The 55,564-nt window shown below is 71.0% G+C and carries 54 protein-coding genes and 1 tRNA gene (2 of these 55 only partly in view); 17 read left to right on the forward strand and 38 right to left on the reverse strand.

What is annotated here, in order from left to right; genetic code table 11:
- On the reverse strand, positions 1 to 1,738 hold the 5' portion of the coding sequence (gene polA, locus AB0C33_RS30130; RefSeq protein WP_358293823.1) for a DNA polymerase I. The gene continues 953 nt to the left of window position 1, outside the view; only the first 1,738 of its 2,691 coding nucleotides appear in the window; the start codon lies at positions 1,736 to 1,738; its stop codon lies beyond the left edge, outside the window.
- Between the two features lie 80 nt (positions 1,739 to 1,818).
- Here polA and AB0C33_RS30135 point away from each other — a divergent pair, with 80 nt between their 5' ends.
- The 6 genes from AB0C33_RS30135 to AB0C33_RS30160 all read left to right on the forward strand — a co-directional run bounded on the left by AB0C33_RS30135 (position 1,819) and on the right by AB0C33_RS30160 (position 7,095).
- Positions 1,819 to 2,220, forward strand: coding sequence for a hotdog fold thioesterase (locus tag AB0C33_RS30135; protein WP_352328462.1), 402 nt, complete (start codon positions 1,819 to 1,821; stop codon positions 2,218 to 2,220).
- Between the two features lie 519 nt (positions 2,221 to 2,739).
- Positions 2,740 to 3,897, forward strand: a complete 1,158-nt coding sequence (locus AB0C33_RS30140) for a branched-chain amino acid ABC transporter permease (RefSeq protein ID WP_358293825.1) — start codon at positions 2,740 to 2,742, stop codon at positions 3,895 to 3,897.
- 16 nt (positions 3,898 to 3,913) lie between these two features.
- Positions 3,914 to 4,912 (forward strand): branched-chain amino acid ABC transporter permease, encoded by a 999-nt coding sequence (locus AB0C33_RS30145; RefSeq protein WP_352358296.1) that lies wholly within the window; start codon positions 3,914 to 3,916, stop codon positions 4,910 to 4,912.
- Positions 4,902 to 5,840 (forward strand): ABC transporter ATP-binding protein, encoded by a 939-nt coding sequence (locus AB0C33_RS30150; RefSeq protein ID WP_358293827.1) that lies wholly within the window; start codon positions 4,902 to 4,904, stop codon positions 5,838 to 5,840. The genes AB0C33_RS30145 and AB0C33_RS30150 overlap by 11 nt, the downstream gene beginning before the upstream one ends.
- A complete protein-coding gene (locus AB0C33_RS30155; protein WP_358293829.1) occupies positions 5,837 to 6,634 on the forward strand; it encodes an ABC transporter ATP-binding protein in 798 nt (265 codons plus the stop codon). Before AB0C33_RS30150 ends, AB0C33_RS30155 begins: the two co-directional genes overlap by 4 nt.
- A 59-nt stretch (positions 6,635 to 6,693) precedes the next feature.
- A complete protein-coding gene (locus AB0C33_RS30160) occupies positions 6,694 to 7,095 on the forward strand; it encodes a hypothetical protein (protein WP_352358300.1) in 402 nt (133 codons plus the stop codon).
- Positions 7,096 to 7,151: 56 nt separating this feature from the next.
- On the opposite strand, the gene AB0C33_RS30165 is transcribed toward AB0C33_RS30160, so the two are convergent.
- Positions 7,152 to 8,447, reverse strand: a complete 1,296-nt coding sequence (locus tag AB0C33_RS30165; protein WP_358293831.1) for an ABC transporter substrate-binding protein — start codon at positions 8,445 to 8,447, stop codon at positions 7,152 to 7,154.
- 370 nt (positions 8,448 to 8,817) lie between these two features.
- Between AB0C33_RS30165 and AB0C33_RS30170 the strand changes: the two genes are divergently transcribed.
- The gene (locus AB0C33_RS30170) at positions 8,818 to 9,486 is read left to right on the forward strand and encodes a hypothetical protein (RefSeq protein ID WP_358293833.1); all 669 of its coding nucleotides are present in this window, start codon (positions 8,818 to 8,820) and stop codon (positions 9,484 to 9,486) included.
- A 3-nt stretch (positions 9,487 to 9,489) separates the two neighbouring features.
- Here the strand turns inward: AB0C33_RS30170 and AB0C33_RS30175 are convergent, their stop codons facing one another.
- From AB0C33_RS30175 to AB0C33_RS30185, 3 genes are all read right to left on the reverse strand, one after another.
- Positions 9,490 to 10,797: an ABC transporter substrate-binding protein gene (locus tag AB0C33_RS30175; RefSeq protein ID WP_358293835.1), complete on the reverse strand. Its 1,308-nt coding sequence runs from the start codon at positions 10,795 to 10,797 to the stop codon at positions 9,490 to 9,492.
- 254 nt (positions 10,798 to 11,051) lie between these two features.
- Positions 11,052 to 12,344, reverse strand: coding sequence for an ABC transporter substrate-binding protein (locus AB0C33_RS30180; protein ID WP_358293837.1), 1,293 nt, complete (start codon positions 12,342 to 12,344; stop codon positions 11,052 to 11,054).
- A gap of 151 nt (positions 12,345 to 12,495) precedes the next feature.
- Entirely contained in the window at positions 12,496 to 13,080 is a 585-nt protein-coding gene (locus AB0C33_RS30185) for a response regulator (protein ID WP_352327599.1), read from the reverse strand.
- 88 nt (positions 13,081 to 13,168) lie between these two features.
- Between AB0C33_RS30185 and AB0C33_RS30190 the strand changes: the two genes are divergently transcribed.
- A tRNA-Leu gene (locus tag AB0C33_RS30190) sits at positions 13,169 to 13,241 on the forward strand.
- A gap of 98 nt (positions 13,242 to 13,339) precedes the next feature.
- On the opposite strand, the gene AB0C33_RS30195 is transcribed toward AB0C33_RS30190, so the two are convergent.
- The gene (locus AB0C33_RS30195; RefSeq protein WP_358293838.1) at positions 13,340 to 13,933 is read right to left on the reverse strand and encodes a TIGR03086 family metal-binding protein; all 594 of its coding nucleotides are present in this window, start codon (positions 13,931 to 13,933) and stop codon (positions 13,340 to 13,342) included.
- 222 nt (positions 13,934 to 14,155) lie between these two features.
- Here AB0C33_RS30195 and AB0C33_RS30200 point away from each other — a divergent pair, with 222 nt between their 5' ends.
- Both AB0C33_RS30200 and dapD read left to right on the forward strand, forming a co-directional pair.
- Positions 14,156 to 14,578 (forward strand): pyridoxamine 5'-phosphate oxidase family protein, encoded by a 423-nt coding sequence (locus AB0C33_RS30200; protein WP_358293840.1) that lies wholly within the window; start codon positions 14,156 to 14,158, stop codon positions 14,576 to 14,578.
- Between the two features lie 24 nt (positions 14,579 to 14,602).
- Positions 14,603 to 15,565, forward strand: a complete 963-nt coding sequence (dapD, locus tag AB0C33_RS30205) for a 2,3,4,5-tetrahydropyridine-2,6-dicarboxylate N-succinyltransferase (protein ID WP_358293842.1) — start codon at positions 14,603 to 14,605, stop codon at positions 15,563 to 15,565.
- A 103-nt stretch (positions 15,566 to 15,668) separates the two neighbouring features.
- Here the strand turns inward: dapD and pyk are convergent, their stop codons facing one another.
- The 7 genes from pyk to gltB form a co-directional block, all read right to left on the reverse strand.
- Positions 15,669 to 17,099, reverse strand: a complete 1,431-nt coding sequence (gene pyk / locus AB0C33_RS30210; protein ID WP_352327603.1) for a pyruvate kinase — start codon at positions 17,097 to 17,099, stop codon at positions 15,669 to 15,671.
- Between the two features lie 35 nt (positions 17,100 to 17,134).
- A complete protein-coding gene (locus tag AB0C33_RS30215) occupies positions 17,135 to 17,485 on the reverse strand; it encodes a DUF2784 domain-containing protein (protein WP_358293844.1) in 351 nt (116 codons plus the stop codon).
- Entirely contained in the window at positions 17,482 to 19,188 is a 1,707-nt protein-coding gene (locus AB0C33_RS30220; protein WP_358293846.1) for a S8 family serine peptidase, read from the reverse strand. The genes AB0C33_RS30215 and AB0C33_RS30220 overlap by 4 nt, the downstream gene beginning before the upstream one ends.
- A 141-nt stretch (positions 19,189 to 19,329) precedes the next feature.
- Complete coding sequence (locus AB0C33_RS30225; RefSeq protein WP_358293848.1) at positions 19,330 to 20,775, reverse strand: MDR family MFS transporter; 1,446 nt, start codon at positions 20,773 to 20,775, stop codon at positions 19,330 to 19,332.
- 91 nt (positions 20,776 to 20,866) lie between these two features.
- Positions 20,867 to 21,448 carry a helix-turn-helix domain-containing protein gene (locus AB0C33_RS30230; RefSeq protein ID WP_358293850.1) on the reverse strand — a complete coding sequence of 194 codons (582 nt, stop codon included), beginning with the start codon at positions 21,446 to 21,448 and terminating at the stop codon, positions 20,867 to 20,869.
- 102 nt (positions 21,449 to 21,550) lie between these two features.
- The gene (locus AB0C33_RS30235) at positions 21,551 to 23,029 is read right to left on the reverse strand and encodes a glutamate synthase subunit beta (RefSeq protein WP_358293852.1); all 1,479 of its coding nucleotides are present in this window, start codon (positions 23,027 to 23,029) and stop codon (positions 21,551 to 21,553) included.
- A 13-nt stretch (positions 23,030 to 23,042) separates the two neighbouring features.
- On the reverse strand, positions 23,043 to 27,548 hold the full coding sequence (gene gltB / locus AB0C33_RS30240) for a glutamate synthase large subunit (RefSeq protein WP_358293853.1): 4,506 nt from the start codon (positions 27,546 to 27,548) through the stop codon (positions 23,043 to 23,045).
- A 314-nt stretch (positions 27,549 to 27,862) separates the two neighbouring features.
- Between gltB and AB0C33_RS30245 the strand changes: the two genes are divergently transcribed.
- Positions 27,863 to 29,404, forward strand: coding sequence for a bis-aminopropyl spermidine synthase family protein (locus tag AB0C33_RS30245; RefSeq protein ID WP_358293855.1), 1,542 nt, complete (start codon positions 27,863 to 27,865; stop codon positions 29,402 to 29,404).
- Positions 29,405 to 29,549: 145 nt separating this feature from the next.
- Here AB0C33_RS30245 and AB0C33_RS30250 read toward each other — a convergent pair whose 3' ends face one another.
- From AB0C33_RS30250 to AB0C33_RS30280, 7 genes are all read right to left on the reverse strand, one after another.
- Positions 29,550 to 30,140, reverse strand: coding sequence for a hypothetical protein (locus AB0C33_RS30250; protein WP_358293856.1), 591 nt, complete (start codon positions 30,138 to 30,140; stop codon positions 29,550 to 29,552).
- A 106-nt stretch (positions 30,141 to 30,246) separates the two neighbouring features.
- Complete coding sequence (locus tag AB0C33_RS30255) at positions 30,247 to 31,254, reverse strand: hypothetical protein (RefSeq protein ID WP_358293858.1); 1,008 nt, start codon at positions 31,252 to 31,254, stop codon at positions 30,247 to 30,249.
- A gap of 1,043 nt (positions 31,255 to 32,297) precedes the next feature.
- Complete coding sequence (locus AB0C33_RS30260; protein ID WP_358293860.1) at positions 32,298 to 33,002, reverse strand: VIT1/CCC1 transporter family protein; 705 nt, start codon at positions 33,000 to 33,002, stop codon at positions 32,298 to 32,300.
- Positions 32,999 to 34,003, reverse strand: a complete 1,005-nt coding sequence (lgt, locus tag AB0C33_RS30265; RefSeq protein ID WP_358293861.1) for a prolipoprotein diacylglyceryl transferase — start codon at positions 34,001 to 34,003, stop codon at positions 32,999 to 33,001. Before lgt ends, AB0C33_RS30260 begins: the two co-directional genes overlap by 4 nt.
- A 27-nt stretch (positions 34,004 to 34,030) precedes the next feature.
- Entirely contained in the window at positions 34,031 to 34,795 is a 765-nt protein-coding gene (locus AB0C33_RS30270; RefSeq protein WP_358293863.1) for a thioredoxin domain-containing protein, read from the reverse strand.
- On the reverse strand, positions 34,767 to 35,276 hold the full coding sequence (locus AB0C33_RS30275; RefSeq protein ID WP_358293865.1) for a MauE/DoxX family redox-associated membrane protein: 510 nt from the start codon (positions 35,274 to 35,276) through the stop codon (positions 34,767 to 34,769). The genes AB0C33_RS30270 and AB0C33_RS30275 overlap by 29 nt, the downstream gene beginning before the upstream one ends.
- Before the next feature lie 144 nt (positions 35,277 to 35,420).
- Positions 35,421 to 36,260, reverse strand: coding sequence for a helix-turn-helix transcriptional regulator (locus tag AB0C33_RS30280; RefSeq protein ID WP_358293867.1), 840 nt, complete (start codon positions 36,258 to 36,260; stop codon positions 35,421 to 35,423).
- Between the two features lie 106 nt (positions 36,261 to 36,366).
- On the opposite strand from AB0C33_RS30280, the gene AB0C33_RS30285 reads away from it, so the two are divergent.
- The gene (locus AB0C33_RS30285; protein ID WP_358293868.1) at positions 36,367 to 38,094 is read left to right on the forward strand and encodes a beta-galactosidase family protein; all 1,728 of its coding nucleotides are present in this window, start codon (positions 36,367 to 36,369) and stop codon (positions 38,092 to 38,094) included.
- An 83-nt stretch (positions 38,095 to 38,177) separates the two neighbouring features.
- Here the strand turns inward: AB0C33_RS30285 and trpA are convergent, their stop codons facing one another.
- The 9 genes from trpA to AB0C33_RS30330 form a co-directional block, all read right to left on the reverse strand.
- The gene (trpA, locus tag AB0C33_RS30290) at positions 38,178 to 38,972 is read right to left on the reverse strand and encodes a tryptophan synthase subunit alpha (RefSeq protein WP_358293870.1); all 795 of its coding nucleotides are present in this window, start codon (positions 38,970 to 38,972) and stop codon (positions 38,178 to 38,180) included.
- An 85-nt stretch (positions 38,973 to 39,057) separates the two neighbouring features.
- Positions 39,058 to 40,263, reverse strand: a complete 1,206-nt coding sequence (gene trpB, locus AB0C33_RS30295) for a tryptophan synthase subunit beta (RefSeq protein WP_358294292.1) — start codon at positions 40,261 to 40,263, stop codon at positions 39,058 to 39,060.
- Positions 40,264 to 40,301: 38 nt separating this feature from the next.
- Complete coding sequence (gene trpC, locus AB0C33_RS30300) at positions 40,302 to 41,141, reverse strand: indole-3-glycerol phosphate synthase TrpC (RefSeq protein WP_125630391.1); 840 nt, start codon at positions 41,139 to 41,141, stop codon at positions 40,302 to 40,304.
- Positions 41,142 to 41,260: 119 nt separating this feature from the next.
- Positions 41,261 to 41,692 (reverse strand): DUF2752 domain-containing protein, encoded by a 432-nt coding sequence (locus AB0C33_RS30305; protein WP_358293872.1) that lies wholly within the window; start codon positions 41,690 to 41,692, stop codon positions 41,261 to 41,263.
- A gap of 20 nt (positions 41,693 to 41,712) precedes the next feature.
- Entirely contained in the window at positions 41,713 to 42,285 is a 573-nt protein-coding gene (locus AB0C33_RS30310; RefSeq protein ID WP_357968152.1) for a CD225/dispanin family protein, read from the reverse strand.
- Positions 42,286 to 42,429: 144 nt separating this feature from the next.
- On the reverse strand, positions 42,430 to 43,146 hold the full coding sequence (locus tag AB0C33_RS30315; RefSeq protein ID WP_358293874.1) for a DUF4190 domain-containing protein: 717 nt from the start codon (positions 43,144 to 43,146) through the stop codon (positions 42,430 to 42,432).
- A gap of 107 nt (positions 43,147 to 43,253) precedes the next feature.
- Positions 43,254 to 43,904: a TIGR02234 family membrane protein gene (locus AB0C33_RS30320; protein WP_358293875.1), complete on the reverse strand. Its 651-nt coding sequence runs from the start codon at positions 43,902 to 43,904 to the stop codon at positions 43,254 to 43,256.
- An 11-nt stretch (positions 43,905 to 43,915) separates the two neighbouring features.
- Entirely contained in the window at positions 43,916 to 44,251 is a 336-nt protein-coding gene (hisI, locus tag AB0C33_RS30325) for a phosphoribosyl-AMP cyclohydrolase (protein WP_358293877.1), read from the reverse strand.
- An 8-nt stretch (positions 44,252 to 44,259) separates the two neighbouring features.
- On the reverse strand, positions 44,260 to 44,643 hold the full coding sequence (locus AB0C33_RS30330) for an STAS domain-containing protein (protein WP_352358357.1): 384 nt from the start codon (positions 44,641 to 44,643) through the stop codon (positions 44,260 to 44,262).
- Between the two features lie 133 nt (positions 44,644 to 44,776).
- Here AB0C33_RS30330 and AB0C33_RS30335 point away from each other — a divergent pair, with 133 nt between their 5' ends.
- Both AB0C33_RS30335 and AB0C33_RS30340 read left to right on the forward strand, forming a co-directional pair.
- On the forward strand, positions 44,777 to 45,613 hold the full coding sequence (locus tag AB0C33_RS30335) for an MEDS domain-containing protein (RefSeq protein ID WP_358293879.1): 837 nt from the start codon (positions 44,777 to 44,779) through the stop codon (positions 45,611 to 45,613).
- The gene (locus tag AB0C33_RS30340; RefSeq protein WP_352358361.1) at positions 45,606 to 45,995 is read left to right on the forward strand and encodes an ATP-binding protein; all 390 of its coding nucleotides are present in this window, start codon (positions 45,606 to 45,608) and stop codon (positions 45,993 to 45,995) included. Before AB0C33_RS30335 ends, AB0C33_RS30340 begins: the two co-directional genes overlap by 8 nt.
- Positions 45,996 to 46,005: 10 nt before the next feature.
- Here the strand turns inward: AB0C33_RS30340 and AB0C33_RS30345 are convergent, their stop codons facing one another.
- Positions 46,006 to 47,784, reverse strand: a complete 1,779-nt coding sequence (locus AB0C33_RS30345) for an ABC transporter ATP-binding protein (RefSeq protein ID WP_358293881.1) — start codon at positions 47,782 to 47,784, stop codon at positions 46,006 to 46,008.
- The gene (locus AB0C33_RS30350) at positions 47,781 to 49,583 is read right to left on the reverse strand and encodes an ABC transporter ATP-binding protein (RefSeq protein ID WP_358294294.1); all 1,803 of its coding nucleotides are present in this window, start codon (positions 49,581 to 49,583) and stop codon (positions 47,781 to 47,783) included. The genes AB0C33_RS30345 and AB0C33_RS30350 overlap by 4 nt, the downstream gene beginning before the upstream one ends.
- 117 nt (positions 49,584 to 49,700) lie before the next feature.
- Between AB0C33_RS30350 and AB0C33_RS30355 the strand changes: the two genes are divergently transcribed.
- From AB0C33_RS30355 to AB0C33_RS30365, 3 genes are all read left to right on the forward strand, one after another.
- Positions 49,701 to 50,354, forward strand: a complete 654-nt coding sequence (locus AB0C33_RS30355) for a TIGR03085 family metal-binding protein (protein ID WP_358293883.1) — start codon at positions 49,701 to 49,703, stop codon at positions 50,352 to 50,354.
- Between the two features lie 163 nt (positions 50,355 to 50,517).
- Complete coding sequence (locus AB0C33_RS30360) at positions 50,518 to 50,679, forward strand: hypothetical protein (RefSeq protein ID WP_185844438.1); 162 nt, start codon at positions 50,518 to 50,520, stop codon at positions 50,677 to 50,679.
- Between the two features lie 62 nt (positions 50,680 to 50,741).
- Positions 50,742 to 52,103 (forward strand): glutamine synthetase family protein, encoded by a 1,362-nt coding sequence (locus tag AB0C33_RS30365; RefSeq protein ID WP_358293885.1) that lies wholly within the window; start codon positions 50,742 to 50,744, stop codon positions 52,101 to 52,103.
- Positions 52,104 to 52,211: 108 nt separating this feature from the next.
- On the opposite strand, the gene hisF is transcribed toward AB0C33_RS30365, so the two are convergent.
- The 7 genes in view from hisF to hisB are tightly spaced (at most 32 nt apart) and all read right to left on the reverse strand, a layout consistent with a single transcriptional unit that may run on beyond the window.
- Positions 52,212 to 52,973 carry an imidazole glycerol phosphate synthase subunit HisF gene (gene hisF / locus AB0C33_RS30370; protein ID WP_352358369.1) on the reverse strand — a complete coding sequence of 254 codons (762 nt, stop codon included), beginning with the start codon at positions 52,971 to 52,973 and terminating at the stop codon, positions 52,212 to 52,214.
- Entirely contained in the window at positions 52,970 to 53,359 is a 390-nt protein-coding gene (locus tag AB0C33_RS30375) for a Rid family hydrolase (RefSeq protein WP_352326354.1), read from the reverse strand. Before AB0C33_RS30375 ends, hisF begins: the two co-directional genes overlap by 4 nt.
- 32 nt (positions 53,360 to 53,391) lie before the next feature.
- Positions 53,392 to 54,114 (reverse strand): bifunctional 1-(5-phosphoribosyl)-5-((5-phosphoribosylamino)methylideneamino)imidazole-4-carboxamide isomerase/phosphoribosylanthranilate isomerase PriA, encoded by a 723-nt coding sequence (priA, locus tag AB0C33_RS30380; protein WP_352326353.1) that lies wholly within the window; start codon positions 54,112 to 54,114, stop codon positions 53,392 to 53,394.
- Positions 54,115 to 54,444: a hypothetical protein gene (locus tag AB0C33_RS30385; protein WP_358293888.1), complete on the reverse strand. Its 330-nt coding sequence runs from the start codon at positions 54,442 to 54,444 to the stop codon at positions 54,115 to 54,117.
- Positions 54,441 to 55,076: an imidazole glycerol phosphate synthase subunit HisH gene (hisH, locus tag AB0C33_RS30390; RefSeq protein ID WP_358293890.1), complete on the reverse strand. Its 636-nt coding sequence runs from the start codon at positions 55,074 to 55,076 to the stop codon at positions 54,441 to 54,443. The genes AB0C33_RS30385 and hisH overlap by 4 nt, the downstream gene beginning before the upstream one ends.
- Complete coding sequence (locus AB0C33_RS30395; RefSeq protein WP_358293892.1) at positions 55,073 to 55,228, reverse strand: hypothetical protein; 156 nt, start codon at positions 55,226 to 55,228, stop codon at positions 55,073 to 55,075. Before AB0C33_RS30395 ends, hisH begins: the two co-directional genes overlap by 4 nt.
- On the reverse strand, positions 55,225 to 55,564 hold the 3' portion of the coding sequence (gene hisB, locus AB0C33_RS30400; RefSeq protein ID WP_352326348.1) for an imidazoleglycerol-phosphate dehydratase HisB. The gene runs 254 nt beyond the window's last position; only the last 340 of its 594 coding nucleotides appear in the window; its start codon lies beyond the right edge, outside the window; it ends in the stop codon at positions 55,225 to 55,227. The genes AB0C33_RS30395 and hisB overlap by 4 nt, the downstream gene beginning before the upstream one ends.

The raw sequence follows: 55,564 nt of genomic DNA on the forward strand, positions 1-55,564 counted from the left end.
GCTGGTCGGCGTCGGTGCTGTAGCCGGTCTTGATCTTCTTGGTCTTCGGCAGGTTGAGCCGGGTGAACAGGATCTCCTGGAGCTGCTTGGGCGAGCCCAGGTTGAACTGCTCGCCGACGGAGCGGTGGGCCTCCTCCACGGCGTGCTTGACCGCGGCGCCGAACTCGGCCTCCAGGCCCGCGAAGTACTGGCTGTCGACGGCGATGCCGGCCCGCTCCATCTCGGCCAGCACCGACAGCAGCGGCAGCTCGACGTCGGCCAGGAGCTGGGTGCCGCCGCGGCCGGCCAGGAAGCCCTCAAGGGAGTCGGCCAGCTCGCGCACGGCGTGGGCGCGCAGCGCGAGGTCTTTGGCCGGCGCGTCCTCGTCGTCGCCGAACAGGGCGGCCTGGCCGCCGGACTCCTCCTCGGCCCGCAGGTCGCGGTGGAGGTAGCGCCTGGCCAGGTCCTCCAGCGCGAACGTGCGCTGGCCCGGCATGGCGAGGTAGGCGGCCAGCGCGGTGTCGCAGCTCAGGCCGCGCAGCTCCATGCCCTGGGCCCACAGGGCCAGGATCGGCCCCTTGGCGTCGTGGACGGCCTTGGGCCTGCTGGCGTCGCCCAGCCAGGCCCGCAGCGCCGCCTCGTCGGCCTCGGTGAGCTTGACGGGGTCGATGTGGGCGGCGGTGCCGTCGGGCGAGGCGACGGCGATGCCGTCGATGCGGCCCGAGCCGCTGCCGTAGGAGCCCTTGAAGGCCAGCCCGGCGCGGCCCTGCGGGAGCGCCGCCAGCCAGCCGGCCACCCGGTCGGGGCCCAGGATGACGGTCTCGACCTCGAAGCCCTGCTCGGGCTCCGCCTCGCCGGTGCCGAGCACCTTGAAGACGCGCTCGCGCAGCTCGCCGCGGATCTGCAGGGTGTCGAACAGCTTGTTGATCTCCTCGCGCTCCCACGCGCCCTGGGTGAGGTCGCCGAGCTCGACGTCGAGCGGCACGTCGCGCAGCAGCTCGGTCAGGCGGCGGTTCATCAGCACCTGGGCGACGTGCTCGCGCAGCTTGTCGCCGACCTTGCCCTTGACCTCGTCGACGCGGTCGACCAGCGCGGTGAGGGAGCCGAACTCGCGCACCCACTTGGCCGCGGTCTTCTCGCCGACGCTGGGGATGGACAGCAGGTTGTCGCTGGGGTCGCCGCGCAGGGCGGCGAAGTCGGGGTACTGGGCCGGGGTCAGGCCGTACTTCTCCTCGACCGCCTCGGGGGTGAACCGGGTCATGTCGCTGATGCCGCGGCGCGTCATCAGCACGGTGACGTGCTCGTCGACGAGCTGCAGGGCGTCGCGGTCGCCGGTGACGATCAGGACGTTCATCCCGTCGCCGGCCGCGCGGGTGGCCAGGGTGGCGATGAGGTCGTCGGCCTCGAAGCCCGCCTTGGACAGATGCGGGATGCGCAGCGTGTCGAGCAGCTCGTAGATGAGCTGCATCTGGCCGCGGAAGTCTTCGGGCGTCTCGCTCCGGTTGGCCTTGTAGTCGGAGTACTCCTCGTGGCGGAACGTCGGCTCCGACCGGTCGAAGGCCACCGCCACGTGGGTCGGCTGCTCGTCGCGCAGGATGTTCGTCAGCATCGAGGTGAACCCGTAGACCGCCTCGGTGTGCTGACCGTCGGTGGTCATGAGGTTGGCGTCTTTGAGCGCGTAGAAGGCGCGGTAGGCCAGGGAATGCCCGTCAAGCAGCAACAGGCACGGGCGGCTGGGGGTCACTTCACTCTTCGGCACGTACGCAGCCTAGTCTGCGTCAACGACAGAAAACCCGAGCTCGGAAGAGTGGAGACATCCCCTTGACGCAGACCGATCCGCTGGACTTCTCCGCGTACGGCGCGGTGCACGAGGGCACGCTGGCCCACCGCATGGGCATCGAGTTCGTCGAGGCCGGGCCCGAGCGCGTCGTCGGCAGGATGCCGGTCGAGGGCAACACCCAGCCCTACGGCCTGCTGCACGGCGGCGCGTCGGCGGTGCTGGCCGAGACGCTGGGCTCGGTGGCCGCGGCGATCCACGCCGGCCCCGGCCGCATCGCCGTCGGCATCGAGATCAACGCCACCCACCACCGCTCGGCGACCTCCGGATACGTGACCGGGGTCGCGACGCGGTTGCACGGCGGACGCACTTTGGCGACGTACGACATCGAGATCACCGATGAGGAGGGACGGCGGGTGTGCACCTCCAGACTGACGTGCATGCTGCGCGACCAGCGCCCCTGACGTCACTTTGACCGAACCTTTGCGCAGCGGCCCCATCGATCGCTACGGTTGTCCGAACAGAGCCCGCGGGGAGGCCCGGTAGATAACGTGTGCGGCCGGGGAAGCCCTACATGGCCCCAAAGGCCGCTCCGCGGGCTCGTCCACGTTTTCTCCCCATCGTTACCGTTTCGTTTTCGGCGTGGGCCAGGCGTCTTCCCTCATTTAGCCCCTGACCTGCCGCGTTGTTTGCTCACATGTGTGGCACACGCATGTCACTAATTGGTGACGAACCATACTGAAACGGGCGTCTGCGGAATAAGCTCCCGCCATTGCATCCCAGTTGTGCCTGCGATGCGCGCGTGTCGAGATGGAGGGGTACAACCCCGCCTTGACCTATTTGAGGGAGCACCATTGCGCAGAGCCGTGATCGCGTTCACGGCCTTCCTGGGTGGACTCATCTTCCTGCTGGCCAGTCCCGCGCAGGCGGGGCCGGCCGGATGCCAGGGTTTGAAGGGGACGCTCAAACTCCAAGGCCAGCCAGTGAACGGCGTCAAAATCGCCGTGACCACCGAGGGCGGACAACCCGTCAAGGAGGTCACAACCAACGCACAGGGCACGTGGGAAGTTCCAACCGACAAGGGCAAGTTCAAGGTCACCCTTGACCCGAACTCCCTGCCGAAGAACGCCGAGGTGCGCGGCGGCAGCAACGTGCGCACGCCGACCGTCTTCGAGGGCAACTGCTCGACCGTGCTGTTCGCGTTGCAGGCCAAGGGTGTCGCCGGGCAGCCTCAGGGAGACGAGAGCGGGGAGAGCAGCGTCTGGGACACCGCGGCGCAGCTCGCCTTCGAGGGGCTCAACCTCGGGCTGATCATCGCCCTGGCCGCGCTCGGCCTGTCGCTGATCTACGGCACGACCGGCCTGACCAACTTCGCCCACGGCGAGCTGGTCACGCTCGGCGCGGTGCTGGCCTACATGTTCAACGTGGGCTTCGGCCTCCATCTCATACCCGCCGCGGTGCTCGCCGTGGCGCTGGGCGGCGCGTTCGGCTACGCCCAGGACCGGCTCTTCTGGGGCCAGCTGCGCAGGCGCGGCACCGGCATCGTCGCCATGATGATCGTCTCCATCGGCGTCGCGCTGGTCATGCGCTACGTCATGCTGATCTTCTTCGGCGGCCAGAACGAGGCCTACGCCCAGTACACCGCCCAGCCGGGCGTCCAGTTCGGGCCGATCTCGGCGGCGCCCAAGAACTTCGTGGCGATGGGCATCGAGCTGGCCGTGCTGCTCCTGGTCGGCTTCGCGCTGCTGCGCACCCGTACCGGCAAGGCGGCCAGGGCCGTGTCGGACAACCCCGCGCTCGCGGCCTCGTCCGGCATCAACGTCGACCGGGTCATCCGGATCATCTGGACCCTGGGCGGCGCCATCGCGGCGCTGGCCGGCATCATGCTCGGGCTCTCCCAGAACCTGAAGTACACGATGGGCCAGGACATCCTGCTGCTCATCTTCGCCGGCGTCACGCTCGGCGGGCTCGGCACCGCCTTCGGCGCGCTGGTCGGCTCGCTGGTGGTCGGCCTGTTCATCCAGGTCTCCACCCTGTGGGTGCCGCCGGAGCTCAAGAGCGTCGGCGCGCTGGTCGTGCTCATCATCGTGCTCCTCGTCCGGCCCCAGGGCATCCTGGGCCGCCGCGAGCGAATCGGCTGATCGGGGGAGGATCAGAATGGACTGGATCACGATCATCAGCACGACGCTGAAGTCCGCGGTCGGCGTCGAGACCGTGCTGTACGCGCTCGCCGCGATCGGCATCAACATCCAATTCGGCTACACGGGCCTGCTCAACTTCGGCCAGGCGGCGTTCATGGGCGTGGCGGGCTACGGCCTGGCCGTCACCGTCACCGTCATGGGCCTGCCGTTCTGGGTCGGCATCATCGTCGGCCTGCTCGCCGCGGTGCTCCTGGCGATCCTGCTCGGCATCCCGACCCTCCAGCTGCGCGCCGACTACCTGGCCATCGTGACCATCGCGGCGGCCGAGATCGTCCGGCTGGTGTTCCGCTCGGTGGCCTTCAAGAGCGTCTTCGGCGGCTCGGACGGCCAGCGCGGCTTCTCCGACGGCTTCTACGCGCTCAACCCCTACCCCGAGGGCCAGTACGGCTTCAACCTCGGCTCCGTCCCGCTGTTCTTCAACCACCGGGTGCTGTGGGTGCTGACCGTCGGCTGGGTGCTCATCGCCCTGTGCTGCGGGCTGGTCTACCTGCTGATGAAGAGCCCCTGGGGCCGCGTGCTCAAGGCCATCCGCGAGGACGAGGACGCCGTGCGCAGCCTCGGCAAGAACGTCTTCTCCTACAAGATGCAGTCGCTCATCCTGGGCGGCGTCGTGGGCTGCCTGGGCGGCTTCATCTACGGCCTGGCCTACGCCTCCGTCCAGCCCGACATCTTCGGCACCGAGACGACGTTCTACGCGTACACGATGGTCATCCTGGGCGGCGCCGCCCGCGTGCTCGGCCCCGTCGTGGGCGCGTCGATCTTCTGGGTGCTGCTCGTCCTGATCTACGGCGTGCTGTCCGAGGCCGTCGGCGCCGGGATCATCACCTTCATGGACACGAACCAGGTGGGCGCCGTCCGCTGGATCCTGGTCGGCCTGGGTCTCGTCCTGTTGCTCATCTTCCGGCCACAGGGCATCTTCGGCGACAAGAGGGAGATAGCAATCAATGCACGCTGAAACCACGGCCACCGAGCGCAAGGCCGCGGCGCTGGCCGCCTTCAAGGACCTGGCCCGCGACCCGGGCGTGCCGAAGCCGGACCCGATCCTCACCGTCGACAACGTCGTGCGCCGCTTCGGCGGCCTGACCGCGGTCGAGGTCGCCCACGTCGAGATCCAGCGGGGTTCCATCACCGCGCTGATCGGCCCCAACGGCGCCGGCAAGACGACCTTCTTCAACCAGCTCACCGGCTTCGACACCGCCGACTCCGGCTCGTGGACGTTCAACGGGCGCAGCATGAGCGGGGTGCCGGCCCACAAGGTCGCCCGCGCCGGCATGGTGCGCACCTTCCAGCTCACCAAGGCGCTGTCCCGCCTGACCGTCATGGAGAACATGCGTCTGGGCGCCCAGCGCCAGAAGGGCGAGACGTTCTGGCGGGCGCTCATCCCGTCGATGTGGCGCGGCCAGGAGGACGAGATCACCGTCCGCGCCGAGGAGCTCCTCGAACGCTTCAAGCTGGGCGCCAAGCGGGACGACTTCGCCGGCTCGTTGTCCGGCGGCCAGCGCAAGCTGCTGGAGATGGCCCGCGCCCTCATGGTCCAGCCGGAGCTGGTCATGCTGGACGAGCCCATGGCGGGCGTGAACCCGGCCCTGACCCAGTCGCTGCTCGGCCACGTCAAGGACCTGCGCGAGCAGGGCATGACGGTGCTGTTCGTCGAGCACGACATGGACATGGTCCGCGACATCAGCGACTGGGTGATCGTCATGGCGCAGGGCGCCGTGATCGCCGAGGGCCCGCCCGACACGATCATGTCGGACGAGCGCGTGATCGACGCCTACCTCGGCGCCCACCACGACGCCCCGCTCTCGGACACCGAGCTGGAGTCGCAGCTCCACGAGGCCGAGGCGGCCCTGGAGGCCGAGATCGAAGAGGAGACGCAGAAGTGAGCGACGCCCCCGAGGCCGCCCCCGAGTCGCAGGCGGCCGTCACCGACCGCGCCGCGCACCTGGAAGGCGCCGAAGACGCCGTGCTGCGGTGCGACGAGCTGATCGCCGGTTACCTGCCGGGCGTCAACATCCTCAACGGCTCCGACCTCTACGTCAAAGAGGGCGAGCTGATCGGCATCATCGGCCCCAACGGCGCCGGCAAGTCGACGCTGCTGAAGGCCATGTTCGGGCTGGTCAACATCCGCAGCGGCACGGTGCTGCTCAAGGGTGAGAACATCACGAACATGAAGGCGCACTCGCTGGTCTCCCGCGGCGTCGGCTACGTGCCGCAGACCAACAACGTCTTCCCCAGCCTCACCATCGAGGAGAACCTGGAGATGGGCGCCTTCCAGGTGCCCGGCAAGTTCAAGGAGCGCTTCGAGTTCGTCGCCGAGCTCTTCCCGGCGCTCAAGGAGCGCCGCAAGCAGCGCGCGGGCTCCCTGTCCGGCGGTGAGCGGCAGATGGTGGCCATGGCCAGGGCGCTCATGACCGAGCCGTCGGTGCTGCTGCTGGACGAGCCGTCGGCGGGCCTGTCGCCCAAGCTCCAGGACCTGGTCTTCATCCAGGCCCAGCAGATCAACAAGGCGGGCGTGACGGTGATCATGGTGGAGCAGAACGCCCGCCGCTGCCTGCAGATCTGCCACCGCGGCTACGTGCTCGACCAGGGCCGCAACGCCTACACCGGCACCGGCAGGCAGCTCGCCAACGACCCCAAGGTCATCGAGCTGTACCTGGGCACGCTGGCGAAGGCGTAACCGGATCGAACGGAGAAGGGGCTCCCCCGGGGCCCCTTCTCCGTTTTTTAATGAACGCTGTGAAACGAATGCTGACAGTGGCGCTCGTCCTGCCCGTCCTGCTCGTCGGCTGCCAGGAGGACGCCTCCTCGGCGCAGCGGTACAGCACCGGCGGCGACCCGACCGACAGCCCGTGCGCGCGCGTGGTCTCGGCCATCGGCTACGCCGACCTGATGCTGAGGCCGAAGGGCCAGGAGGAGCAGCAGTACTTCGAGGACGCCGTCATCGGCCGGCTGGCCGAGTTGCGCGGCATCACGCTCCAGTTCGGCGACCGGCTGCCGGCCTCGCTGCACGCCGCCGTCCAGAGCGTCGAGACGGCCACCGCGGGCCTGTCCAGGAACGACGTGCCGCACGCGCGGCAGGTCGCGCTGCTGCGGCAGTACCGGGCCGCCGCCGAGCAGATCGTGGCCGGCTGCGCATGACGGAAGGGCCCGGTCCGCGCGGACCGGGCCCTTCTCGGGGCGCTGCGGGAGGCTGATCAGCCGGCGATGTTGCCGGTGCGGTACTCCAGCGCCTTGGTGGCGTACTTGTTGTCCTTGCCGTACTGGTAGATGCCGATGGTGGCCACGGCGGGGTCACCGGCGTCGTTGAACTCGACCGGGCCGCTCACGCCGTCGTAGTCGATGTCCTTGCCGGCCTTGAGCAGGTCGATGCAGCTCTTGAAGTCCTTGCACTTCTCGCCGCCCTTGCTGACCTCGGCCAGCTTGGCGGCGATGTCGGTGCCCGCGTCGCTCTTGGCGGCCTCGGCGGCCAGGGCGAGCAGGTTCATCGCGTCGTAGGACTCGGGGGCGTAGCTGTAGTCCTCCAGCTTGGGGTTGATGCCGAGGAGCTTCTTCTGGAACTCCTCCGGAGCGGCCGCGCCCGGGATGGTGCCCTTGACGCCCTCAAGCGTGCCCTTGGGCATCTTGACGTAGTTGGTGTTGGAGGTGTTGCCGTCGACCATGTACCACTTGTGCTTGTCGGCCGGCAGGCCCTGCTTGACCAGCTCCTGGATGACCTTGGCGGTCTCCTCGAACCCGATCAGGACGATGCCCTTGGGGTTCTTGGCCTTGATCTTCGCCACGTCGGCGGAGAAGTCGGCGGCCTTGGGGTCGTAGTCGACCCGCTCGACGACCTCGCCACCGCCGTCGGTGACCGTCTTCTGCACCTGGTCGGCCAGGCCGGTGCCGTAGGAGTCCTGCATCGCCAGGATGCCGACGGTGTCGTTGCCGTCGGACACCACCAGGTCGCCGAGCACACGGCCCTGCAGCTTGTCGGGCGGCGAGGTGCGGAAGTACAGGCCCTTGTCCTCGATCGTGGTGAACTTGTCGGAGGTGTTGGCGGGCGAGAAGTGGATGACGCCCGCGCCCGTGATCTTGTCGATCACCGACTCCGACACCGAGGAGGACGCCGCGCCGATGATGGCGTCGGCCTTCTGGGCCAGCAGCTTGTCCACCGACTGCGAGGCGATGTTCGTGGTGGTGTCGCCCGAGTCGGTGTCGTACTTGGTGACGGGCTTGCCCAGCACGCCCCCGGCCTCGTTGATCTCCTTGATGGCCAGGTCGACGCCGGCGAACTCGGGCGGGCCGAGGAAGGCGAGCGAACCGGTCTGGGGCAGCAGCGTACCGATCGTGAGGGTGCCGTCGCCCTTCGCCGCGGGAGCCGACGAGGATGGCGCGGCCGGCTGCGAGGACTGCGTGGCGGTGTTGCTGCCGCCACCGCCGCAGGCCGTCAGGGCCAAGCTGGTGGCGGCCGCGACGGCCAGCGCCCGTCCCACGGGAGCAATGCGGATCATGAAGTGTCTCCTTCATTTCCAGGCCGGGATCGTCAGCACCGCCGAGCGCTCCCGATCGAATGACGGAAACGTACAAAATCGCCGTGTACTCGAACCAGATGGCGGGGTGAACTGTCGGCACTTGGATGCGGAGTCGTAATCAGTCCTCAACTTACGGACCTGCGCTAGCAGGCTTAATGTGCGACGGGTGAAGCGTTTTACGCCTGTCCTAGTCACGGCGGTCCTTCTTGCCGGGTGCGCCTCGTCGCCGCCGCCCCCGCCGCCTTCCTCGGATCCTCCCGCCGGCGTATCGGTCACGCTGGAGCAATGGCGTTCCGACGAGCCCGTGCACGCGCTGGAGGTGGCGGTCCGTAATACCAGCGGCATACCCGTGTATTTCGCCGACGTCCAGCTCGTGACGCCGTCGTTCAAAACACTGCCGCCGGAAAAGACGGACGCCACGATCAAGCGGACCGAGCGCACCGACCTGCGCATCACCTACGGCGCGGCCAACTGCCTGCCCGCGGGCCTGCCCCAGCTCCAGCCCGCCACCGTGGTGGCCAACATCCGCGCCGGCGCCGAGCAGCCGCGCCGGGTGGTCTTCAAGGTGCCGCACCCCAGCCCGCTGCTGACCCGCCTGCTTCGGGACGAATGCTCGGAATTCCTCATCAAGGAGGCCGCCGGCATCGAGTTCGGGCCCGACTGGAAGCAGGTGGGCAAGGAGATGCGGGGCAAGCTGGTGGTCACCCGGCGCGGCGCCGGCAAGGTGACGTTGACCGAGCTCGACGGCACCACGCACTACATCATCACGCCGGACGCCGGCGGCCGGCCCGTGGCCGTGCTGGAGGCCGGGCAGCAGCGGACGGAGGTGCCGGTGACGCTCACCCCCGGCCGCTGCGACCCGCACGCCTTCGCCGAGGCCAAGAAGGCGTTCCTGTTCCCGGTGCGGGCCACCGTGGACGGCGGCCCCGAGCGGGTGGTGATCGTGGTGCCGCCCAAGCCGCTGCAGGACCGGTTGATCCAGTACTCGTTGCGCGTGTGCGGCCTGGGCGGCGGGTGAGGGTCAGCCCTCGATGTTGCCCGTGCGGTACTCCAGGGCCTTGGGCGCGTACTTGTTGTCGTCGCCGTACTGGTAGACGCCGATCGTGGCCACGGCGGGGTCACCGGCGTCGTTGAACTCGATCGGGCCGCTGATGCCGTCGTAGTCGATGTCCTTGCCGGCCTTCAGCAGGTCGGCGCACTCCTTGAAGGTCTTGCACTTCTCGCCGCCCTTGCTGACCTCGGGCAGCTTGGCGGCGATGGACTTGCCGCTGTCGTCCTTGGCGGCCTCGGCCGCCAGGGCGATGAGGATCGCGGCGTCGTAGGACTCGGCGGCGTAGGTGTAGTCCTCGAGCTTGGGGTCGATCTCCAGGAGCTTCTTGCGGAAGTCCTCCGGAGCTTCGGCGCCGGGGATCGTGCCCTTGACGCCCTTGAGCGTGCCCTTGGGCATCTTGAGGTAGTTGGTGTTCGACATGTTGCCGTCCACCATGTACCACTTGACCTTGTCGACCGTCAGGCCCTGCTTGACCAGCTCCTGGATGACCTTGGCGCCCTCCTCGAAGCCGATCAGCACGATCGCCTTCGGGTTCTTGGCCTTGATCTTGGCGACGTCCGCGGAGAACTCGGCCGCCTTGGGGTCGTAGTCCACGCGCTCCACGACGCTGGCGCCGGCCGCCTCGGCGGTCTTGGTCACCTGGTCGGCCAGGCCGGAGCCGTAGGAGTCCTGCATGGCCAGGATGCCGATGGTGTCGTTGCCGTCCGCGGCGATCAGGTCGCCGAGCACGCGGCCCTGCAGCTTGTCCGGGGGCGCGGTACGGAAGTACAGGCCCTGGTCACTGATGGTGGTGAACTTGTCAGAGGTGTTGGCGGGCGAGAACTGCACCACGCCGGCACCGGTGACCTTGTCGATGATCGACTCCGACACCGACGAGGAGGCGGCGCCGATGATGGCGTCGGCCTTCTGCGCGATCAGCTTGTCCGCCGACTGCGAGGCCACGTTCGTGGTGGTGTCACCCGAGTCCGTGTGGATCTTGGTGACCGGCTTGCCGAGCACGCCGCCCGCGTCGTTGATCTCCTTGACGGCCTGGTCGACGCCGGCGAACTCGGGCGGGCCGAGGAACGCCAGCGAGCCGGTCTGGGGCAGCACGGTGCCGATCGTGAGCGTGCCGTCGCCCTTGGCCGCCTCCGTCTGGGTGGCCGGGGCCGACGAGGACGGCGCCGCGGACGTGGTCTGCTGCGCGGCCGTGTCGCCACCGCCGCCACAGGCCGTCAGGGCCAGGCTCGCCGCTGCCGCGACGGCCAGGAAGCGCCCTGCTGGAGCAATGCGGATCATAAAAGAGACTCCCCTTATTCCCAGCGGGGGAACGATCTCCCTCGCTGCGTTTTCCGAGCTCAGCATGCCTCTTTGGCGGGGAGATGTGGGGATTTCGGGTACTTTTATGCTAATTTGTAATGTCGCAATCACCCTCTGTAATTGCATGTTTCATCAGCGTTACGGCCATGACTCCATATGAACCACCCCAGCCCGAAATTTCGGGACTGGGGTGGTTGTATGGCGGCCTGTCCGGCTTGGGGTGCCGCCAGCGCCTAGCCGGCGATGTTGCCCTTGCGATATTCGAGCGCCTTGGCCGCGTCGTACTTGTTGTCCTTGTCGTACTGGTAGACGCCGATCGTCGCGACCGACGGGTCACCGGCGTCGTTGAAGTCCACCGGGCCGCTCACGCCGTCGTAGTCGATGTCCTTGCCCGCCTTGAGCAGGTCGGCGCACGACTTGAAGTCCTGGCACTTCTCGCCGCCCTTGCTGACCTCGATCAGCTTGGGGGCCAGCGCGGTGCCCGAGTCGTCCTTGGCCGCCTCGGCCGCCAGCGCGATCAGGGTCGTCGCGTCGTACGACTCCGCCGCGTAGGTGTAGTTCGTCAGCTTCGGGTTCACCGTCAGCAGCCGCTTCTGGAACGCCTCCGGGGCCGCGGCGCCCGGGATCGTGCCCTTCACGCCCTTCAGCGTGCCCTTGGGCATCTTGAGGTAGTTGGAGTTCGACATGTTGCCGTCCACCATGTACCACTTGACCTTGTCGGCCGTCAGGCCCTGCTTGACCAGCTCCTGCACGACCTTCGCCGTCTCCTCGAAGCCGATCAGCACGATCGCCTTCGGGTTCTTGGCCTTGACCTTGGCCACGTCCGCGGAGAACTCGGCCGCCTTGGGGTCGTAGTCGACCCGCTCGACCACGCTCGCGCCGGCCTCCTCGGCCGTCTTGGTCACCTGGTCGGCCAGGCCGGAGCCGTAGGAGTCCTGCATCGCCAGGACGGCGACCGTGTCGTTGCCGTCGGCGGCCACCAGGTCGCCCAGCACGCGGCCCTGCAGCTTGTCCGGCGGCGCCGTGCGGAAGTACAGGCCCTGGTCGTTGATCGTGGTGAACTTGTCGGAGGTGTTGGCCGGCGAGAACTGCACCACGCCCGCCCGCGTGATCTTGTCCACGATCGACTCCGACACCGACGAGGACGCCGCGCCGATGATCGCGTCGGCCTTCTGGCCGAGCAGTTTGTCCACCGACTGCGAGGCGATGTTGGTCGTGGTGTCGCCCGAGTCGGTGTCGATCTTCGCCACCGGCTTGCCGAGCACTCCCCCGGCGTCGTTGATCTCCTTGAGCGCCAGGTCGACCCCGGCGAACTCGGGTGGTCCCAGATACGCGAGATTGCCCGTCTGGGGCAGCACGGTGCCGATCGTCAGCGTGCCGTCCCCCTTGACCGCGGCGGCCGAGGAGGGTTTCACGGACGCGGCGCCGGTGGCGCCCGTCCCGGCGGTCGTGCCGCCGGTCGAACACGCCGCCAGTGCCAGGCTCGCCGCTGTGGCGACGGCCAGGGCGCGGGAAATGCGGATCATCGAAAGCGTCTCCGTTCGAGATGAGCGGACCTTCCGTCCGCCCATCAGCATGCGCCGGGACGCCTGCGCAGAAAGAAGCCGAAGCCGGTTGGATGCCCAGTCGTGACCGGGCCACAACCCGCGGGGCTAAATCACCTGATATAGGCGCTTTTCATGCCCGCTCGGCCGCGTCGTCTATAACGATCTGAGCAACCTCCCGCATGCTCAGCCGCCGGTCCATCGACGCCTTCTGGATCCACCGGAACGCCTGCGGCTCGGTCCAGCCGTGCTGGGCCATCAACTGGCCCTTGGCCCGCTCGACCAGCTTGCGGGTCTCCAGCCGCTCGGAAAGGCTGGACACCTCCGCGCTGAGCGCCACCATCTCCTCGTGCCTGCTGACCGCCATCTCGATCGCCGGCACCAGATCGGCCTTGGTGAACGGCTTGACCAGGTAGGCCATCGCCCCCGCGTCGCGGGCCCGCTCCACCAGGTCACGCTGGGAGAAGGCGGTGAGGATGAGGCACGGCGCGATCCGGTCGGCCACGATGCGCTCGGCCGCCGAGATGCCGTCGAGCACGGGCATCTTCACGTCGAGGATGACGAGGTCGGGCCGCAGGTCGGCGGCGAGCTGGATCGCCTGCTCCCCGTCACCGGCCTCGCCCACGACGACGTAACCGTCCTCCTGGAGCATCTCCTTGAGGTCGAGGCGGATCAGGGCCTCGTCTTCCGCGATCACTACTCGCCGCTGCGTACTCACGAGCAGAAGAGTACAGACGTCCGGTAGATTAGATCCACGCCGGTGCGGCCTCGGGCATTACGCTGCGAGATCACAAACCGGACGAGTCGCCCCGGTAGACCAACGGCAGAGTCGATGGCCTCAAAATCCATACAGTGTGGGTTCGAATCCCACCCGGGGCACCGGCCTGACCGCCCGGCTCCCTCATAGGCCGGGCGGTTTTTCGTTCTCCATCCGCTGACTGCCGGATCGACGGGCAGGCCCGAAACTGTTGACCGGGTCACGGCGTCCAGGAGGGCGAGCGGCCGAGGAGGGCGACCACGCGGTCGAGGCCCGTGGCGGCGCCGCCGGGCTCGACGCCGGGCAGGAACGCCTTCCCCGAACCGCGCGACTCCGGCGTGTCGGGCACCTGCGCGGCCAGCGGGAGAGCGGCCGCGGCGAGGTCGTCGTCGATGCCGGGCGGCACGCCGAGCGCACTGGCGAAGTCCCAGGCGTGCACGACGCAGTCGATGAAGTGGAAGCCGATCGCCATGGCCGCCGGGAACGGGCCGCCGTCGCGGATCTCGGGCAGGAAGAAGGCCCGGTCGAGCACGCCGTCCGCGGCGAAGGCGGCGACGACGGCCTGCGCGGAGGCGGCGTACTCGGCCACGTGGTCCTCGCCCGGGGGGCGCGGCTGCCAGCTCGCCAGGTCCGACCGCGCGCCCAAGGCCGCCAGGGCGAAGCCGTGGTTCTGCACGATCTGGTGTGCCAGCAGGTCGCGGACGGCCCATCCGGCGCAGGGCGTCGGCCGGTCGAGGTCGGCGGGCTTGATCGTGTTCACCAGCTCGACGGTGGCCCGCACCGACCGCCGGTTGAGCTCGATGATGTCTGCCAAGGCGATGTCCCGTCATCGTCGAAGAACCCACCCAGCCCGGCCCGCAGGCCCGCGGGTGGCCAACCTGTCGATGATGGCGGCACCCGCGGCGGCGGTGCGAGTGGTTTTCACCGGTGAAGGCGCCGGCGTGATCAAGGAGGCGGAGCGCGGGATTTCGCGGGCGGTTCGCCGGGAACAGTCCTCTGTGACGAGTTGCGACGGACGAGACGGGGGTGGCGGGGGATGCCGTTGAGCGTGACCGAGCGGGAGACGTTCCTGGCCGAGCCGCACATCGCGAGCCTTGCGGTGGAGACGGGCGCGGGGCGGTCGCCACTGGCCGTGCCCGTCTGGTACGACTACAGCCCCGGCGGCGAGATCAGGTTCCTGACCGACAGCGAGTCGCGCAAGGCGCGGCTGGTGGCGAAGGCGGGCCGGTTCACGATGCTGGTCCAGCGGGTCAGCCCGACCTACCGGTACGTGTCGGTCGAGGGCCCGGTGGTGCGCTCCGACCCCACGACGATCGAGGAGCTGACCCGCATCGCCGCCCGCTACCTGCCGCAGGAGGCGGTGACGGGGTACGTGCACGGCTCGGACCTGCACGTCCTGGTGACGTTCCGGATGCGGCCCGAGCGGTGGCTGTCGGCGGACCTGGGCTCCTTGGGCTGAGCGGGCGCCCGGTATTTTTGGCTCGTGACTGCAATCGATCCCACCTCGACCGGCGCGTTCGGCGTCGGCCTCGCCACCATCGCCGACGACGGCACCGTTCTCGACACCTGGTTCCCGGCTCCCGAGCTGGGCGAGCCGCCCGCGACGGGCACCGAGCGGATCTCCGCCGAGGAGGCCGGCGAGCTGGCCGCGCTGACCGGCCGCGACGCGGCGCGGGGCGTCGAGGTGGTGGCGGTGCGCACGGGCGTCGCCAAGCTCTCCGAGCCGCCGGTCGACGCGCACGACGTCTACCTGCGCCTCCACCTGCTCTCCCACCGGCTGGTCCGGCCGCACGGCGTGAACCTGGACGGCCAGTTCGGCCTGCTGGCCAACGTGGTGTGGACCAACTTCGGGCCGTGCCCGGTGCCCGGCTTCGAGCGCACCCGGCTGCGCCTGCGGGCCAAGGGCGTGGTGACGGTGTACGGGGTGGACAAGTTCCCGCGGATGGTCGACTACGTGCTGCCGGAGGGCGTGCGGATCGCCGACGCAGACCGGGTGCGGCTGGGCGCCCACCTGGCGTCGGGCACGGTCGTCATGCACGAGGGCTTCGTGAACTTCAACGCCGGCACGGTGGGCACCTCGATGGTCGAGGGGCGCATCTCGGCGGGCGTGGTGGTCGGCGACGGCTCCGACGTCGGCGGCGGCGCCTCGATCATGGGGACGCTGTCGGGCGGCGGCAAGCAGGTCATCTCGATCGGCGAGCGCTGCCTGCTGGGCGCCAACGCGGGCATCGGCATCTCGCTGGGCGACGACTGCGTGGTGGAGGCGGGCCTCTACGTGACCGCGGGCACGCGGGTGACGCTGCCCGACGGCACGGTGGTCAAGGCGGCGGAGCTGTCGGGCTCCAACGGGATCCTGCTGCGCCGCAACTCGCAGTCGGGCGCGGTGGAGGCCCTGCCCCGCACGGGTTCGGGCATCACCCTGAACGCCGCCCTGCACGCCCACTGACCGTCAGGGCCCTCTCCGCCGGCCGTTGCCACGGAGGGGGCCCCACAGGACGTCCCGGCGCAGGCTCACCCGTCCGGGCGAGCCTGCGCGGAGCGTGGGCGGGTCAGTTCGCGTGGGAGACCGCGGAGCCGATGGTGTGCACCCGCAGCGCGTTGGTGCTGCCCGGCGTGCCGGGAGGCGAGCCGGCCACGATGACCACCTTGTCGCCCTTCTCCAGCCGCCCGAGCGACAGCAGCGACGCCTCCACCTGCCGCACCATGTCGTCGGTGTGGTGCACGAACGGCACGTGGAACGTCTCCACGCCCCACGTCAGCGACAGCTGCCCGCGCACGTGCGGGGCCGAGGTGAAGGCCAGCAGCGGGATCGGCGAGCGGTAGCGGGCCAGGCGGCGGGCGGTCTCGCCGGACATGGTGAACGCGATCAGGGCCTTGGCGCCGACGATCGCGCCGACCTCGGCCGCGGCCCTGGCGATGGCCCCGCCGGTGGTCTCCGGCAGGCGCTCCAGGCTGTGGGTGGCGTGCAGGGACGACTTCTCGGCGGCACAGGCGATGCGGTCCATCGTCGCGACCGACTCGATCGGGTAGCTGCCGACCGACGTCTCGCCCGACAGCATGACGGCGTCGGCGCCGTCCATGACGGCGTAGGCGACATCGCTGGCCTCGGCGCGGGTGGGGCGCGGGGCGCTCATCATGGAGTCGAGCATCTGCGTGGCGACGATGACCGGGCGGGCCTTCTCGCGGCACAGCCCGATGATGCGCCGCTGCACGATCGGCACCTGCTCCAGCGGCAGCTCCACGCCGAGGTCGCCGCGGGCGACCATGATGCCGTCGAAGGCCTCGACGATCTCCGGCAGGCGGTCGACGGCCTGCGGCTTCTCGATCTTGGCGAGCAGCGGCAGGCGGACGGCCTCCTGCTCCATGATGTTGCGCACGACGTCGGCGTCGGAGGGACGGCGGACGAAGGACAGCGCGATCATGTCGAAGCCGGTGCGCAGCGCCCAGCGCAGGTCGGCCTCGTCCTTGTCGGTGAGCGCGGGCGCGCTGACGTTGACGCCCGGCAGGTTGAGGCCCTTGTTGTTGGAGATCATGCCGCCGATGACGACGCGGGTGATGACGCGGTCGCCGTCGACGCGGGTGGCCTCCAGGACCAGGCGGCCGTCGTCGACCAGGATCTTGTCACCGGGACGCACGTCGCCGGGCAGGCCCTTGTAGGTGGTCGAGACCTGCTCGCGGTCTCCGGGCACGTCCTCGGTGGTGATGGTGAAGACGTCGCCGAAGCCGAGGCGCACCGGCCCTTCCTCGAAGGTGCCGACGCGGATCTTGGGGCCCTGCAGGTCGGCGAGCACGCCTACGCCGCGGCCGAGGTCGGCCGCCACCTCCCGGACCCGGTCGTAGACCTCTCTGTGCATGTCATGGTTGCCATGGCTGAGGTTGAACCGTGCCACGTCCATGCCCGCGGAGATCAGCTCGTGGAGGCGTTCTTTGGACGAAGTGGCTGGGCCTAGGGTGCAGACGATTTTCGCGCGACGAGTCACGAGTCCTACCTTAATTGGTACAGACCACTTGGCAGTCACTGACGACGGAGAACGTACCCGGCGTAGGAGAACAACACGAGAACGGCGAGTCCGAGCCGTACCAAGTTCGCGTACTGTTCAGGGTAGACGACACCTTCGAGGTAATGGTCGACGAAGCCGCTCGGCGGCAGGCCCGGCAGCCCTCCCCTGCGCCGCGCCCAGTCCTCGGCGACGGTCAGCGGGCAGTCCACGTGAGTGACGAGAGTCACCACGGCCCAGCCGACGGCCGCGAGGTGAAGGTAGATCGTCCGCCTCCACCGCCAGGCCAGGAACCCGCCCACGGCCACGTAGGCGAGGAAGGCGAAGTGCGTCACCATCACCGCGTCCGCGAGCAGGCGGTACATCATGGCTCTATGGTGGCCGCCTTCCAAGCGTTCACCACGCCGTGCCCGTAGAAGCCGTTCTTGGCCTGGTCGCCCTCGCACTGGTGGGTCTCGTTCTCGCCGTACACCTTGTAGACGTAGGCGCGCGGGGTCGGGCAGGCCACGGGCGTCGCGGTCCGGTAGAGCAGGTCCTCGACGGTGGCGGGGTCCATGGACAGGCCGCCGGGGCCGGGCTTGCCGAACCGGCTGATCAGGATGGCCGCGACGCCGGTGGCGTGCGGGGCGGCCATGGAGGTGCCGTCGAGGTACTGGTAGTAGGAGCAGGCGCCCTTGTGGCAGTCGCGCACGACGTCGGCGCCCTTGGGCTTGCCGGAGGCGTCGATCCGGCCGCCGGCCTTGAGCACGTGCTCGGGGGCGGCGGCCAGGATCGACCGGCTGGCCTGCGCGCCCTTGCCGTCCAGCGCGTCGCCGCCGGGGGCGGCCAGGTCGGTCTGCTCCAGGCCGTAGTCGCTGTAGACGGCCTTGCGTCCGGACGGCCCGACGGCGGAGATCGAGATCACGCCCTTGGACTCGGCCGGCACGTTGACGCACGAGTTGTCTATCTTGCGGGTCTTCTCGTCGCCGCGCGGGTAGCCGGGGCTCTGCTTGTCGGCCGTGGGGTGCCCGAGGTCGGTGGAGCCGTTGCCGAGGGCCGAGACGAGCGTGACGCCCCTGCCGCGGGCGTAGTCGAGGGCGCGCTGCATGCCGACGACGACGGCCCGCTGTTCGAGCTGCTCCTTCTTGGTGTCGGCCGGGTTGGCGGCGCAGTTGAACAGCCAGGGGTCGACGTAGTAGCTCATGTTGACGACGTCCACGCCGATGTCGGCGGCGTAGGTGAGGGCGTCGAGGCTGGGCTTGAGGAAGAAGAAGCCGGAGTCCTGGCCGGCCCTGATGCTGACGATCCGCACGTCCGGGGCGACGCCGGCGATGCCGATGCCGTTGACCGGGGAGGCGATGGTGCTGGCGACGTGGGTGCCGTGGCCGTCGTCGTCCTCGTCCACGGGGTCCTTGCAGGAGGGGACCTCGCAGGGGCCGTCCAGGGTCTCGCCGCGCTCGTCCTTGGGCTTGTCGGTGACGAAGTTGCGGCTCAGCTCGCGGTCGAAGTTGGGCGCGATGTCGGGGTGCTTGCCGTCGACGCCGGTGTCGATGACGCCGACCAGCACCTTCTTGTCGCCGGGGGCCTTGGCGTTGGCCCGGTCGGCGCCGATCATCTTCATGTCCCACTGGAGGTGGGCCAGGGGCTCCTGGGCCAGGCCCTTCCCGGCCATGGATCCGGCGTCGGGGAAGCCCCTGCCCGCGGGGCGGGCGGCGCGGGAGGAGGTGGAGCCGATCACGCGGCGGTCGGGCGAGACGCCCACGACGGCCGGATCGGCGCCGACGCTCTCGGCGAAACCGTCGCCGCCGCCCTGGGTGAGCACGTAGCCGAGCTTGCCGTCCTCCTCGACGACCGTGCCGCCGGCGCGCTTGACGGCCGCCAGGGCCTGGCCCTGCTTGCCGTCGGCGTAGAAGACCAGGTTCTGGTTCTGGCCGGTGCGGGGCGTCGCGCCGGACTGCGTGGGCTGCGCGGAGCTGGTGGGGCCGTCCTGCGCGGGCTCCTCGGGGGTGGCCCGGTCGCCCGCGGCGGCCGAGCACGCGGTCAGCGCGGCGGCGACGGCCAGCGCCGTCAGGCCAGAGGCGACTCGCCGCATTGCTCCCCCATCCACCGACTGTCGCAGAATCTGCATCTTCCCGACACTCAACGGCTGATGCAACTTAGGTGTGAAATTTCGGCAGATGGGGGATGACGCGGGCTCTGGGGTGGTTTCGTGTGGAGCCCGCGTCCTACGGGGTCAGGCGTCGCGGTGCAGGCGCACGTTCGGCAGGCAGGCCAGCAGCACGACGCCGACCAGCATGACCGGCGTGACCCACGCGAAGACCCCGGTGACCGCGTCGGCGAACGCCGGCCGTACGGACTCGGGCACCGCACCCGCGACCCCCGAAGCCAGGGCCGCCTGCCCCAGCCTGCCGCTGAAGACGCCCCCGAGCACGGCCACCCCCACGGCGCCGCCCACGTTCCTGGCGAAGGACACCACCGACGTGGCCGCGCCCCGGTCGGCGGCGGGCGCGCTGACCTGGACGGCCAGCATCAGGTTCTGCAGCACCATGCCCAGCCCCACCCCGAACAGCACCATGTACAGCCCGGACGTGACCGCCCCGGTCCCCAGCCCCATGGTCGAGAACAGGAACGCGGCCACCGTCGCCAGCGCCGCCCCGGTCACCACGACCCACTTGTACGTCCCCAGCCGGGTCACCAGCCGCCCCGCGACGGCCGAGGCGGCGATCATGCCCGCCATCAGGGGAAGCAGCAGCAGCCCCGAGTTCGACGCGCTGGCCCCGGCGGCCAGTTGCAGATAGAGCGGCAGGAAGGTGGCCGCCCCCACCATCCCGGTGGCCATCAGCACGATGGTCGCCGTGGCGATCGTGAGCGTGCGGTCGCGGAACAGCCCGAGCGGCAGCACCGGCTCCTTCGCCCGCCGCTCCACCAGCACGAACAGCCCCGCCAGCACGACCGCCCCCACGCCCAGCCCGACGACGACCGGCGAGGTCCACGCGTACGTCGTCCCGCCCCACGAGGCGAACAGCGTCAGGCAGGTCAGCACCCCGGAGATCAGCGCGGCCCCCGGCCAGTCGATCCGGTGCGGCGAGGTGCGCCGCGGCAGCCGGAGCACGGCGAACGCGACCGCCAGCGCGACCGCCCCGAGCGGCAGGTTGATGTAGAAGATCCAGCGCCAGGAGACGTGCTCGGTGAGGTAGCCGCCGATGACCGGCCCGAGGACGGCGGCCACGCCGATCACCGCCCCGAACAGCCCCTGGAACTTGGCGCGCTCGCGCGGGGTGGCGATGTCGGCCGAGATCGCCAGGGTCAGCACCATCAGGCCGCCGGCGCCGATGCCCTGGAAGGCGCGGAAGGCGATGAGCTGGGCCATCGTCTGGGCGAGCCCGCACAGGGCCGAGCCGGCGAGGAACAGGGCGATGGCCGACAGGTACAGGCGGCGGCGGCCGTACATGTCGCTGAGCTTGCCGTAGAGGGGCGCGACGATGCCGGAGGTCAGGGAGAAGGCCGTGACCAGCCACGACACGTTCTCCAGGCCGTTCAGCTCGCCCACGATGGTGGGGGTGGCCGTGGCCACCACCGTCTGGTCGACGGCGGCCAGGAACAGGCACAGCAGGAGCGAGCCCATGCTGAACAGGAGGCCGCGCCGCGGTGCGGCCTCCTGGGCGATTGTCGATACCATTCAGTTGTACTCCTTGCTTCTTTCGCGAGGGCAGGAGGAATCCGCGGCGGTCGGGGGTGCCACCCCGATCGCCGCTTTCTTTCCGGAGGTGTCAGAGTCCGCGTTCGAGCAGCGCGAACGCCTCGTCGAGCAGTTCTTCGACCGGCTCGTCCGTGGCCGCCGACTCCTGGATGGCCGAGATCATCGCGCCGAACGTCGTGATGAGCAGCATCCGGGCGTGGATGCCGCCGGTCACTCCGGGCCTGGCCCGCACGGCGCCGAGGACCGTCTCCATGATCTGGGTCTGGTCGGCTGCGCGCGCCCTGGCGGCCAGTTCGGGGTAACGGTTGTTGAGCTCCATGAACGGCTGCATGGTGTCCCAGACCGGGCGCACGCGTACGGCGAGCTCCCGGGCCACCGCCTTGAGCGACAGGAAGGCGGGCTCGTCGGCCGGCCGGTCGGCGAGCAGGGCGACGATGTCGTCCGGCCGCCAGATCGGCTCCATGACGAGCGCCTCCTCCTTGGAGGCGAAGTAGTTGAAGAACGTGCGGGGCGAGATGTCGGCCGCCGCGCTGACAGCCTCGACGGTCACGGCGTCGAGGCCCTCGTCGAGCGCCAGCCGCACCGCGGCCAGCCGGATGGCCTGCCGCTTCTCGGCCCTGCGGCGCTCACGGCGCTGTTCCGGACTCTCCATGCGTTGCACTCTACGCAGAATTTGCACATCCTGCAAGTCTTGCAGAGTGTGCAAATGACGAAGGCCCCCGGAGCCGTCCGGCTCCGGGGCCCTTCACGCAGGTCAGACCAGCGGACGCGCCGTCGGCAGGATCGGGTACGGCAGCGCCGTCTCCCCGCTCAGGTACCGGTCGACGCCCGAGGCGGCCGAACGGCCCTCGGCGATGGCCCACACGATGAGCGACTGCCCGCGGCCCATGTCACCGGCCACGAACACGCCGTCCACCTTGGACATGTACGTCTTGTCCCGGGCGACGTTGCCGCGGGCGTCGTAGAAGCCCTCGCCCGCGACCTCGGCCAGGTCCTCCAGCAGGGCGCCCTTCTCCGGCCCGAGGAAGCCCATGGACAGGGTGATCAGCTCGGCCGGGATCTCCCGCTCGGTGCCGGGGATCGGCTTGAAGCCGTTCTGCGGCCCCTCGACCTCGACCAGGCGCAGCGCCCTGACGTTGCCCTCCTCGTCGCCGACGAACTCGGTGGTGGAGACCGCGTAGACGCGCTCCCCGCCGCCGTCGGCCAGCTCCTCGTGCGCGCTCTCCATCTTGAACAGGATGGGGAACGTCGGCCACGGCTGGCTGCCGGGCCGGGACGCGGGCGGCTGCGGCATGATCTCCAGCTGGGTCACCGACGCGGCGCCCTGCCGGATCGCGGTGCCGATGCAGTCGGCCCCGGTGTCACCGCCGCCGATCACCACGACGTGCTTGCCCTCAGCCGAGACCGGCGCGACCGCGTAGTCGCCCTCCTGGACCTTGTTGGCCAGGGGCAGGTACTCCATCGCCTGGTAGACGCCCTTGAGCTCGCGCCCGGCGACCGGCAGGTCACGCCACTGGGTGGCGCCGCCCGACAGCACCACCGCGTCGAACTGCTCGCGCAGCTCGGCCGCGGTGACGTCGACGCCGACGTCGACGCCGGTGCGGAACCTGGTGCCCTCGGCCCGCATCTGCTCCAGGCGCCGCTCGATGTGGCGCTTCTCCATCTTGAACTCGGGGATGCCGTACCGCAGCAGGCCGCCGAGGCGGTCGGCGCGTTCGAACACCACCACGTCGTGCCCGGCCCTGGTGAGCTGCTGGGCGGCGGCCAGGCCCGCGGGGCCCGAGCCGACGACGGCCACCTTCTTGCCGGTGCGCACCCGCGGCGGTTGCGGGGTCACCCAGCCCTCGGCGAACGCGCGGTCGATGATCTCGACCTCGACCCGCTTGATCGCCACCGGGTCGGAGTTGATGCCGAGCACGCACGCCGCCTCGCACGGAGCCGGGCAGAGCCTGCCGGTGAACTCCGGGAAGTTGTTCGTGGCGTGCAGCCGCTCGATCGCCTCGCGCCAGTCGGCGCGGTACACGAGGTCGTTCCACTCGGGGATGAGGTTCCCGAGCGGGCAGCCGTTGTGGCAGAACGGGATGCCGCAGTCCATGCAGCGGGCCGCCTGCCTGGTCAGCTTCTCCTGCGGGAAGTCCTGGTAGACCTCCCGCCAGTCGCTGATGCGGACGTCGACCGGGCGGCGCGCCGGCAGCTCCCGCTCGTGCGTGAGAAAACCCTTGGGGTCAGCCATCGAGTACGCCTCCCTAGCCCTGAACCGCAGCCGCCATGACGGCCTCGTCGATGTCCCTGCCTTCGGCGCGGGCGGCCTCGGCGGCCGCCAGCACCCTCTTGTAGTCGGTCGGCATGATCTTGCCGAACCGGGCGAGCGCGGCGTCCCAGTCGGCCAGCAGCTGCTTGGCCACCGGGGACGCGGTCTCGGCGAAGTGCTTCTCGACCGTCTCCTTCAGGAACTCCGCGTCCTGCTCGGTCAGCGTCTCGATGGCGACCATCTCCCGGTTGACCCGCTCGGGCCGCAGGTCGAGCAGGTACGCCACGCCGCCGGACATGCCGGCCGCGAAGTTGCGCCCGGTCGCCCCGAGCACGACCACCCGGCCGCCGGTCATGTACTCGCACCCGTGGTCGCCCACGCCCTCGACGACCGCCGTGGCCCCGGAGTTGCGGACGCAGAACCGCTCGCCGACCACCCCGCGGACGAACACCTCGCCGGACGTGGCGCCGTACAGGGCGACGTTGCCGGCGATGATGTGCCCGTCGAGCGGCGCCTCCTCGTGCGGCCGGACGGTGATCCGCCCGCCCGACAGGCCCTTGCCGAGGTAGTCGTTGGCGTCGCCGGTCAGCCGCAGCGTGATCCCGCGGGGCACGAACGCGCCGAAGGAGTTGCCCGCCGAGCCGGTGAAGCCGATGTCGATGGTGTTCTCGGGCAGGCCCTGGCCGCCGTACCGCTTGGTCACCTGGTAGCCGAGCATCGTGCCGACCGTGCGGTTGACGTTGCGGATGGGCAGCTCCATCGTGACCTGGGTGCCGTCGTTGAGCGCGCCCTCGGCGAGCTGGATCAGGGTGTTGTCGAGGGCGTGCTCCAGGCCGTGGTCCTGCTCGACGGTGCGCCGCTTGGGCGTGCCGGCGGGCAGGTCGGGCTGGTGCAGGATCGGCGACAGGTCGAGCCCGCCGGCCTTCCAGTGGTTCTCGGCGGCCGTGGTGTCGAGCATCTCGACGTGCCCGATCGCCTCGTCGAGCGAGCGGAAGCCCAGCTCGGCCAGGTACTCGCGGATTTCCTCGGCGATGAACTCGAAGAAGTTGACCACGAACTCGGGCTTGCCGCTGAAGCGCTTGCGCAGCTCGGGGTTCTGCGTGGCCACGCCCACCGGGCAGGTGTCGAGGTGGCAGACCCGCATCATCACGCAGCCGGAGACGACCAGCGGGGCGGTGGCGAAGCCGTACTCCTCGGCGCCCAGCAGGGCGGCGATGACGACGTCGCGGCCGGTCTTGAGCTGGCCGTCCACCTGCACGACGATGCGGTCGCGCAGGTCGTTCAGCAGCAGCGTCTGCTGGGTCTCGGCCAGGCCGAGCTCCCAGGGCGCGCCCGCGTGCTTGAGCGAGGTCAGCGGCGAGGCGCCGGTGCCGCCGTCGTGGCCGGAGATGAGCACCACGTCGGCGTGCGCCTTGGACACGCCCGCCGCGACCGTGCCGACGCCGACCTCGGCGACCAGCTTCACGTGGACCCTGGCCTCCGGGTTGGAGTTCTTCAGGTCGTGGATGAGCTGGGCGAGGTCCTCGATCGAGTAGATGTCGTGGTGCGGCGGCGGCGAGATGAGGCCGACGCCGGGCGTGGAGTGGCGGGTCTTGGCGATCCACGGGTAGACCTTGTGGCCGGGCAGCTGGCCGCCCTCGCCGGGCTTGGCCCCCTGGGCCATCTTGATCTGCAGGTCGGCCGCGTTGACCAGGTATTCGCTGGTGACGCCGAACCGGCCGGAGGCGACCTGCTTGATCGCCGACCTGCGGGTGGCGTCGTACAGGCGCTCGGGGTCCTCCCCGCCCTCGCCGGTGTTGGACTTGCCGCCGAGCCGGTTCATCGCGATGGCGAGCGTCTCGTGCGCCTCCATCGAGATCGAGCCGTACGACATCGCGCCCGTGGAGAAGCGCTTGACGATGCTCTCGACCGGCTCGACCTCGTCGATCGGGATCGACTGGCCCTTGCGCAGCTTGAACAGGCCGCGCAGGGTCATCAGCCGCTCGGCCTGGGAGTCCACGAGGCTCGTGTACTCCTTGAAGATCTCGTAGCGGCGGGTGCGGGTGGCGTGCTGCAGCTTGAAGACGGTCTCGGGGTTGAACAGGTGCGGCTCGCCCTCGCGCCGCCACTGGTACTCGCCGCCGACCTGGAGCCTGCGGTGCGCGTTCTCCGCCCGCGGGTAGGCGTGACGGTGGCGCTGGGCGGTCTCCTCGGCCAGCACGTCGAAGCCGACGCCGCCCAGGCGGGACGTCGTGCCGGTGAAGCAGGCGTCGATGACCTCCTGGCTCAGGCCGAGCGCCTCGAAGATCTGCGCGCCGGTGTAGGAGGCCACCGTGGACACGCCCATCTTGGACATGACCTTGATGACGCCCTTGCCGTACGCCTTGATCAGGTTGCGCACGGCCTTGTGCTTGCCGATCTGCAGCACACCGGTGTCGACCAGGTCCTCGACGGTCTCGATCGCCAGGTACGGGTTGACCGCGCCGGCGCCGTAGCCGATGAGCAGCGCCATGTGGTGGCACTCGCGGGCCTCGCCGGTCTCGATGACGAGACCGATCTTGGTCCGGGTCTTCTCCTGGATCAGGTGGTGGTGCACCGCGCCGGTGAGCAGCAGCGACGGGATCGGGGCGAGCGTGTCGGAGGAGCCGCGGTCGGACAGCACGATGATGCGCGCGCCGTTGGCGATGGCCCTGGACGCCTCGGCCCTGATCTCCTCAAGGCGGCCGAGCAGCGCCTGCCCGCCGCCGGCGACCTCGTACAGGCCGCTGATGACGTGCGGGTGGAAGCCCGGCAGGTCGTGCTCGTCGTTGATGTGGATGATCTTGGCGAGCTCGTCGTTGTCGATCACCGGGTACGGCAGCACGAGCTGGCGGCAGGAGGTCGGGCCCGGGTCGAGCAGGTTGCCCTCGGGGCCGAGCACGCTGGCCAGCGAGGTGACCAGCTCCTCCCGGATGGCGTCCAGCGGCGGGTTGGTGACCTGGGCGAACAGCTGCGTGAAGTAGTCGAACAGCAGCCGCGGCTTCTCGCTCAGCACCGCGACCGGCGTGTCGGTGCCCATCGAGCCGATCGGCTCGGCACCGGACCTGGCCATCGGCGACAGGATGATCCGCAGCTCTTCCTCGGTGTAGCCGAAGGTCTGCTGCCGCTTGACCAGCGCCTCGTGCGTGGGGATCTCCCGCTGCCGCGCGGGCAGCTCCTCGAACCTGACCAGCCCGGCGTGCAGCCATTCCTCGTACGGGTGCGCGGCGGCCAGCTCGGCCTTGATCTCGTCGTCCTCGATGATCTTGCCGCGGGCGGTGTCGATGAGGAACATGCGGCCCGGCTGCAGGCGGCCCTTGCGGACGACGTCCTCGGGCTTGAAGTCCAGCACGCCGGCCTCCGAGGCCAGCACGACCAGCCCGTCGGCGGTCACCCAGAACCGCCCGGGACGCAGCCCGTTGCGGTCCAGCACGGCTCCGGCCAGGGTGCCGTCGGTGAACGTGATCGAGGCCGGGCCGTCCCATGCCTCCATCAGGGAGGAGTGGAACTCGTAGAAGGCGCGGCGCGCCGGATCCATCTCGGTGTGGTTCTCCCACGCCTCGGGGATCATCATCAGCACCGCGTGCGGCAGGCTCCGGCCGCCGATGTGCAGCAGCTCCAGCGCCTCGTCGAAGCTGGCGGTGTCGCTGCCGTCGGGGTCGCAGATCGGGAAGAGCCGCGAGATGTCGCCCGGGATGTGGGCCGATGCCAGCATCGCCTCGCGGGCCCGCATCCAGTTGCGGTTGCCCTTGACCGTGTTGATCTCGCCGTTGTGCGCCACGTACCGGTAGGGGTGGGCCAGCGGCCAGCTCGGGAAGGTGTTGGTGGAGAAGCGCGAGTGCACCAGCGCGATCGCGCTCTCGTAACGCTCGTCGCTCAGGTCGGGGAAGAACGGCTCCACCTGGTCGGGCGTGAGCATCCCCTTGTAGACCACCGTGCGGGCCGACAGCGAGGGGAAGTAGACGTCCGCCTCGTGCTCGGACCGCTTGCGCAGGCAGAAGGCCAGCCGGTCGAGGTCGAGGCCCTGCTCGCCGCCGGGGCTCGACACGAAGAGCTGGGCGAAGTGCGGCATGACGGCGCGGGCGCTCGGGCCCGGCAGGGCGCGGTCGACGGGGACGTCCCGCCAGCCCAGCACCGTGAGGCCCTCCTCGGCCGCGATCTCCTCGATCAGGCCGACGGCGACGGCCCTGCCCTGCTCGTCGGCCGGCAGGAAGGCGATGCCGGTCGCGTACGCGCCGGCCTCGGGCAGCGCGAACGGCACGCTCGCGCGGTAGAACCCATCGGGGATCTGCGTCAGGATCCCGGCTCCGTCGCCGGTGTCCGGCTCGCTACCCTTGGCTCCCCGGTGATCGAGATTGCACAACGCCGTCAGCGCCTTGACCACGATCGTGTGCCCACGGCGTCCGGCGACGTCGGCGACCATGGCGACACCGCAGGCATCATGCTCGTTGGCGGGGTGGTAGAGGCCCTGAGGCTCGGGGAATCCGAGGTGGGCAGCAGGCATTGAATCCCTCCCGTCGTCTTCGTCTGTCAAGAACTGCTCTACAGGCGGGGACGACGTTGGCCCTGCTGCATATCGTGGGTAGAGATTACCGCACGATGCCGGAATGGTGCCCGCCACGTCCGCATTGCGAACATTGCGCACGGTTCCAGCATCCGAACTCCCCATCCCAAACCCCGGACCCGGCCATCAGAATTCCCAGGTCACGCCCCTGTTGTCCCATGGCTCTCACGAGCCCCGGGAAGCTCCTTGCGGACGAGCCCGGCCCTCCCCGGCGGGCGGCCGGAGCCGGGCCCGCCCCTCGATAGGGTTGGCGCATGGATCGTGACGGCGTGGAGCGCCTGCTCGCCGAGGCGGGCGTCGACGGCAGGCGGCTGCGGCACGCCCTCACCCTCCTGTGCGACGGCCAGTGGTGGTCCCTGGCCGGCCTGGTCAGGGAGACCGCCACCTCCAGGCGGACCGTCGAGGCCCTGCTGCGCGAGGTGCGCCTGGAGCGCTCGGGCGAGACGTTCCGGGTGCCGCCCGGCGACACGCCCGCCTACCAGGACCTGCTGGCCATGGCGCCGCCGCCCGAAGACCCGGTGGCCCACCTGCTCCCCCACTACCCCGGCGTGCTCGAACGCCTGACCGCGCTGGTCGCGGGCGCGCCGCGGGCCCGTCACGTGCTCGACCACGTCTCGGCCACCCCCGAGACGGCCCTGCGGCGCGCGCTGCTGCTCGGGGCGCGGTTCTGGCTGCCCGGCGCGCGGCTGCTGTGCGTCGGCGACCACGACCTGACCTCGCTGGCCGTCAAGCTGGTCCATCCCGAGACCGACGTCACGGTGGTCGACGTCGACGAGCGCATCCTGGCCTACATCGACGAGCAGGGGCTCGGGGTCCGCACGCGCTGGGCCGACCTGCGGCTCGGGCTGCCGGCCTCGGCGCGGGAGCACGACCTGGCGTTCACCGACCCGCCGTACACGCCGGAGGGGATCGGGCTGTTCGCGGCGCGCGCCGTGGAGGGGCTGAAGGACGACGGGCGGGTGCTGGTGGCGTACGGGGCCAGCGAGCGTACGCCGATGCTGGCCTTCAAGGTCCAGCAGGCGTTGTCGGAGCTCAACCTCGCCTACGAAGCGATCTATCCGGATTTCAATCGCTATTTCGGGGCGGAGGCGATCGGCTCGGCCGCCGACCTCTACCTGCTGCGTCCCACGACCAAGACCCGCCCGGCGGTCAACGCCCGGCTGGGCCGTCAGGCCACGGCCATCTACACCCAGGGCCCCCAGTCGGTCGAGTCGGCCCCGGCGGCGGCCCCGGCGTCCGATCTGGCCGGGTTCGAGGCTGACCTGCTGGTGGGCGAGTGGCCCAAGGAGCTGCCCCAGCCCCGGGTGCGGCTGGCGACCTGGCTGGCCAAGCCGTACGCGGCGGCCGTCGAGCAGGTGGCCGTCGCGCTGCCGCCGGGGCTGGAGGCGGCGCTCCCCCGCGTGCTGCTCGCCACCCGGGCCGCGCACGTACGCGTGTGGGGGGCCGACCTGCCCTCGCTGCCGGAGGCGCTGTCCGCTGTCTACGAGTTCCGCCGGACGGGCGGGGCGCTCGACGCCGTACGCCGCCCGCAACCCGCCGGGGCGGGCGACGCGGTGCTGCGCAGAATCCTCGACAACGGCCACGCCAAGCTCGCCAACACCTGGCGGGAGGCGCTCATCGCGGTGGCCCGCGACCAGGGCACGGCGCTCACCAAGAACGAGGCCCGCACCCTCATCCGCCAGACCGCGCCCTGGTCCGACGACCTGACCCCGTTGGAAGCCCCCCTCCACCGCCTGGCCGATCTCCCCGCCGCCGTCTCCACCACCGTCACCGCCCTCACCACCACAACCCCCTGACTCCGCGCAAGGCGTCTGACGGGAGCGGCGTTGTGGGTGGGCGGCGGCAGGACGGCCGAACCGCCGGACGACCGCAACCCTCCGAGCAGCAGGCCACCCGCGGCGCCCCTTCGAGCGGGCAGGTGGCCGGATGGGGGGTGGGTGGTCAGATGGCGGCGAGGATGCGGTTCTGGACCACGCGGCCCAGACCGTCGAGGGCGACCAGGGCCGTGACCAGGCCGTCGGCGGAGACCGTGCCGCCCGCCCAGCTGACCGTCACGTAGTGGCCCATGGCCCGCGCCTGGGCACGGCTGCGGGCGGCGTCGAACGCGGCGTCCTGCCGGACGAAGCCGTCCTTGCCCAGGGCCGCCACCAGGGCGTCGGCCGCGCGCCCGTCGGGCAGGTTGAAGATGGCGAACTGCCCGGCCAGCCCGTCGCCCTCGTACGCCGCCGCCAGCACCTGCGTGCACCCGGACGCCGACGCTCCCCACAGCACCTCGTCGCAGTCGTCGTGCTCCTGCGTGGAGACCCGCCGCAGCGCGCCGAGCGTCTGTGTCTCGGCGGTGAAGACCTCCTGCGCGGTAAGCGGCGCGGCGTCGGCCTGACGGGAGTCGACGGCCGCGTAGAAGGCCGAGGTGGGCTCGCCCCGGAAGGCGGCCGGCCGCGGCTCCCCCGGACGCAGCCACAACCACCCGGCCACGGCGACCGCCAGCACCCCCACGGCCACCCCCGCCACCACGACCACACGGCGGGACATCACGCGACCGCCTCCGCGAACCCCACCCCGACGCGGGACAGCACGACCGCACCCCCGACGCGGGACATCAGGGCCGCTCCCTTGATCGCGGCCGCGCGAGGTGACGTCACGAGGCCGGGCCTGTGATCGCGACGACGCGGCGGTAGACGGACTTCTCGGCGCCGCGCAGGGCCAGGGTGACGGAGACGAAGTCGTCCCGGGCGGTCGGGTCGAGGCCGTCGGTCTTGCCGAGCCAGACGAGGCCGACGTAGTGGCCGAGCGCGTAGCCGCCGCCCTCGGAGTAACCGCCCGCCGGGAAGGCCGCCTTCGACGAGGTCAACGGCCGTGCCCAGCCGCCCCGGTAGAGCGTCTTGAGGGATTCGACCAGGTCGCCGGCCGACTGGCCGTCCTTGAGGTTGAGCAGCGTGTACTGGCCGACGTAGCGGCCGTCGGAGCTGACGTACAGGCCGCGGGCCGCCTGGAGGCAGTCGGCGTCGGCCACCTTCTCCAGCAGGGCCGTGCCCCACAGGGCGGCCGAGCAGTCGGCGTCGATGCGCTTGGCGGCGAGCTTGAGCGTGAGCTTCTTGGAGACCGCGAGCTCGCTCTGCCCGAACACCTCCTTGTCGGTGAGCTCCCGGCTGTCCTTGGCCCGGTCGGCCAGGGCCGCGAACAGCTTGGGCGAGCTCCAGCCCTGGTAGGACATGGGCATGGCGGCGTCCGGGCCGAGGACGGCGGCGTTGGCCTCCCGCTCGGGGGCGTAGTCGCCAAGCGAGCCGACGACCGCCACCAGCCCCGTCGCGCCCGCGACGACGCCGATGACCGTGGCGATGATGACGATCAGCCGCTGTTGCTCCGGACGCAGGCCCCACTCGGTGAGCACCGGGAACTGCCAGTCGGAGCGCGGTGTGCGGCGCCGCTTGCGTGACCCGGAGCCGGTCGGGAACTCGGCGGACTCCCCGGTCCTTCCGGACTCCGCGGACGATCCCGACGCCCCGAACGCGGCGAAACCCTCGGCTGCGTCGTCGGGCCCGCCACCGTCCGCGGGGGCGCTCCGGCGTCCCGGACGCGACTGCTCGCCGCCGTCGGTGGCCGTGCTGCGACGGCCCGTACGGGCGGCCTCCGCCAGGTCGTCCATGCTCGCGGCCCAGACGGAGTCGTCGTTGTCCGGCGCCCGCCTCCTCCCGCGAGCCGTCTCCCCACCATCGTGGGCGCGTCTCCCCCGGGACGCCTCTCCGCCCTCCTGGGCACGCCTGCCCCGGCCGGACTCCGCGGCTGCCTGGGAACGTCTGCCCCGCTGGGAACGTCTGCCGCGCGGTGCGTCGGCGTCGTCGGCGGGCGTGGACGCCTCCGGCGCGGCGGGCTGCGCGGCCCATCCGGCATCGGAAGCCGGGGACGCGGGCCGCTGACCGTCACTCCGCTCACCACGAGCCGCCCACTGCGCGTCCGACCCCTGCGCGCCGGAGCCGGCGGGCCACTGCGCGTCCGTGCCCTGCGAGCCAGAACCAGCAGGCCACTGCGCGTTCGAACCCTGTGAGGCGGCGGAACCAGCAGGCCACTGCGTGTCAGACCCCTGGGAGCCGGGGCCAGCGGGCCACTGCGCGTTCGAGCCCTGAGAGGCGGCGGGACCGGCGGGCCACTGCGCGTTCGAGCCCTGTGACCCGGAACGAACCGCCCACTGTGCGTCGGAGCCCTGAGGGGCGGGTTGAGAGGGCCAGGAAGCGTCGGGCCCCTGGGGGGCGGGTGGGCGGGCGGCCCAGCCCGCGTCGGCGGGCTGTTGGGGGCGGGCGGCGCGGCGGGCCGCCCAGAGGTCCTGGCCGCCGTCGCCACCGGTCGCCGGCTGCTCGGGGGCCGTGGCCTCAGCGGCGCGAGCAGCGGAACGGCGACGAGCCCTCCCGGACCCCGCGCCACGCCCGCCACGCGAACCACCGGCTCGCCCGCTGCCCCCGACCCCACCGGTCCCGCCAGCAGCACCGGAAGCACCACCGGAACCGTCATAAGCCCCAGGAGCACCACCGGAACGGCCGGAACCGTCATAAGCCCCAGGACCACCGCCAGAACGGCCGGAACCGTCAAAAGCCCCAGGAGCACCGCCATACCCGCCGGAAGCGCCGCCGGTGCCCGGGGTGTTGGGGCCGGTGCCGGAGGAGTCGGCGGAGTCGCCGGAGCGTCGTCCCGATCTCACAGTCCTGACGCCCCGATCAGGTTGCCCAGCCCGTACGTGATGCCCGCGGCCACCGCGCCCACCACGAGCTGACGCAATCCCGAGTACCACCAGCTGCGCGCCGTCACGGCGGACACCAGCGCGCCCGCCCCGAACAACGCCGCGCACGACACCACGGCCGACAAGGTAAGCCCCTCGACTCCGAACAGGTACGGCAGGAGCGGCAGCACCGCCCCCACACTGAACGACAGGAACGACGACACCGCCGCCACCTTCGGCGAGGGCAGCGCGCCGGGAACGACACCCAGCTCGTTCTGGGCGTGGATCTCAAGGGCCCGCTCGGGATTGCGGGAGATCTGCCCGGCCACCGCCGCGGCGAGGTCGGGCTCCACCCCCTTGTCCACGAACGACTGAGCCAGCTCGGCCAGCTCGGCCTCCGGGTTGCCGGCCAGCTCCCGCTGCTCGACGGCGATCTCGGCCTGGGCCAGTTCGCGCTGGCTGGCCACGGAGACGTACTCGCCGCCCGCCATGGACAGGGCCCCGGCGGCCAGCCCGGCCACGCCGCTGAGGGCGACGACCTTGGTGGTGGCGGTGCCGCCCGCGACGCCGGCGATGAGCGCGAAGTTCGACACCAGGCCGTCCATCGCGCCGAACACCGAGGGCCGCAACCAGCCCCCGCTGACGTCGCGATGGCGATGGTGGATCTCCGCGCCGCCGGTCATCGCGGGTTCTTCTCCTTCGTCGCGGCATCGTCGTCCGCGTCGGTGTCGGAGGATCCGGCGGGTTCGGCGGGCTCAGCGGGCTCGGCGGTCTCGGCCGCCACGGCGGCCGGCGCGTCGGACGAGCCGGGATCGGCCTGGCCGCTCTCGTGCGCCGGATCGACCGCCGGGTCGAGCGGCACGACCCGCTCCTCGGTGTCCTTGTTCCTGGTCAGCCAGAGGTAGACCAGCGCGCCGACGAACAGCACGATGGACGTCCACTGGTTGAGCCGCAGGCTGAGGAAGGTCACCGCGTGGTCGACCCCGCCGACCGGGTCGATGCGCAGGCCCTCGATCCAGAAGCGGCCCAGCGTGTACCCGGCGACGTAGAGGGCGAACAGCCGCCCGTGCCGCAGCGCGAACCGCTTGCCCGCCAGGATGAGCAGGAAGCCGAGCGCGACGTCCCACAGCGACTCGTACAGGAAGGTCGGGTGGTACAGCACGCCCGGCTCGCCGCCGTGGTCGACGTCGATCTCCAGGCCCCACGGCAGCGTGGTCGGGCCGCCGTAGAGCTCCTGGTTGAACCAGTTGCCCCAGCGGCCGATGGCCTGCGCGAAGGCGATGCCCGGCGCGACCGTGTCGGCGACGGCGCTCATGGAGATGCCGCGCTTGCGCACGGCCCACCACACGCCGACGCCGCCGAGCGCGATCGCGCCCCAGATGCCGAGCCCGCCCTCCCAGATGAACAGGGCCTGGTACGGCTCCTTGATCGCACGGCTGCCGAAGTAGGTCTGCCAGTCGGTGATGACGTGGTAGAGCCGGCCGCCGATCAGACCGAAGATCACCGCGGGGACGGCGATGTCGATGATCGTCCCCTTCTGGCCGCCGCGGGCGACCCAGCGCCGCTCGCTCAGCCAGACGGCGACGACGACGCCGAGCACGATGCACAGGGCATAGGCCCGGATCGGGATGATTCCGAGATACCAGACCCCCTGGGAAGGGCTGGGAATCGAGGCTAGGGGCATGTCAGGTGAGGGTAGCGCAGCCTGCGGCTACTTGGCGGCCTTCGTGACCGCATCGCGAAGTTGCTGCGGCGAGAACGCCGCCTCGCCGATGCTGGTGCCGTTGAGCTTCACGGTGGGCGTGCCCTCGATCGACTGCGCCGCCATGATCTTCGAACTGTCGGTCAGCACGGCGGGAGCGTGCTTCTGGGACGTGACGCAACTCTCGAAATCGGGCGAGGTGACCCCGGCCTCCTTGCCCCACTCGACGAGCTGGTCGGTCTTGAACCCCTCGACGGTCTCGGCCGGCTGGTTCTTGTAGATCAGGTCGTGGAAGGCCATCCACTGCTTGCCGTCGGCGACGCAGCGGGCGGCCGCCGCCGCGCGTACGGAGTTGCTCTTCGTCGGCTCCCTGGAGAAGATCGTGATCGGGTGGAAGACGACCTTGGCCTTGCCCTCGGCGGCCAGGTTCTTGAAGGTCGATCCGCTGACCCGCTCCAGCTCCTTGCAGACCGGGCACTGGAAGTCCTCGTAGATGTCGACCACCGGCTGCGTCACGCCCGCCTTGGCCATCACGGCGCTGCCGTCGGGCTGCAGGGTGATCGGCGCGAGGTCGGCCCCGGCCTGCTCCGACTTGGAGGAGCTGATCGACCACCACGCGCCGAGGCCGACCGCGGCCACCGCGACCACGGCCGCCGTGGTGTAGGTCACCAGCTTCTTGCGCTTCTCCTGGGCGCGGGCCGCCGCCTGCTGCTCTCTGATCTTCTCGCGCGCCGACATGTTCCCGTCAGACTTGGTGCGCTGCGCTTTGCTCATCCTCGATCTCCTCTTCGTCACCTGTGTCCTCCACGGCACCCGCCAGTCCGAGCGCCCCGTCGAGGGCGAACCGTCCCGGCGGGAAGCGGGCCGTCCATGCGCCGAGCAGCACCAGGCCGAAGTCGCGCAGGATGTCGAGCAGGTAGGCCGGCTCTTGTCCTGTCTCCAGCTGGCCGCCGCCGCCGAAGCAGCCGCAGTCGATCCGCAGGCCGTGCGCCCAGGCCCAGGCGATGCCGAACACGAAGGCGAACATGAGCAGCGCGGCGATCACCGCTGCCACCCTGGTCAGCAGACCGACGACCAGCAGCACGCCGACGACGATCTCCAGGATCGGCAGGACATAGCCCACCATCTCGGCGATCGACTCGGGCAGCAGCTGGTACGCCTTGACCGCGACCACGGAGTCGGACGGATTGCCGATCTTCAGCGCCCCCGCCGCGATCAGCACGCCCCCCAGGATCAGCCGGGCGACGGTCGTCACCCAGGGTATCGCCGATCTGCCGTTGTGTGACGGTTGTGACGCGGCCACGGGTGATCTCCTCTTTCTCTGCGCCGGGAATGCGCACAGTACCGGGACATCATCCGATCACGCTCGGGATAAGCGTCGGCTAAGGCAGAGTCCCGTTCATGAAATGGTAGGAAGTCCACGATACTGCTGCGTCCGGAATTCGCTCGGCGGCAGACCGGCGCGGCGGGTGAACAACCTGGTGAAATAGGCCGGGTCGTCGTAGCCGACGCGCCGGGCCACGGCGGCGACCGGCAGGTCGGTGGTGGCCAGCAGGTCCTTGGCCCGGTTGAGCCTGATGGACAGCACGTAGTCCTTGGGGCTGCACCCGGCCAGCCGGCGCACGGCGCGGCGCAGCTCGGTCAGCGGCATGCCGAGGCGCCTGGCGTGCTCGGCGACCGGCACCGGCAGGCACGCGTCCCTGGCCAGCCCGGCCAGCACCGGATCGCCGTAGGGGTCCTCGTCGGCGCGGCTGCGCCTGAGGGCGACCAGGACCTCGTGCACGATGGCCGAGGTCTCCACCTCCAGGTACGGGCCGCCCCTGCGGCACGCCTGGGCGATGCGGCCGATGGCGTGGGCGGCCGGGTCCGCCGTGGTGAGCGGGGTGACCGGGTTGCCGGCGTCCACGAAGCCGAGGTCCTGGTAGGCGGTGGCGGCGGGGCCGGTGAAGTCGACGAACCACTCGTCCCAGCCGGCCTCGTCGGGCGCGTAGTGGTGGCGTACGCCGGGCAGGAGCCAGATGACGGCGGGCGCGACGACGTCGACGACGGGCCCCTCCCCCTGGGAGAACCAGCCGCGGCCCGCGGTCACCAGGACGGCCACGTGGTGCTGCAGGGTGCGCGGCCCGACCGTGGGCAGCCGCCCCTCCTGCCGTCCGACGCCGAGGCACACCAGGCCGAGCCCGCGATGGGCGGGCCCCGGGGTCAGGTACTGCATCCACTTGTCGTAGGGCGGGGTCATCCGGTCTCCGCGGGTGAGTCCAACAGGTTGTCTGGGTTTGTCCATGGCCGTTGACCTGCGGTCTTGGCAGGGTTGCGGGGCGCGAAATCCTATCGGAGGAACGGTTATGGGTGTTTTCTCGGTCGAGAACGGAGTGTTCCGGCTCGACGGCACGGAGTTCAGGGTGCTGTCGGGCGCCATGCACTACTTCCGGGTGCATCCCGGGCAGTGGCGGCACCGGCTGGCGATGCTGCGGGCGATGGGGCTGAACACCGTCGAGACGTACGTGCCGTGGAACCTGCACGAACCGCGCAGGGGCGAGTTCCGCCGGACGGAGGAGCTGGGCGCGTTCCTGGACGCGGCGGCCGAGGAAGGGCTGCTGGCGATCGTCCGGCCGGGCCCCTACATCTGCGCCGAATGGGACAACGGCGGCCTGCCCGCCTGGCTCACCGGCCGGATCAGGACCTGCGACCCCGAGTACCTGGGCCACGTGGACCGCTACTTCGACCGGCTGCTCCCGCAGGTCGTCGAGCGGCAGGTGACCCGCGGCGGCAACGTGATCATGGTCCAGGTGGAGAACGAGTACGGCTCCTACGGCAGTGACCTGGCCTACCTGCGCCACCTGGCCGACGGCCTGACGGCTAGGGGCGTCGAGGTGCCGCTGTTCACCTCCGACGGCCCGGCCGACTGGTACCTGACCGGCGGCACCCTGCCGGGCGTGCTGGCCACGGTGAACTTCGGCTCCGACCCCGACCGGGCGTTCGCCGCGCTGCGCGAGCACCGGCCGGACGATCCGCCGTTCTGCATGGAGTTCTGGTGCGGCTGGTTCGACCACTGGGGCCACAAGCACATGACCAGGGACGCCGGTGACGCGGCCGCCGTCCTGGAGCGCATCCTTGAGCTCGGCGCGTCGGTGAACCTGTACATGGCCCACGGCGGCACCAACTTCGGCACCTGGGCGGGCGCCAACCAGGCCGGCGAGCGGGCGATGGGCGACTGGCGGCCGACCGTCACCTCCTACGACTACGACGCGCCGATCGACGAGCGCGGGGCGCCCACCGAGAAGTTCTGGCGCTTCCGCGAGGTGTTGTCGCGGTACGCGGGCGAGCCGCCGGCGGTGCCGCCGGTCCCGGCCGTGCTGCCGCCGGCGACGCTGCGGCCGGTCCAGTCGGTGTCGCTGGGCGACGCGCTGGAGGCGGTGGCGGGGCCGGGGACGAGCGCGCCGGTGCCGCCGTCGTTCGAGGAGCTGGGGCTGGAGCACGGGCTGGTGCTGTACCGGGCGGAGGTGCCGGGGCCGCGCGGTGCGTACCGGCTGCGGCTGCCCGGGCTGCGCGACCGGGCGCACGTGTTCGTGGACGGCCGGCTCGCCGGGGTGTTCGAGCGCGACGCCGAGGAGCCGGAGGTGACGGTGTCCGGCCCCGCCACGGTGGAGCTGCTGGTGGAGTCGATGGGACGGACGAACTACGGGCCGCTGACCGGCGAGAGCAAGGGCCTGACCGGCGGCGTCCTGCACCACCAGCAGTACCTGAACGGGTGGAGCGCGCGGCCGATCCCGCTGCGGGACGTCTCCGCGGTGCCGTTCGCCGACGGCTCGCAGGCCGGGCCCAGGTCGTTCTTCCGGTTCGTCCTGGAGGTGGACGAGCCCGCCGACACGTTCCTCGCGCTGCCCGGCTGGGGCAAGGGGTACGTCTGGGTGAACGGCTTCTGCCTGGGCCGCTACTGGGACCGCGGCCCGCAGCGCACCCTCTACGTCCCGGCCCCGCTGCTGCGCGCCGGGACGAACGAGATCGTCGTCCTGGAGCTGGACCAGGTGGGCCCGGCCCTGGAACTGCGCGCGGAACCCGACCTGGGCTGACCCCCGCCGGCACGACATGACGGAAGGCGCGCCCCCGCTCAGGGGACGCGCCTTCGTGATGATCGGGACAGCCCGCAGAGGGCTCAGCGGCGCACGCCGCGGGCCATGTCGCCGGCCAGCGCCATGATCGACTCGCGCCCGGCGGCCTCGTCGGGCGCGTCGAGGATGCGGCGGATGAACGCCGACCCGACGATCACGCCGTCGGCGTAGCGGGCCACCTCGGCCGCCTGCGCGCCCGTGCCGACGCCCAGGCCCACGCAGACGGGCAGGTCGGTGTGCGCGCGGGTGCGCTTGACCAGGCCCTCGGCCGCCGAGTTCACGCTCTCCCTGGCGCCTGTGACGCCCATCAGCGAGGCGGCGTAGACGAAGCCGGTGCAGCAGTCGACCACGGCCTTGATGCGCTCCTCCGTGGAGCTGGGCGCCACCAGGAACACCGTGTCGATGCCCGCCTCGGCCGAGGCGGTGCGCCACGGCTCGGACTCCTCCGGCGTCAGGTCGGGCGTGATCGTGCCCACGCCGCCCGCGTTGGCCAGGTCACGGGCGAACCGGTCGGCGCCGTAGCGGTCGATCGGGTTCCAGTACGTCATGACGAGCGTGGCGGCGCCCGTGGCGGCGACCCCCTCGACGGTGCGCATCACGTCGGCGATGCGGGTGCCGTTGAGCAGCGAGCGGTGCACCGCGTCCTGGATCGTCGGCCCGTCCATGAGCGGGTCGGAGTAGGGCAGGCCGATCTCGATGACGTCGCAGCCCGCCTCGACCAGGGCCGCGGCGGCGGCGATCGCGCCGTCCTTGGACGGGAAGCCGGCAGGCAGGTAGCCGACGAGCGCGGCCCGGTTGTCCGCCTTCGCCTTGGCGAAAACCGTCTGAAGAGTCGTCATGTCTGTCCGTTTCGAAGGTCGAGTCCCACCATGATGCCCTGCCGCAGGCCGTCGTCCGGTCACCCGCGCCGCGCTGCCGGGGGCGTCAGAGGTTGAAGTACTTCATGGCGGTGCCCATGTCCTTGTCGCCGCGCCCGGACAGGTTGACCAGGATCGTCGAGTCGGGGCCGAGCTCGCGGCCCAGCTTCAGCGCGCCCGCCAGCGCGTGGGAGGACTCGATGGCCGGGATGATGCCCTCGGTCCTGGCCAGCAGCGAGAACGCCGCCATGGCCTCGTCGTCGGTGACGCCGTGGTAGGTGGCGCGGCCGGAGTCCTTCAGCCAGGCGTGCTCGGGGCCGACGCCCGGGTAGTCGAGGCCGGCCGAGATCGAGTGGGACTCGATCGTCTGGCCCTCGTCATCCTGGAGCACGTACGTGCGCGAGCCGTGGAGCACGCCCACCGAGCCGGCGGTGAGGGTGAGCGCGTGCTCGCCGCTCTCCAGGCCGTGGCCGGCCGCCTCGTAGCCGTGCAGGGCCACGCCCTCGTCGCCGATGAAGGCGTGGAAGATGCCGATGGCGTTGCTGCCGCCGCCGACCGCCGCGCACACCGCGTCGGGCAGCCCGCCGGTCAGCTCCAGCATCTGGCGACGGGCCTCGACGCCGATGATGCGGGCGAAGTCGCGCACGATCTCGGGGAACGGGTGGGGCCCGGCGACGGTGCCGAACAGGTAGTGGGTGGTGTCGACGTTGGTCACCCAGTCGCGGAACGCCTCGTTGATGGCGTCCTTCAGCGTCTTGGAGCCGTTGTGGACGGGCACCACGGTGGCGCCGAGCAGCTTCATCCGGGCCACGTTGAGCGCCTGGCGCTCGCAGTCGACCGCGCCCATGTAGATGACGCACTCCAGGCCGAGCAGGGCGGCCGCGGTGGCCGTGGCCACGCCGTGCTGGCCGGCGCCGGTCTCGGCGATCACCCGCTTCTTGCCCAGGCGCCTGGTCAGCAGCGCCTGGCCGAGCACGTTGTTGATCTTGTGGGCGCCGGTGTGGGTGAGGTCTTCCCGCTTGAGCACGATACGCGCGCCGCCGGCCTCCTGGCTGAAGCGCGCGACGTCGGTCAGCGTGGTCGGCCGACCGGCGTAGGTGCGCAGCAGGTGATCGAACTCGCGCAGGAACTCGGGGTCGGTCTTGGCCTTGTCGTAGACGGCGGCCACCTCGTCGAGCGCGGGGATCAGCGCCTCGGGCACGTAGCGGCCGCCGAAGATGCCGAACTTGCCGTGCAGGTCGGGGTCGTTGCCGTACGCCGCGCCACCGGCCAGGTCGGCGGCGCTGAGGATGGAGCCTTCGTTAGCCACTGCTATCCCTCTGCTGAGTGGTCGGGGCGCGTCGACGGGTGAGCGCCGGCGGTCACCAGCGCCTCCACGGCCTTGCGCGGATCCTTGCCGGTGACCAGGCTCTCCCCCACCAGGACGGCGTCGGCGCCACCCCTGGCGTAGGCGAGCAGGTCGTGCGGGCCGCGCACGCCCGACTCGGCGATCTTGATCACATTATCCGGGATCTTCGGCGCCAGCTTCGCGAAGACGTCGCGGTCGACCTCAAGAGTCTTCAAATTACGCGCGTTGACCCCGATGACCCGCGCCCCGGCGGCGACCGCCCGCTCCAGCTCCTCCTCGGTGTGCACCTCGACCAGCGGGGTGAGCCCGATGGACTCGGCCCGCTCGATCAGCGACACCAGCGCCTCCTGCTCCAGGCAGACGACCATCAGCAGCGCCAGGTCGGCGCCGTGGGCCCGGGCCTCCCAGAGCTGGTAGGAGGTGAGGATGAAATCTTTACGCAGGATGGGGATGTCGACGCGGGCGCGGACGGCCGCCAGGTCCTCCAGGCTGCCGCCGAACTTGCGCCGCTCGGTCAGCACGCTGATCACGTGGGCGCCGCCGGCCTCGTAGTCGGCCGCGAGCGCGGCGGGGTCGGCGATGGCGGCGAGCGCGCCCTTGGACGGGCTCGACCGCTTGACCTCGGCGATCACCGAGATCCTGTCACCCCCGAGGGCGGCCATCGCGTCTCTGGGCCCCTGGGCCCGCTCGGCTCGCCGCTTGAGCTCGTCGATCGACACGGCCTGCTGACGTGCGGCGAGATCGGCGCGCACCCCTTCGAGGATGTCGTCGAGGACACTTGGTCCTTCCGTCCGCTCACTCACGCGCTTGGGGTCCCTCCGGTTGACAGTGGGGGTGGCAGAGAGTTCGCCTCGCGTCCGCTCTCGGCCTTGTCCTGCGATGGTATCGGCCCCACCGGGGTCACCTCGCCACAGGGCCCGTACTACGGCGCGAGGAACGCCCCGAAGGGGAGGTTTCGGACGACCCAGTAGACCATCACGACCCCGAGGAAGGCCCACAGCCACGCCGGATGGGCCAAAGTGGTGCGCCGCGGCCTGCCCTGCCACGCCCGTACGACCCACCGGCCCCACCAGAACAGCAGGAACGGGATCATGGCGACGGCCAGCGGATTGAGCCCGAGGGCGGCCAGCGGGTCGAGGTGGGCCAGCGCGTGGATCGTGCGCAGCGTGCCGCAGCCCGGGCAGTAGAGGCCGGTGACCCACAGGAACGGGCAGGTCGGGTAGTGGCCGGGCTGGTTGGGGTCGACCACGCCGACCACGCCGACCACGGCCCCCGCCGCGGCCGCAACACCGAGCGGCGCGAGCAGGCCCTTCAGCCGCCCCGTCCCCCGCCGCCCGGTTGTTGCGATGTCCATGCCGTCAGTATCCCAGTCCGTCAGTACGAGCCGTAGCTGCTCGTCGAGGCGGCGAGCAGCACGAACACCACCACGTAGAAGATGATGAGCAGGACGATGGCGATGGCGCCGAAGATCAGGCTGCGCTTCCACCAGGTCTTGGCCTCCTCGGCCGCCTGCATGGCGCCCTGGATGTCGCCGACCTGCCACTTGGAGTTGACCTGCGACGACTTCACGATCGCCACGATGCCGAGGGGCAGGCAGCAGAACAGGGTGGTGAGGATCGCCGGGACCAGCTGGTTGTCCGGCGGGGTGCCGCCGCCACCGGGGCCGTAACCGCCACCGGGGTAGCCACCGGGCGGCTGCCCGTAACCGCCGCCAGGGGGCTGGCCGTAGCCGCCACCGCTCGGGGGCTGCTGGCCGTAGCCGCCACCGGGGGGTTGCTCACCATAGCCGCCGCCACTCGGGGGCTGCTGGCCGTAGCCGCCGCCGTAACCGCCGCCGCTGGGCGGCTGCTGGCCGTAGCCGCCACCACCGCTCGGCGGCTGCTGCCCGTAACCGCCGCCGGGCGGCTGGGCGCCGTAACCGCCGTCGCCCTGGTTTCCGTAACTCATGCTCGTGACTCCTCATGTCGTCAGCGTGAAGCGAGTTGCGCGCGGCAGCCTAGCGATAAAGCATTCCCTACGTGGACTAACGCCCACGTTGCGGACAATTCGTAATCACACCGCAAGCGGGGCGTCACGCTGCGCCCCGCCCGTTCACGAGTAGTCGCTGACGGAGGCCGCCGAGCCGATGCCGATCAGGGTCAGCCAGAACCCGCCGAAGAAGATCCAGAACAGCACGAACAGCACGACCATGATGTAGGAGGTCACCAGGCCGCCCATCGCCATGCCCTGCCCCTCCTCCCCCGTGCGCTTGATGCGGTTGAGCGCGATGTGGCCGAGGACGACGCCGACGATGCTGGTCGCGCCGCAGGTGACCAGGCCGACGATGCCCAGGATGAGCGAGGCCACCGCCATGCCGTTGGTGGAGCGGGGCTGCTGCGGGGCGCCGTACTGGCCGTAGCCGGGCTGGCCGTAGCCCTGCTGGCCGTAATTCTGCTGGCCGTAATTCTGCTGGCCGTAGCCCGGCTGGGCGTAGCCGCCGCTCGGGGGCTGCGGCTGCTGGCCGTACCCCAAAGGCTCCTGGGGGTAGCTCGGCGGCTGCTGGTTGTAGCCGTAACCGCCGCCGCTGGGCGGCTGCTGGTTGTAGCCGCCGCCACTCTGCGGCTGCTGGCCGTAACCACCACCGCTCTGCGGCTGCTGGCCGTAACCCCCGCCGTGCTGGGGCTGCTGGCCGTAGCCGCCGCTCTGGGGCTGCTGGCCGTAGGCCGGGCCCTGGCCGTAGCCGCCGCCGGTGGGCGGCTGCTGGCCGTAACCACCGCCGGGGGGCTGCGCGCCGTGGCCCCCGCTGCCGCCCTGGTCCCCGTAGCTCATGAGCTGGCTCCTCTTGTCTTTTGGCGAGTTGCAACGGCAGCTTATTGAGAAAACGTTTGCCAAGCAGACAGAGGTTCAGAACCGTGGAGATTTCGTAACTACCGACCTCAGCGGGGTTCCGGGGACTCCGTCGGGTCGTCGCCGCGGTCGAGCGCGTCCCACAACTCGCGGTCCTCGTGGCCCCTGCGGGCCGTGGCCGCGACCGCGCCCGGCCTGTCGCCCGCCCGCTCGTCCGTCGCGTCGGCGGCCCTGTCATATCGCGACGACATGCCCGCCCACCTGCCGCCGCGCACCGCCGCCAGCACGCCGCCGGCCAGGAGCAGCAACGCGCCGAGCCCGGCCACGACCGGCCAGCCCGGCACCGGCTCCCAGGGCAGGCCGGCCACCGCGCGGACCGCGTTGTGCTCGCGCAGCCAGCCGGTCACGGTGGCCGAGGCCAGCCCCGCCCACGTGCCCGCCGCCGCGCCCGCGCCGCAGAGCGCGACCAGCGCGCCGACGACCCGGCGCCCGGCGCCCTTGGTCGCCAGCACGGCCACCACGCCCGCCAGCCCCGCCAGCGCCAGCGGCGAGAGCACGGGGCTCAGGTCGCCGCCGGTCGGCGCGACCGCGTCGGCGGCCTGCGCGCCGAGCACCCGCACCCAGACCTGACCGGCCGCCAGCAGCACCAGGCAGCTGCCCAGGACGGTCAGCGCCAGCCACGCCCACAACTCGCGCCGCCCGTTCCCGGAGCCCTTGCCGGAAACCTCACCAGACGTCATGCCGGGAGCCGCTAACCGAGCAGACCCGCGTCGAAGCAGGTGCGGTCGCCGGTGTGGCACGCGGCGCCGACCTGGTCGACCTTGAGCAGGATGGTGTCGCCGTCGCAGTCGAGGGCCACGCTCTTGACGTGCTGGACGTGCCCGGAGGTGTCGCCCTTGACCCACAGCCGGTCGCGGCTGCGCGACCAGTAGGTGGCCCGGCCGGTGGTGAGCGTGAGGTGCAGCGCCTCGTCGTTCATCCAGGCCATCATCAGCACTTCGCCGGTGTCGTGCTGCTGGGCGATGGCGGGCACGAGGCCGTCCGCGTTGCGCTTCAGCCGTGCGGCGATCTCGGGGTCGAGGGACATGGTGCCATTCAACCAGCCCTCCCCCGTGCTCCCGCCTCCGGCTGGGCCAGCGCCTGCGACAAGGTGTCATGGATGGGGAACAGGGCTGCCAGGTTCGTCCTGCGCAGCCGCCGCAGCACCTGGCCGTCGGAGGCCACCAGCGCCATCGTGCCGTCCCTGTCGCGCAACGCGGCGAGCTGGCGCACCAGGACCCCGAGCCCCGTGGTGTCGATGAAGGTCAGCCCGGTCAGGTCGACCACCAGCCGCGTGCCGTCGGCCGCCATCGCCTCGTCGAGACACCTCCTGACCCGGGCGACGTTGTCCACGTCGACCTCGCCCGCGAGGGCGACCACCACGATGTCCCCGTGCCTGCTGTGCGTCGTCTCCAGTACGTCCACGCCCATGCCTTTCATGACCCTTCCTGGGCGGCCCCGCCGAAAACGTACACCGGCGGGAACGGGTGACGGTGTGTTTTGCCGAGAACGCGCTACGTGATCGCGGGCATCACGGTAATTTCTAGGCGACGCGTGCTAGGGAGGACACATCGTGGTGCACGTCGCGGGCTCGGTCCTCGACCCGGATCTGGGGGACCACGTCTGCCTGCCGTTCGAGGGCGAGCGGGAGCGCATGACGACGACCAGGCAGTTCACACTCAACGGGCTGCGCCGCCGGACCAAGGTGGTGATCATCACCCATGCGGAGACCCCTGAGCGCACCCGGGGCTGGCTGGCGCCGCTCGTCCCGGGGCTCGACGACGCCGAGGCGGCCGGGCAGGTGGAGATCCTGTCCTGCGCCGACACGCACTTCACCGACGGCCGCCTCGACCCCGACCGCCTGCTGCACGCCCTGGCCGACGCCCACCACCGGGCGCGCAGGCACGGCCAGCACGGCGTCTACGCGCTGATCGACGCCTCCTGGGGAGCGCGCGACGCGCAGGCCCAGGCGGCGTTCGAGGCCACCGCCAACGAGCTGTTCGGCGAGCGCTGGCTGGCCGCGGTGTGCCAGTACGACCGCGAGCTGTTCCCCCTCGACGCCATCGAGCGGGCCACCGCGGTGCACCCCATCGCGCCCGAGCAGGCCCTGCTGCGCTTCGCCAGCACCTCCTCGCCGCCGGGGCTGCGGGTGTGGGGCGACGTAGACCTGACCAACAGGCCGGCGTTCGGCTCGGTGTTGTCGCCGCTGCAGAAGGAGCCGGGGCAGGTCGTGATCGACGCCTCCCACCTCGACTTCATCGACGCCGGCTCGGCCCGGCTGCTGACCGTCACGGCCGCGGCCAGGCCGTACGGCTCGACCGTGGTCGTCTGCGCCGAACGGGTGGCCCGGGTGCTCCGGCTGGTCAGGGCCGACACGCACGTCGTCGTCCGCCGGGTGGGCGATGGGTAGGCAGGTGCTGCGCGCGACCTTCGCGCGCGGGCGCATCACGTTCCTGCGCAGGGCCGTGGCCGAGCAGGCCGCCTACGAGGGGCTGAGCGGCCGGCGGCTGGAGGACTTCGTGCTGGCGGTCAACGAGATCACCACCAACGCGGTCCTGCACGGCGGCGGCCAGGGACGGCTGCGGTTGTGGTCGGGCGAGGGACGGCTGTGGTGCGAGGTCACCGACCAGGGCCCCGGACTGCCGCCCGGCTGGATGGGCGAGGCGCGCCCGCCCGCGGGGCTGGAGTTCCGCGGGCGGGGGCTGTGGCTGACCCGGATGTTGTGCGACCACATCACGATCGTGTCCGGCCCCGCGGGCACGAGCGTGACGTTCGCCGCCGCCCTCGACTAGGAACGCGCGATCAGGAGTGCGCCGCCGAGACCCAGGAGGCGTGCAGATCGGCGTAGACGCCGGGCTGGGTGACCAGCTCGGCGTGCGGGCCGCGCTGCACCAGGCGGCCGGCGTCGAACACCAGCACCTCGTCGGCGTTCTCCGCCGTCGAGAGCCGGTGGGCGATCGAGACGGCCGTGCGGCCCCTGGTGACGCCCTCCAGCGCGCGGGCCAGGCGCACCTCGGTGGCCGGGTCGACGGCCGAGGTGGCCTCGTCCAGCAGCAGCAGGTCGGGGTCGGCGAGGTAGGCGCGGGCCAGGGCGACGAGCTGGCGCTCGCCCGCCGACAGCGACTCCCCGCGCTGGCCGACGGGCGTGTCCAGGCCCGCGGGCAGGCCCTCGACCCAGTCGGCCAGGCCCAGCTCGGTCATCGCGAGCTGGATCTCCTCGCGGGTGGCCGGCGGCCTGCCGTACCGGACGTTGTCCTCCAGGGTGCCGTCGAACAGGAAGCCGTCCTGGGGGACCATGACGATGCGTTCGCGCAGGGAGGAGAAGCGCACGTCGCGCAGGTCGTGGCCGTCCACCGTGACGCGGCCGCCGACCGGGTCCATGAGCCGGGTCAGCAGCTTGGCGAACGTGGTCTTGCCCGACCCGGTCTCGCCGACGACGGCGACCCGCGAGCGCGGCGGGATCTCCAGCGAGACCTCGCGCAGCACGGGCGGGCCGCCCGGGTAGGAGAAGTGCACGTTCTCGAAGGCCACCGAGATCGGGCCCCTGGGCAGCCGCACGCCCTTCTCGCCGGGGTCGGCGACGTCCGGCGGGGTGTCCAGGACGCCCAGGATGCGGCGGTAGCCGGCCACCGCGTTCTGGGCCTCGTTCAGCACCTCGGTGGCGGTCTGCAGCGGCGAGACGAACAGCGTGACCAGGAAGAGGAAGGCCACCAGCTTGCCCGCGGTGATGTCGCCGGACACGCCGAGCCGGACGCCGAGGAGCACGATCCCGGCGATGGCCAGCGCGGCGACGATCTCGGTCAGCGGGAAGACGAAGCCGACGATGGTCTGCGCCTTGATCTGCGCGGTCCTGTTGGCGTCCACGGCCTTGTCGATGCGGTCCGCGGTACGCCGCTCGGAGGCGTAGGCCCTGATGACGGCGGCGCCGACGACGGACTCGCTGACCGCGGCGAGCATGTCGCCGGTCCGCTCGCGCACGGTCGTGTACGCCCGCGACAACAGCCGCTGGAACCGCGGCAGCGCGATCATCAGCGGCACGAAGCACACCCACACCAGCAGCGTGAGCTGCCAGGAGTAGACCAGCATGAGCACGCTGGCCACGAAGAGCTGGCCGAACGCCACGATGATCATCAGCCCGCCCCACTGCATGAACGTGCTGATCTGGTCGATGTCGTTGGTGACCCGCGAGACCAGCGCGCCGCGCCGCTCGCTGTTCTGGGTGAGCACCGACAGGTCGTGCACGTGCCGGAACCCGCGCACGCGCAGGCTGGCCAGCGAGGACTCGGTGGCCTTGTACAGGCGCACGTTCATGATGTAGCCGGCCAGCGCGGTCAGCAGCACGGCCGCGGCGCACACCAGGACGGCCCGGGTGATGTACGGCAGGTCCGGCGTGCCGCTCTTGATGCCGGTGTCGATCGTCTGCTGCACCGCGATCGGCACGATGATCTTGCCAATGGTCGCCACGACGGCCAGCCCGAGCGTGCCGGCCAGCCCCTTGCGGAACTCGGGGGTGAGCGACAGGCCGTGCCAGATGGTGGCCAGCGCCGACCGCTCGACGTTGCCCTGGAGCGCCTCGCTCATGCGCTGACCTCTTCCTCTTCCTCTTCGGCGTCCGGGGCCGGCGACAGGTCGATGGCGGCCCGTTCGGCCTCCTCGCGCTCGTAGGCGGTCACCAGGTTGCGGTATCCGGGGCAGCGCACGAGCAGCTCCTCGTGGGTCCCGCGGTCCTCGACCCGGCCGTGGTCGAGGTAGACCACCTCGTCGGCCAGGGCGATGGTGGCCATCCGGTAGGCGACGACCACGACGGTCGTGGCCTCCGCGGTGTCCCGCAGGCCGTGCAGGATCTTGGCCTCGACCTGGGGGTCCACGCTGGAGGTGGCGTCGTCGAGGATGAGCAGGCGGGGGCGGCGGACCACCGCGCGGGCCAGCGCGATGCGCTGGCGCTGGCCGCCGGACAGCGACGCGCCGCGCTCGCCGACGCGGGTGTCGAGCCCGTCGCCCAGGCGGCCGACGAAGCCGTCGGCCTGGGCCAGGCGCAGCGCCGCCCACACGTCCTCGTCGCCGGCGTCCAGGCCGAGCGCGACGTTGCCGCGTACGGTGTCGTCGAACAGGAACGTCTGCTGCGGCACCAGCGCGGCCGAGCCGGCGATGGCGCCGTAGGGCAGGTCACGCACGTCGACGCCGTCGAGCAGCACCTGCCCGGAGCCGGGGTCGACGAGCCGGACCAGCAGCTGGACCAGCGTCGACTTGCCCGACCCGGTCGGCCCCACCAGGGCCACGGTACGGCCGGGCGGCACGTCGAAGGTGACGTCGTGCAGCACCTCGGCCTGGTCGTAGGCGTAGGACACGCCGGCCACCTTCAGCTCGGCGGGCCCGGACGAGGCCACGGGCGCGTCGCCGTAGTCCATGGAGCCCTCGGCGTCGAGCACGGCCTGCACCCGCTGCCAGCCGACGACGCTGCGCGGCAGCTCGGCCAGCACCCAGCCCAGCGCCCTGATCGGGAAGGCCAGCAGCGTGAACAGGTAGGCGACCTGAACCAGGTCGCCGGAGTCGATCGAGCCGGTGGACAGGCGCAGCGCGCCGACCCCCAGCACGGCGAGCACGCCGATCGTGGGCAGCGCCTCCAGCATGGGGTCGAACAGCCCGCGCACCCGGCCGACGGCGATGTTGGCGTCGCGCAGCTCGTGGGCGCGGCGGCGGAACCGGTCGGTCTCCAGCTCCTCGCGGCCGAGGGTCTTGATGACCAGCGCGCCGTCGAAGCTCTCGTGCGCGATCTCGCTCACCTCGGCGCGCAGCTGCTGGGCGCGGGTGGCCAGGGGGCTGAGCCGGCGCTGGTAGACCAGGTTCAGCACGGCGATGGCCGGGAAGATCAGGAAGCCCACCAGCGCGAGCACGAGGTCGGTGAACAGCATGGCGACGGCCGCGGTGAACAGCATGACCAGCACGCCGACGGCCATCGGCAGCGGCGCGAGCGGCGCCCAGGCGGCCTCGGCGTCGGCGCTGGCGTTGGACAGCAGTTGCCCGGTCGGGTGCCGGTGGTGCCAGGACAGCGGCAGCCGCAGGTACTGCTTGGTCACGTCCCTGCGTGACCTGGCCTGCATGCGGTACTGCACGACGCCGGCCAGGATGCGCCGCCCCGCCACGCCGATCGCCTTGAGCAGCGCGGTGCCGATGATCAGCAGCGCGCCGGTCCACATGGCGCCGGCGGAGGTCCGGCCCTGGTCGAAGGCGGGCAGCACCACGTTCTGCGTCGCCCAGCCCAGTGCCCAGGCCGAGGCGACGGTCATGCCGCCGTAGACCGCGCTGGCCAGCGCGGCCATCGCGAACACGGCTCTCTCCGTGCGAATGGCCACCCCAAGGACCCGCAGTCCTTGACGCATGACGGCCGAGGTGACCTTGCTCGCCACTCGGTATTTTTCCCTTCAAACGTCGATATTTCTATCTATGTCCCTATCACGGCCGATCGTCTCCTTATTCCCACAGGTAGGCTTGACCGGGTGACTCACGCTCGTGGCGAACGCACCGCGCTCTGCGACCTGTTCGACCGGCTCGGCCCCGACGCGCCCACCTTGTGCGAGGGGTGGACCACCTACGACCTGGCCGCCCACCTCGTGCTGCGCGAGCGCCGGCCGGACGCCATGGGCGGCATCGGGATCAGCGCGCTGGCGGGCTACACCGCCTCGGTCCAGAACGGCCTGAAGGCCAGGCACCCCTACCCCGAGCTGGTGGGCATCGCGCGCCGGCCGGGCGGCGTCTACGGGCTGCTGCCCTTCCTGGACAAGGCGGTCAACACGCTGGAGTTCTTCGTCCACCACGAGGACGTGCGCCGCGCGCAGCCCGGATGGGAGCCGCGCGAGCTGCCGGCCGACCTCGACGAGCTCATCTGGAAGCGGGTGTCGGCGGGCGCCCGGATCATGCTGCGCCGCTCGCCGGTGCGCCTGGTGCTGCGCCGCGCGGGAGGCGGGGCGGTCGGCGGGGCGGTCGGCGGGGTGGCGCTCGGCGGGGCTCGGGAGGGCGCCAAGGTTCAGGTCACCGGCACGGCCCAGGAGCTGCTGCTGTTCTGCTTCGGCCGGCAGGAGCACGCCAGGGTGGAGCTGACCGGCGACGACGCGGCGGTGAGCCGGGCAACCGAAGCCCGGCTCGGATTCTGACCGAAACCCTCGGCCCAGAAACCCCTCGTCTTAAACCTCCAGCCCGTACGATGGCACAGGAAAGAAGCCCCCCGGTTAGGATCTTGGACATCTTCACAGAAGATGACCGTGATCGCCCAGATCCGGGTATATACGGCTGGGAATGGACTGCAGGAGGCCCCCCATGCAGGTCAAGAAGGTGGCTACGTACGTTCTGGTGGCGTTCGTGGTCTTCTACCTGTTCACCCGGCCGGCCCAGGCGGCGGCCGCGGTCAACGGCGTGTTTGACGGAATTGTCCAAGGAGCCAACCAATTGGCGGTCTTCTTTACGAATGTTCTGACCTGATGTTCGCGTTCTGTCCGCGCTAGGTGCTTCCACGCGCTGACAGATCGTGTTACGCAGGCAGGATGAGAGATCGCCCCAGCGGCAACAAGATCAATCAGCTCGATCCGCAGGCCCGGCGCGTCCTCGAACGGGCAGAGCTTGAAGGCATCGAGCTGATCCGTTTCCTGTACGCCGACCACGGTGGCGTGGTCCGTGGCAAGGCGGCGTCCCGGTCCCGGTTGGCCGAACGGCTCAACTCGGGCATCGGGCACACGGTGGCCATGATGGCGATGAACATGCTCGACCAGCTTCAGGAGGTCGAGCACCTGGGTCCGGTGGGCGAGGTTCGCATTGTCCCCGACCCGGCCACGTTCGTCCCGTTGCCCCATGCACCGGGCGCCGCCGCGATGCTGTCGGACCTGCGGCGGCCCGACGGCTCACCGTGGGAAGCCTGCGCCCGCACGTTCCTCAAGGACGCCGTGGCGGAACTGGCCGGCGACGGCTACCGGATCGAGGCGGCCTTCGAGCCCGAGTTCACGCTCGGCCGCCGCCTGCCCGACCCCAATGGCGGCCCCGACCGGCTGGTGCCGCTCGACGACTCTCTCTGCTATGCCGGCACGGGCTTCGACACCGCGCACGACTACACGATCAGGCTCATGCGCGCGCTGGAGACCCAGGGCCTGCGCGTCGAGCACTACCACCCCGAGCTCGGCCCCGGCCAGCAGGAGCTGTCGGTGCACCACGCGCCCCCGCTGCGCGCCGCCGACAACCACGTGCTCTACCGGGAGACCGTGCGCGGCGTGGCGATGCGCATGTCGATGTGGGCCTCGCTGGCCCCCAAGCCCCTGGCCGACCAGGCCGGCAACGGCGCCCACCTGCACCTGTCGCTGTGGCGCGACACCCACAACCTGATCGCCGAGGACGGCGCGGAACGCGCGCACTTCATCGGCGGCCTGATCGCCCACCTGCCCGGCCTGACCGCCCTGACCTGCGGCAGCGTCAACAGCTTCCGCCGGCTCTCACCCCGCATGTGGTCCAGCGCGTACGCGGTGTACGGCCCCGACAACCGGGAGGCGGCCGTGCGCGTGTGCTCGCCGCTGGGCGAGAGCGGCGAGCCGAACCTGGAGCTGAAGCCGTCGGACTCCTCGGCCAACCCGTACCTGTCGCTCGGCGCGGTCATCCACGCTGGGCTCGACGGCATCCGCCGCAAGCTCGACCCGGGCGAGGCCGTGGACATCGATCCCGACACCGTGCCCGACCGCTATCCCCGCCTGCCCGGCTCCCTGGAGGAGGCGCTCGACGCGCTGGAGGCCGACGAGGTGCTCATGGAGGCGCTCGGGCCGTTGCGGCGCAGCGCGTACCTGGCGGTCAAACGTTCGGAGGCGGCCGCGTTCGCCGCCAAGGACGCCTCCTACGAGCTCTTCCACCACCTGCGGGTGTTCTGACCGCCCGCCGGCCCCGCGCCTGCCGGCCGCGCGCGGGCGGGGCCGGCAGGCGGCCTCAACGGACCAGGCGCCCTCAACGGACCAGGTGGCCTCAACGGACCACGTGCCTCAGCGGACCGGGTGGCCCGCCATGCGCAGTGTCTCCTTGACGTCGCCGATCTTCAGCGTGCCGAAGTGGAACACGCTGGCGGCCAGCACGGCGTCGGCCCCGGCCTCGATCGCCGGCGGGAAGTCCTCCAGCCGGCCGGCCCCGCCGCTGGCGATCACCGGCACCCGCACCGCCGCGCGCACCGCGTGCAGCAGCTCCAGGTCGTAGCCGTCGAGGGTGCCGTCGCCGTCCATGGAGTTGAGCAGGATCTCGCCGACGCCCAGCTCCTCACCGCGCGCCGACCACTCCACCGCGTCGATGCCGGTGCCGCGCCGGCCGCCGTGGGTGGTCACCTCGAACCCGCTGGGCATGCCCGGCGCCCGGCGGGCGTCGACCGACAGCACCACGCACTGCGCGCCGAACCGCCGCGACGCCTCGGTCAGCAGCTCGGGCCTGGCGATGGCCGCGGTGTTCAGGGACACCTTGTCGGCCCCGGCCCGCAGCAGCCGGTTGACGTCGTCGACCGCGCGCACGCCGCCGCCCACGGTGAGCGGGATGAACACCTGCTCGGCGGTTCTGCGCACCACGTCGAGCATGGTCTCCCGCTCGCCCGACGAGGCGGTGATGTCGAGGAAGGTCAGCTCGTCGGCGCCCTCCTCGTCGTAGCGCCTGGCCAGCTCGACCGGATCTCCCGCGTCGCGCATGTTCTCGAAGTTGACGCCCTTGACGACCCGCCCGGCGTCGACGTCGAGACAGGGGATCACTCTTACCGCTACGGTCATGCTCGCAGTGCCTCGATTTCGATCTCGACCAGCATTCGAGGGTCGACCAGCCCGGCGACCCTCACTCCTGTGCAGGCGGGCCGCACGTGCCCGAAGACTTCGTAGATGGCCCGGCCGACGAGGTCGAAGTGGCGCTGCTCCACCACGTAGTAGCGGACCATGACGACGTCCTCGCGGGTCAGGCCGCCGACCTCGACGGCGTCCAGCGCGATGTCGATGGCGGTCAGGCTCTGCCGGTAGGCGTCGCCGACGTGGCGCACCTCGCCGTCGATCGTGGCCGTGCACCCGGAGACGATCACGCGCTCGCCCACGACCACGGCGCGGGCGTACCCGTACTTCTCCTCCCAGATGCCGCCCGAGAACACCCTCGGACCGGTGCTTTCCATGCTGACGCTCATTCCGCCCCCTCCCGGCGAAGCTAAACGCGTACCGCGGCCAGCGCGTCCTCAAGAGTGAACGCGTGAGCGTACAGGGCCCTGCCCACGATGGCTCCCTCCACTCCGTCCGGGACGAGAGAAGCCAGTGCCACCAGGTCGTCAAGACTGGACACGCCGCCACTGGCGATCACGGGCTTGTCGGTGTGTGCGCAGATCCGCCGGTAGAGGTCGAGGTTGGGCCCCTGCAGCATGCCGTCCTTGGTCACGTCGGTGACGACGTAGCGGGGGCAGCCGTCGGCCTCCAGGCGGTCGAGCACCTCCCACAGGTCGCCGCCCTCCTTCGTCCAGCCGCGGGCGGCCAGCGTGGTGCCGCGCACGTCGAGGCCCACCGCGATCCGGTCGCCGTGCTCAGCGATGATCTTCCGGCACCAGTCGGGGTTCTCCAGGGCGGCGGTGCCGATGTTGACCCGGCGGCAGCCGGTGGCCAGGGCGGCGGCCAGCGACTCGTCGTCGCGGATGCCGCCGGACAGCTCCACCTTGACGTCGAGCTTGCCGATCACCTCGCTGATCAGCTCCTTGTTGGAGCCCCTGCCGAACGCGGCGTCGAGGTCGACCAGATGGATCCACTCGGCGCCCGCCTCCTGCCAGGCCAGCGCCGCGGCGAGCGGCTCGCCGAAGCCGGTCTCGGTCCCGGCCTCACCCTGGACGAGGCGTACGGCCTGGCCATCGGCGACGTCCACGGCGGGAAGCAATACGAGCGACATTCAGGTCCTCCGGTCGAAAGCGAGGGTCACGACAACAGGTGCGAGCAGCAGGGAGAAGACGAACACGGCGAGGCTCACCGCGGGCGAGCCCCAGACCAGCCACACGATCGCCTGCACGATCAGGAAGCCGAGCGCCACCGCGACGTTCTGGGCGCGATGGCGGCGGGCGATCAGGCCGCCCTGCCGGGCGAACCGGACCGGGCGCGGGATCAGGCGGGCGATCAGGGCGCGGCGCCGGGCGCGGCGCGCCTGCCGCTCCTCGTTGAGCCGGATCGCGCGCGCCCGCTCGGCCTCCCGCTCGGCCCGCCGGCGCGCCCGCTCCTTGCTCATACCGTCTCTAGCCAGTTCCTCAGCAGGGCGGCTCCGGCGTCGCCGGACTTCTCCGGGTGGAACTGGGTGGCCATGAGCGGGCCGTTCTCGGCGGCGGCCACGAACGGCACGCCGTGCTCGGCCCAGGTCACCACGGGCGCGGCGAAACCGGGGTCGGCCGGCTGCAGCTCCCACTCGCGCACGCCGTAGGAGTGCACGAAGTAGAAGCGGGTGTCGGCGTCGAGCCCGGCGAACAGCACGCTCTCAGCGGGCGCCTTGACCGTGTTCCACCCCATGTGCGGCAGCACGGGCGCCTCCAGTCGCTCGACCGTGCCGGGCCACTCGCCGCAGCCCTCGGTCTCGACGCCGTGCTCGACGCCCCGCGCGAACAGGATCTGCATGCCGACGCAGATGCCCAGCACCGGACGCCCGCCGGCCAGGCGGCGGCCGATGACCCGGTCGCCGTGCACGCCCTTGAGCCCGGCCATGCAGGCCGCGAACGCGCCGACGCCCGGCACGACCAGCCCGTCGGCGTTGAGCGCCGTGTCGAAGTCGGCGGTCACGGTGACGTCCGCGCCCACCCTGGCCAGGGCCCGCTCGGCCGAGCGCAGGTTGCCCGAGCCGTAGTCGAGCACCACGATGTTCTTGCTCACCACCACAACACCCCTGCCGTGATCGCCATCGCCGCGCCGAGCGCGCAGACCGCGGCGCCCACCTTGAGACCCTGCTTGGCCAGCGAGAACACGCCGCCGCCGAGGAACAGCCCGAGGAACACCATGACGCCCGCGATGAGGTTGTCGGTCACAGCACACCCTTGGTGCTCGGCACGCCCGAGGCGCGCGGGTCGAGCTCGGACGCCTCGCGCATCGCCCTGGCCAGCGCCTTGAACTGGGCCTCGACGATGTGATGGGCGTTGCGCCCGTACGGCACGTGCACGTGCAGGCAGATGGCCGCCTGGGCCACCAGCGACTCCAGGATGTGGCGGGTCATCGTCGTGTCGTAGTCGGGGCCGATCATCGGGGCCATGCCCGCGGGCTCGGTGTGCACGAGGTACGGCCGCCCGGACAGGTCGACCGTGACCTGGGCCAGCGACTCGTCCAGCGGGCACGACGCGCTGCCGAACCGCCGGATGCCGGACTTG

The organism is Nonomuraea sp. NPDC048881, assembly GCF_040649795.1.
GTDB lineage: Bacteria > Actinomycetota > Actinomycetes > Streptosporangiales > Streptosporangiaceae > Nonomuraea.

What these genes read in the sequence shown, in the direction of transcription:
- AB0C33_RS30145 (WP_352358296.1), top strand. Translation starts at nt 3,914, where the DNA reads ATGGACTGGATCACGATCATCAGCACGACGCTGAAGTCCGCGGTCGGC.
- AB0C33_RS30150 (WP_358293827.1), top strand. Translation starts at nt 4,902, where the DNA reads ATGCACGCTGAAACCACGGCCACCGAGCGCAAGGCCGCGGCGCTGGCC.
- AB0C33_RS30165 (WP_358293831.1), bottom strand. Translation starts at nt 8,447, where the DNA reads ATGATCCGCATTGCTCCCGTGGGACGGGCGCTGGCCGTCGCGGCCGCC.
- AB0C33_RS30175 (WP_358293835.1), bottom strand. Translation starts at nt 10,797, where the DNA reads ATGATCCGCATTGCTCCAGCAGGGCGCTTCCTGGCCGTCGCGGCAGCG.
- AB0C33_RS30180 (WP_358293837.1), bottom strand. Translation starts at nt 12,344, where the DNA reads ATGATCCGCATTTCCCGCGCCCTGGCCGTCGCCACAGCGGCGAGCCTG.
- AB0C33_RS30200 (WP_358293840.1), top strand. Translation starts at nt 14,156, where the DNA reads ATGCCGTTGAGCGTGACCGAGCGGGAGACGTTCCTGGCCGAGCCGCAC.
- AB0C33_RS30215 (WP_358293844.1), bottom strand. Translation starts at nt 17,485, where the DNA reads ATGATGTACCGCCTGCTCGCGGACGCGGTGATGGTGACGCACTTCGCC.
- AB0C33_RS30220 (WP_358293846.1), bottom strand. Translation starts at nt 19,188, where the DNA reads ATGCGGCGAGTCGCCTCTGGCCTGACGGCGCTGGCCGTCGCCGCCGCG.
- AB0C33_RS30225 (WP_358293848.1), bottom strand. Translation starts at nt 20,775, where the DNA reads ATGGTATCGACAATCGCCCAGGAGGCCGCACCGCGGCGCGGCCTCCTG.
- AB0C33_RS30230 (WP_358293850.1), bottom strand. Translation starts at nt 21,448, where the DNA reads ATGGAGAGTCCGGAACAGCGCCGTGAGCGCCGCAGGGCCGAGAAGCGG.
- AB0C33_RS30235 (WP_358293852.1), bottom strand. Translation starts at nt 23,029, where the DNA reads ATGGCTGACCCCAAGGGTTTTCTCACGCACGAGCGGGAGCTGCCGGCG.
- gltB (WP_358293853.1), bottom strand. Translation starts at nt 27,548, where the DNA reads ATGCCTGCTGCCCACCTCGGATTCCCCGAGCCTCAGGGCCTCTACCAC.
- AB0C33_RS30245 (WP_358293855.1), top strand. Translation starts at nt 27,863, where the DNA reads ATGGATCGTGACGGCGTGGAGCGCCTGCTCGCCGAGGCGGGCGTCGAC.
- AB0C33_RS30250 (WP_358293856.1), bottom strand. Translation starts at nt 30,140, where the DNA reads ATGTCCCGCCGTGTGGTCGTGGTGGCGGGGGTGGCCGTGGGGGTGCTG.
- AB0C33_RS30255 (WP_358293858.1), bottom strand. Translation starts at nt 31,254, where the DNA reads ATGGACGACCTGGCGGAGGCCGCCCGTACGGGCCGTCGCAGCACGGCC.
- AB0C33_RS30260 (WP_358293860.1), bottom strand. Translation starts at nt 33,002, where the DNA reads ATGACCGGCGGCGCGGAGATCCACCATCGCCATCGCGACGTCAGCGGG.
- lgt (WP_358293861.1), bottom strand. Translation starts at nt 34,003, where the DNA reads ATGCCCCTAGCCTCGATTCCCAGCCCTTCCCAGGGGGTCTGGTATCTC.
- AB0C33_RS30270 (WP_358293863.1), bottom strand. Translation starts at nt 34,795, where the DNA reads ATGAGCAAAGCGCAGCGCACCAAGTCTGACGGGAACATGTCGGCGCGC.
- AB0C33_RS30280 (WP_358293867.1), bottom strand. Translation starts at nt 36,260, where the DNA reads ATGACCCCGCCCTACGACAAGTGGATGCAGTACCTGACCCCGGGGCCC.
- AB0C33_RS30285 (WP_358293868.1), top strand. Translation starts at nt 36,367, where the DNA reads ATGGGTGTTTTCTCGGTCGAGAACGGAGTGTTCCGGCTCGACGGCACG.
- trpA (WP_358293870.1), bottom strand. Translation starts at nt 38,972, where the DNA reads ATGACGACTCTTCAGACGGTTTTCGCCAAGGCGAAGGCGGACAACCGG.
- AB0C33_RS30305 (WP_358293872.1), bottom strand. Translation starts at nt 41,692, where the DNA reads ATGGACATCGCAACAACCGGGCGGCGGGGGACGGGGCGGCTGAAGGGC.
- AB0C33_RS30310 (WP_357968152.1), bottom strand. Translation starts at nt 42,285, where the DNA reads ATGAGTTACGGAAACCAGGGCGACGGCGGTTACGGCGCCCAGCCGCCC.
- AB0C33_RS30315 (WP_358293874.1), bottom strand. Translation starts at nt 43,146, where the DNA reads ATGAGCTACGGGGACCAGGGCGGCAGCGGGGGCCACGGCGCGCAGCCC.
- AB0C33_RS30320 (WP_358293875.1), bottom strand. Translation starts at nt 43,904, where the DNA reads ATGACGTCTGGTGAGGTTTCCGGCAAGGGCTCCGGGAACGGGCGGCGC.
- hisI (WP_358293877.1), bottom strand. Translation starts at nt 44,251, where the DNA reads ATGTCCCTCGACCCCGAGATCGCCGCACGGCTGAAGCGCAACGCGGAC.
- AB0C33_RS30330 (WP_352358357.1), bottom strand. Translation starts at nt 44,643, where the DNA reads ATGAAAGGCATGGGCGTGGACGTACTGGAGACGACGCACAGCAGGCAC.
- AB0C33_RS30340 (WP_352358361.1), top strand. Translation starts at nt 45,606, where the DNA reads ATGGGTAGGCAGGTGCTGCGCGCGACCTTCGCGCGCGGGCGCATCACG.
- AB0C33_RS30345 (WP_358293881.1), bottom strand. Translation starts at nt 47,784, where the DNA reads ATGAGCGAGGCGCTCCAGGGCAACGTCGAGCGGTCGGCGCTGGCCACC.
- AB0C33_RS30350 (WP_358294294.1), bottom strand. Translation starts at nt 49,583, where the DNA reads ATGCGTCAAGGACTGCGGGTCCTTGGGGTGGCCATTCGCACGGAGAGA.
- AB0C33_RS30360 (WP_185844438.1), top strand. Translation starts at nt 50,518, where the DNA reads ATGCAGGTCAAGAAGGTGGCTACGTACGTTCTGGTGGCGTTCGTGGTC.
- AB0C33_RS30365 (WP_358293885.1), top strand. Translation starts at nt 50,742, where the DNA reads ATGAGAGATCGCCCCAGCGGCAACAAGATCAATCAGCTCGATCCGCAG.
- hisF (WP_352358369.1), bottom strand. Translation starts at nt 52,973, where the DNA reads ATGACCGTAGCGGTAAGAGTGATCCCCTGTCTCGACGTCGACGCCGGG.
- AB0C33_RS30375 (WP_352326354.1), bottom strand. Translation starts at nt 53,359, where the DNA reads ATGGAAAGCACCGGTCCGAGGGTGTTCTCGGGCGGCATCTGGGAGGAG.
- priA (WP_352326353.1), bottom strand. Translation starts at nt 54,114, where the DNA reads ATGTCGCTCGTATTGCTTCCCGCCGTGGACGTCGCCGATGGCCAGGCC.
- AB0C33_RS30385 (WP_358293888.1), bottom strand. Translation starts at nt 54,444, where the DNA reads ATGAGCAAGGAGCGGGCGCGCCGGCGGGCCGAGCGGGAGGCCGAGCGG.